The sequence below is a fragment of the Actinomadura fibrosa genome, from assembly GCF_900659615.1.
Taxonomy (GTDB): domain Bacteria; phylum Actinomycetota; class Actinomycetes; order Streptosporangiales; family Streptosporangiaceae; genus Spirillospora; species Spirillospora fibrosa.
Genome location: NZ_CAACUY010000052.1, coordinates 1 through 49,178 on the forward strand (window position 1 = coordinate 1; position 49,178 = coordinate 49,178).

Genomic DNA, 49,178 nt, shown 5'->3' on the forward strand with positions numbered 1-49,178 from the left:
CTCGGGCATCCGCTGGTGCGGCTGCTGGCCGCGCCGCACCTCGTCGAGGCGCTGGTGCGGGCCGGGCATCCCGACCGGGCCGCGCGCGCGTTCGAGGAGTTCGCCCGCTGGTCGGACGCGACGCGAACGCCCGCGCGGCAGGCGCTCGCGCACCGCTGCCGGGCGCTGCTGGCCGAGCGCGACAGCGAGGCGGAGGAGCACTTCACCGAGGCGCTGCGGCTCCACGAGGCCGGCGACGCGGTGTTCGAGCTCGCCCGCACGGAGCTGCTGTTCGGGCGCCGGCTGCGGCGGGGGCGGCGGCCCCGCGCGGCCCGCGAGCACCTCCGCACCGCCCTGCGGATCTTCGAGCGCTACGACGCCCGTCCGTGGGCGGCGCAGGCCCGCGCCGAGCTGCGCGCGGCCGGGGACACGGTGGCCCCGCCGGCCGTCCCGGAACCGGTCCGGGTGGGGAGCGCGCCCGCCGCGTCCGACGGGTCGGACGGCTTCGGGACGCTCACGGCCCAGCAGGCCCACATCGCCCGGATGGCCGCGGAGGGCGCCACCAACCGCGAGATCGCGGCGCGGCTCCTCCTCAGCCCCCGGACGATCGACCACCATCTCCGCAACGTGTTCACCCGGCTCGGGATCCGGTCCCGCGTCGAGCTGGCCCGGCTGATCCACTAGCCCAGCGCGAGCACGGGACGCGGTGTCCCAGCGCCGGGGGCGCCGTTACCGGGACGAAGAGGAGGACGACTTGGCCAGGTTCTGGTCCTTCTTCTCGTCCTTCTCCTTGCTGGCCCGCTTCTCCTCGTCCAGCGCCTCCTCGTGGGTCTTGACGACCTCGCTGTCGTGGATCTCGCCGCGCCAGCCCTCGATGTCGTCCGGGTGGGTGAGGGACTGGGTCATGACGTACCGCCGGAAGTGCTTGAGCTCCAGCCGGACGCGGCGGCCCTGGGCGCGCCACAGGTTGCCCGTCCGCTCGAAGAAGCCCTGCGGGTGGTACTCCAGGACCAGCAGGACGCGGGTCAGGTTCGGGGTGAGCTCGTGGAAGCTGACCGTGCCGTCCACGTGGCCCTTGGGGGCCTTGGAGCGCCAGACGATGTGCTCGTCCGGGACCTGCTCGATGATCGTGGACTCCCAGGTGCGGTTGGACCAGAAGATCTTGGCCTTCCAGTTCAGCTTGTTCTCGTCCGCCTGGTCGACGCTGACGACCTTCTTCATGAAGGACGGGAAGTCCTGGAACTGCGTCCACTGGTTGTAGACGAGCTGCCGGGGCGCGCCGATGTCGGTGTGCTCGACGATGTTGGTGACCTTGACCTTCTTCGCGCCGCCCTTGCCGCCGCCGCGCTTGAAGACCTTGGCGACGGTGTCCTTCAGGCCGCCGAGCAGGCCCTTGCCCTGCTTCTCGTCCTTGCCGCCGGACTTCTCGTCCTGCTTCTTGGCGTCGGTGTCGCCCTTCTTGGCCGGGGTGGCCGTCGCGGCCTTGGCGGCGCCGGGGCCGGACTTCTCCTGCTCGGTGTCCGAGCCGCCGTTGCCGCGGCGGCTGATCGCCCGGCCGGCGGCGACCGCGGCGCCGGCGCCGAGGAGGACGCCGCCGGCGGTGCCGGCCGCCTTCGCGCCGGGCAGCCCGGAGGGCAGCGCCTTGGTGATCTTGCTCAGGTCGGGGGTCCTGCTCTTCCTGCGGCCGCCGATGGGCAGCTTCTTCGCGATCTTGCCGACGGGCAGCACGCCCGTCTTACCACGCGTCATCACGTGTTACCTCCGCTGTCGTTCTCGGGGTCTTGCCGGTTCCGTTCGCGTCTGTCCGCACCGGTCCTGCCGGTCTCGGGTCGTGTCATGGGGCCGTGACGACCTCGCCGTCGCGGATCTCGCCGCGCCAGCCCTCGACCTCCTCCGGGTGGTTCAGGGAATGCGTCATGACGTGCCGGCGGAAATGCTTGAGCTCCAGCCGCACGCGGCGGCCCTGGGCGCGCCACAGGTTCCCGGTCCGCTCGAACAGGCCCTGCGGGCGGTACTCCAGGACGAGCAGGACGCGGGTCAGGTTCGGCGTCAGCTCGTGGAAGCTGACCGTGCCGTCCACCTGGCCCTTGGCCGCCTTCGAGCGCCAGACGATGTGCTCGTCCGGGACCTGCTCGATGATCGTCGACTGCCACGAGCGGCTGGACCAGAAGATCCTCGCCTTCCAGTTCAGCTTCTCCTCGGACGCCTGGTCGACGCTGACGACCTTCTTCATGAAGGACGGGTACTCCTGGAACAGCGTCCACTGGTCGTACACGAGCCGCCGGGGGGCACCGATGTCGATCTCCTCGACGATGTTGGTGAGCTTGCCCTTGCCGCCGCCGCCGAACAGCCGGGAGAGGACCTCCTTCAGCGCCGTCCAGCCGGCGCTGAGCAGCGCCCGGAACGGCGACTTGCCCTCGTAGAGCGCCTTCGCGCCGGCGAGGGCGGCCTTGACCATCGGGCCGCCCTGCTCCGCCTCGGCGGTCAGCCGCCGGACGGTCCGCTCCAGCTTCTTCTCGTACCGTGCGACGAGCCTGCGCGCCAGCCGCCCGCCGGCCCGCCGCACGGCCAGGTAGGCGCCCGCGCCCGCGGCGCCGGCGGCCGTGCCGGCGGCCAGGCCCGTCCGGAAGTTCATGCCCTCTTCACCTCGTCGTCCGATCGGGTTACTGCGCCGGATTACCCGTACAAGGAACGGCAAAACAGCATCCAGGCCAGGGTCGCGCGTTTCTCGCCGCGCGATTGAACGATCACGGATCGTGCCCGCGCGCCGCCGTGTGCCGAGAGTGAATGATCGGACACATAAACCGATCGAACCGGACCACCCCAGCGTGCACACCGGACCACGGCGCCCCGCCAACGCCGCCGGATAACAGTTAAGACTCTTGCGTAATCGGCCCCTTGTACTGGTACGGACCAGCTTTTATCTTCGGGGGCCACGCGCATTCGTGCTCAGCGAACAATCGCACCGCGCACAATTCTGCATGCGCGAAAGCGAGCGGGGAAGGCGGGGACAGATGAAGCGGCACCTCATCGGCGCCATCGCGGCGGGCCTGACGGTGGCCCTCGGCGTGAGCGGCTGCGGCAAGGGGAGCTCGTCGGACGACGGCGGCTCCGACGGCAAGAGCATCACGTTCGTCGCGGCCATCTACGACGACAACACCAAACCCTATTGGGACGGCCTCATCAAGGACTTCGAGGCCAAGAACTCCGGTTACAAGGTGCGGCTGGAGATGGTCGACTGGACCCAGATGGACGCGAAGGTGAAGACCTACGTCCAGACCAAGCAGGTCCCCGACGTCCTGAACTACAACGCCTTCTCCGACTTCGCCCGGGACGGCCTCATCTACAAGGCGTCCGACGTCGTGTCGCCGGCCGTCCTCAGCGACTTCACCCCGACCTTCGTCGAGCAGGCCAAGTACAACGGCGAGCAGTACGGCCTCCCGTTCATCTCCAGCGCCCGCCTCCTCTTCTACAACAAGGACCTCTTCAAGAAGGCCGGCATCACGAACCCGCCCGCCACCTGGGACGAGGTCAAGTCCGACGCCGAGAAGATCAAGAAGGCCGGGTCCATCGGGTACGGGCTGCCGCTCGGCCCCGAGGAATCGCAGGCGGAGTTCTTCTCCTGGGCGATGAACAACGGCGGCGGCTGGGTCGACGCGTCCGGCAAATGGGTGATCAACCAGCCGGCCAACGTCGACACGCTCACCTTCCTCAAGGGCCTCAACAAGGCCGGCCTGACCCAGCCGAACCCGGAGTCCACCGACCGCAAGACGGTGTTCAACCAGTTCGCGCAGGGGAAGATCGGAATGGCGATCGGCGGCCCGTTCACGAAGGCGGGCTTCATCGACCCGGTCAACAAGAGCCTGAACTTCGGCGTCGCGCCGCTGCCGAGCAAGAGCGGCTCGGAGCACAACACGCTCGGCGTCATGGACGTCCTCGCCGCGTTCAAGAAGAACGACGGCAAGAACAAGGAGGCCGTCAAGAAGTTCCTCGACTACTTCTACCAGCGGGAGAACACCTCGAAGTTCCTCACCAAGGAGGGCTTCCTGCCGGTGACCAAGTCGGCCGGCGACGCGCTGAGCGCCGACCCGTACATGAAGCAGTTCGTCGACGCGCTGCCCACCTCGAAGTTCGCGCCGACCAGCAACCCGGCGTGGACGGCCGTCGCGGGCGCGGTGAAGCAGGACCTCGGCGGCTCCGTCGCCGACAAGGACCCGAAGAAGGTCCTGGACGGCATCCAGAAGACGGCCGAGAAGAGCGGCTGAGTTGCAGGACGTCATCCCCGAGAAGGCGGGCTCCGGGACCCCGGTCCCGGAGCCCGGCGGCCCCTCTCCCCTCCGCCGCGCCGGCCGCGCCCTCACCCCGCTGCTGTGGCTCGGCCCGTCGCTCGCGCTCATCGCCGTCGTCGTGGTGTGGCCCGTCATCGAGATGGTCCGCACCTCGCTGCTGAAGATCAGCTCGTCCGGGGTGACGCTCGGCGGCCGCGGCGCGGGCAACTACACCGACCTGTTCGACGAGGAGGACCTCGTCCCCGTCATCCTGCGGACGCTCGGCTGGGTCGCCGGCATCGTGATCGTCACGATGGCGCTGTCGCTCGCCCTCGGCCAGCTGCTGAACGCGCGCTTCCCCGGGCGCCGCGTCGTCCGCTGGGCGGTCATCGTCCCGTGGGCCGCGTCCGTCCTGATGACCTCGCTGATCTGGAAGTGGATGCTGGACAACTACTCCGGCCTCGTCAACCGCGTGCTCCTCGACCTGCACGTGATCGACAAGCCGGTGAACTGGCTGGCCCACCCGCGCGAGGCGATGCTGTGGATGATGTGGGTCGCGGTGTTCGTCTCGCTGCCGTTCGCGTCGTTCGTCATCCTCGCCGGCCTCCAGACGATCCCCGCCGAGATCTACGAGGCCGCCCGCGTGGACGGCGCCGGGCCGCTGCGCACCTACCTCGGCATCACGCTGCCGCTGCTGCGGCCCGCCATCATGATCGCCTCCATCATCAACGTGATCAACGTCTTCAACAGCTTCCCGATCATCTGGGCGATGACCGGGGGCGGCCCCGGCCACGCCACCGACACCACCACCACCTTCATGTACAAGCTCGCCTTCTACGACCAGAACGTCGGCGAGTCCGCCGCCATGGCGGTGGTCAACTTCGTCCTGATCCTCGTCATGGTGCTGCTGTACCTGCGCGCGTCCCGCTGGCGGGAGGAGGTCCGATGACCGCACCGTCCAGCCGTGGCGGCGCCTCGCGCGGCGGCGCCCGGCGCACCCGCACGGTCGTCCTCACCGGCGTCGGCTGGCTCGTGGCCCTCGCGTTCCTGCTGCCGTACCTGCAAATGCTCGTCACCGCGCTGAAACCGGAGCGCGAGCTGACCAAGTCGCCGGGCACCTACCTGCCCGACCACTGGACCTGGTCCAACTTCGTGGACGTGTGGTCCGCCGCGCCCGTCTGGACGTACCTGCGGGTCTCCCTCGTCGTCGCGGCCGCCGCGACCGCAGTGACCCTCGCGTGCGCGATGCCCGCCGCCTACTACACCGCCCGCAACCGCTTCCGCGGCCGCGGCGCGTTCCTCCTGCTCGTCCTGATCACCCAAATGTTCGCGCCGACCGCCCTCGTCATCGGCATCTACCGCGAGATGGTCGCGCTGAACCTCACCGACACCCTGCTGGCGCTCATCCTGGTCAACGCGGCGTTCAACCTGCCGTTCTGCACCTGGATCCTGCACGGCTACTTCTCCAGCATCCCCAAGGAACTGGAGGAGGCCGCCTTCCTGGACGGCGCCGGACGCGTCGGCGCCCTCACCCGCGTCACCCTGCCGATCTCCCTGCCCGGCGTCGTCACCGCGGTCGTCTACACGTTCATCTCGGCGTGGAACGAGTACATCGTGGCCCTCACGGTCACCGCGTCCCCCGACCGGCGCCCGCTGACCGTCGCGATCCCGTCCTTCGTCACCCAGTACCAGGCGCACTGGCAGTTCCTGTTCGCCACGTCCCTCATCGCCATCGTCCCCGTCGTGATCCTGTTCGTCTTCATCGAGCGGTACCTGATCGGCGGCCTCACCGCGGGCTCCGTCAAGTGACGCTGATCGGCCTGGACGTCGGCGGCACCACCATGAAGGCCGCCATCACCGACGGCCCGGACACGCTCGCCGCCGAGTCGTGGGCGACCGACCGCGCCGACCCCGTCGGCGGCGTCCTCGACTTCGCCGCCCACCTCGCCGCGCGCGCGGAGGAGCTCACCGGCTCCCCCGCCGCCGCGGCGGGCATCGCCCTGCCCGGCATCGTGGACGAGGCCACCGGCACCGCCGTCCACTCCGCCAACCTCGGCTGGCGGGACGTCCCGATGCTGCACCTCGCCGCCGAACGCCTCGGCGTCCCCGTCGCCATCGGTCACGACGTCCGCGCCGGCGGTCTCGCCGAGGCCGTCCTCGGCGCGGGACGCGGCGCGGGCGACTTCCTCTTCGTCGCCATCGGCACCGGCATCGCCGCCGCCCTCATCGTCGGCGGCGCCCCCTACCCCGGAGCCGCCGGCTGGAGCGGCGAACTCGGCCACATCACCGTCCGCCCCGGCGGCGTCCCCTGCGCCTGCGGCAACCGCGGCTGCCTGGAGACCTACGCCTCCGCCGCCGCCCTGGCCCGCCGCGCGTCCGACCCACGGCCCTCGACCGAAAAGGTCACCCACACCCCGGCCGCCCCGGTGGCCTCGGCCGAGGAGGTGATCGCCCGCGCCGCGTCCGGCGACGAGCACGCCGCCACGATCTGGAACGAGGCACTGGACGCCCTGGCCGACGGCCTGGCCACCGCCACCCTCCTCCTGGACCCGTCCCTGATCGTCCTCGGCGGCGGTTTGGCGGAGGCAGGCCCGGCCCTTCTCGACCCTCTAGCGTCCCGCCTGGCCGACCGCCTGACATTTCGCCCGCCCCCGCCCCTGCGCAGGGCGGAACTAGGCCCCCAGGCCGCCGTCCACGGCGCCACCCTCCTAGCCCAACGCGTGACCAGGTGAGACGGTCAAATGCAGATCCTGCTGAAGCTCCTGCCCATATAGATATTGGTGACGAGCAGGTCGCCCAGGTTGCCGCGATACCAGAACACGCCCGACGCGCTCTCGCGCTCAAGGACGAAATAGGTGCTCTGGCCCTCGCAGTTCGCAGGCCGGGTAATGGCGGCCGGGGCTCCAGCGGCGGAGTTCGCCGCCAGGGTGGACGCGGACGCCGTTCCCGAGGACACCCCGGCGACAGCCGCCATCGCCGCGCTCGCCGCAGTGACCACCAACGCCTGGCGAACCATTCTCTTCACAAGCACGATCCCTCCCGCAGTCGGTGTCTTCCGTCACGAAAAACGGTAAGAACCACGGCTGCCGCCGTCTTCGTGAACTGTCGCAAACCTGACCCGATTCACGGGACGGCATTCACCACTCCGCGCAGCAACGGAGCCGACGGCCGGCGCCTACGGGTGGGTGTCCGTGATCGCGATGACCTCGTCGAGACGGTCCAGGGCGGCCTTCAGGTCGTCGATCTTGGCCTGGATGCGCTCGCGCTCGGCCCGCAGCATGGCCCGCTGGTCGGCGTCGGTGTGCCCGGAGTCCCAGCAAGGCATGAGTTCGGCGATCCTGCGGCTCGTGAGGCCGGCGGCGAACATCTGCTGGAAGAAGCGGACCATGGGGATGGCGTCCTGCCGGTACAGGCGCTGGCCGGACGGGCTGCGCTCCGCGACCAGCAGCCCCTGCTGCTCGTAGTAGCGCACGGCGCGCACCGAGACGCCCGCACCCCGCGCCACCTCGCCGATGCGGATCAACCGATCGGCTGCGGCCACTGCGACGGTCATGTGATCCCTTTCACCCCGGCCCCGACGACCAGCCCTTGCCTCTGACGCCAGCGTCAGGTTTTAGCGTACCGGCCATGAACATAGACAACACCGTCGCCCTTGTCACCGGAGCCAACCGCGGCCTGGGCCGCGCCTTCGCCCAGCGCCTGCTCGAACGAGGCGCCAGCAAGGTCTACGCCACGGCCCGCCGACCGGAGACCGTGGACCTGCCCGGCGTCGAGGTACTGCCCCTCGACATCACCGATCCCGCGTCCGTGAGGGCCGCCGCCGAAGCCGCCCCGGACGTCTCGCTCCTCATCAACAACGCGGGAATCAGCACGGGAACCGACCTGGTGACCGGCTCGCTGGACGCGGTGCGCCACGAGTTGGAAACCAACATGTTCGGCCACCTGGAGATGATCCGGGCCTTCGCGCCGGCGCTCGCCAGGAACGGCGGAGGCGCGATCGTCAACGTCCTCTCCGCCATGTCGTGGTTCGGGACCAAGGGCGCCAACGCCTACCACCTGACCAAGGCCGCCGCCTGGGCCATGACCAACGGCGTCCGCCTGGAACTCGCCGAGCAGGGCACGCTCGTCACGGCGGTCCACCTCGGCCTGGCCGACACCGACATGGCGGCGGGCTGGCCCGTGGACAAGATCGCGCCATCGGACCTGGCCGACGCGGCGCTCGACGGTGTCGAGGCGGGCTCCGCCGAGGTCCTCGCCGACCAGTGGAGCCGAGACATCAAGTCCCGCCTGCCGCTGGCGCCGGAAGAGTTCAACGCCGCCATGGACCGCGCCCTGGCAGCCCTGATAGCAGCCTGAGACCCCGAACAAGCCAGCCCGGCCACAAGCCCGTGGCCGGGCACAACACCACCCCAACCACACACCACCCCAACCACCCACCCCGACACCAAACGTTCCGCCCACCCGAGTGCCATCAGCGAACACGGCCAGAGAAGATGGTTCGTGTAGTACACGGCCGGGTAGCATGTAATACATCATGGGCCTATGAGGAAGGCGGCTCCCGACAAGATCCCCGACCAGCTCGACTGGGACGAGGCGAACATCGGACACGTCCGGCACGGAGGCATCACCCCTGAACAGGTCGAACAAGCTGTACGCAATCCCCATCGGGTCTTCCTCGCCGGCGGCGACGATGAGGAGATACGTCTCATGATGTCCGGGGAGACGAACGGGGGCAGGCGCATTATCGTGATCTTCGAATGGCCGCTCTACGACCGCTGGGGTCAGGAGTTCCTTGATTGGGCCAGGCCGATCACTGCCTATGACGATCCCCGGAGCACCCGATGAGCGATGACATGAAAGACGAGACCGAAACCAGAGCCAAGCCGAAGCCCGACTTCGTACGCCGCCCCCTGAAGGGCATGAGCGAGAGCGAGGAGGTCGAGCACCACCTGAAGCGACGAGGCGAGGCCGCCGCGTACATCGAGGCGATCGAGTCCGGAACAGTACCCAACCGTGTCAACGTTCAGTCGCTGCGCCTGTCCGATGCCGAGGCCGATCTCCTGCGCGAAGCCGCCGAGGCAACCGGCACGAAGGTCTCGGCGTTCATCAGGGATGCCGCCCTGGTCGCCGCGAGAGCCGCGCTTTCCGCCGACCCTGAGGTCGTGTGGACCGTCGATCATGAAGCGATGCGCGAACTGGCACTCACTCTGGAGGGTGCTCTCAACGCCGTTCAGGACGCAGCAGAACCGGAGTCCCACCCCGGATCCGCGCACCGGCTGCTACGCCGAGCGCTCCGGGCCAGGGAAAGCGCGTAGACCTGCGACCGCCTCAGGAACCCGCGGGGACTACACGACCACCGTGCTCTTCGGCGGAGTTTCGGCCCGGCCGTCCGGCAGCGGGTCAGGTCCTATGGCAGGCCGCGCAGGCGTCGAGGCGGCGGTGCAGGCGACGTAGGTCGAGTAGGGCGTTGGTCGGGAACGGGTGGCAGCACAACCGGAGGTAGCCGTCCTCGCCGTACTCGTCCAGGACGGCCTGCGCGGCGTTCATGGCCGCGTGCGCGAACGCCGTCCGCGGCCGTCGTGACCGCCACATGACCTCCCCGGCGCTGTCGGGCAGGTCCGGGCTGGTCATCATGTCTTTGAGCAGCAGCACCGTGACTTCTACCTCGGGTCCGGGTTCGATGCGGCGCGTCACCCAGCGAGCCTCGTCCGCGCCAAGGTCGAAGAAGAAGCGGTTCGTCGCCAGCGGCCCGTAGAGGTTCGTCATCCCGTACAGGAGGTCGGCGAATCCGTCCCACAGGTCCGTGGGCACCAGGCTCAAGCGCCGGTCCCGATCGCCGATCCCGCAGACCGCCAAGCCGACACCGCGCAGTTCCCACTTGAGCGAGATATCCGTTTCGACGGGCTCCCCGGACCCTGCGCCGGGGGACGTCATCGTCCTGGGCGGAAACCGCCCTTCCTGCTAGCCATGGCGCCTATCGTGCAGGCCGACCCTCGCACAAGCAACCCGAGCCGCACCACGGCTTAGCCGGACAAGCCTGTCGGCCATGATTCCGAGACCGTTTCCAGGTCGGGCACGACATCGCGCCAGGCGCGCACCTCCGCTGCCAATCCCGCGTCCACGATGAGATCGACAATGGGTGCGATGCGGGTCAGCGCCCGTTCCATGTCGAGGAGTTCTCGCGCGCTCCGGTACTCGTCGGTGCCGGACAGGTCCCGCAGGGAGACAGCAATGTCCTCGCCGGGACGGACGAAGTCATCCTCGGTCAACGTGATCGAGCGAAGATGGGCGGCGCGGTCGGCCGCCTCCTGGCGGCTCATCGGGAAGCCGCCGAGAGTCCGCTGTGCGATCTCGTCGGGCCGAAGGATCGCAGGAAGTTCCGTCATCGCGTAACCAGCTTCCAGCGCCGACCTCGACAGCAGAACCAGGTCATCGACTGCGTGCACCAGGGGGAGCCCCCGTCCCAGCGCACATTCGACGAGCAAAGCGACAACTTCCATATCGACGGCCGGACCGTCGAACCGCCATCCGGCCCACCGGTAGCGCACACACTGAACGGCCGCCTCGATGAGGCCCAGCCACCAGTGGAAGGGACTGACGCCCACCGGCTGGTGGTCCAGAAGCCACTGCCTGCGCGAGGACGGATCGAGGTCGGCAAGCCGGCGAAGCACGAGGTCAGGCGTATCGTCAGCCATCCGCCCACTCCCGTCAGCGGCACCGCACACCGCACGTCCTTGGGGACACCCATCATCGAGTGATCCCGAGGCCTATAAAGCATCAGGCGCGGACGGGTTCGATTTCGGCCCAGACCACCTTGCCGCCTTCACTCAGGGGACGCGTCCCCCAGCGACGCACGAGGGCGTCCATCAGCAGCAGCCCCCGCCCGTTCTCGGCGGCAAGGTCGACCGGCCGGAGGACCGGCGGAGCGTCGGACCGGTCCCACGCCTCCACCACCGCGGCACCGTCCTCCTTGCGGTAAGCCCGCACGACCACCGGATCCCCTTCACGCGACCCGTGCCGGATCGCGTTCGTGGTGATCTCACTGACCACCGTCTTCGCCACGTAGTCCTCAAGCCCCCACGCCCCGAAGACCAGCGCGACGAACTCGCGCGCCTGCCTGATCGACGGCAGCTCGGCCTTCACCACGATCGCCGCGGGCTCCGCCATAAACGATCACCTCCCTATCTTTTGTGACTCTGCGCACAGGATGAACTCCAAGGCGTAATGTCAGCGGAGAAGCGACAGCTCACAAAGATGTCGGTGTCACCAGGTGACGCCGGAGAGGACCCCCCATGGTGACCAGGAAGCCAACTCCCCACACGCTGGCCTTCGGCGTCGAAGTCGCCCGCGTCCGCCAAGATCGAGCGCTTACCCGGCTTGAACTGGCCAAACTCGTGACGTGCAGCCGCTCCTACATCGCTCAAGTCGAGCTCGGCACCACTCGGTGCCGTGAGGACTTCGCCGGACGGCTGGACAAGGCCATGGACTGCGCCCCCACCCTCGCGGACGCGTGGGACGACCTCCTGCGCTCTGCCGCGTACCCCAAGTACTTCAGCGACTACCCCAAGGCGGAGTCGACGGCCGCACTCCTCCGCGCCTTCGAGCTCACGGCCGTGTTCGGCCTCTTCCAGATCGAGGCGTACATGCATGCTCTGCTCGACTCGGAGCAGGCCGTCGAAGCCCGTCTCAAGCGCCAGGCGATCCTGAAGCGCCAGAACCCGCCGCAAGTCAGCGTCGTGCTCAGCGAGCCGATCCTGTACGCCGACGTCGGCGGCGCGTCCCTCATGAAGGCGCAGTGCGAGCGCCTCATAGAGGTCGCGCGGATGCCGAACGTCGCACTACAGATCGCCCCCACCGGCCGATACTGGGAACTGGACGGGTCATTCAATCTGGCGAGCCAGAGCACCGGCGAGGAATTGCTCTACATGTGCAACGCCCGAGGCGGGGTGACCACGGATGACCCGAGCGATATCTTGTACATCGTCAGCCAATTCTCAAGCATCCAGGCTCACGCCATGAACGCGGACGAGAGCATCGAGTGCATACGGAAGGCGGTCGTCCGATGGAGCTGATCAGATGGCGGAAATCCCAGCGGAGCGGCTCACAAGGTGATGCGTGCGTGGAGGTCGCCGCGCTGGGTGATGGCATCGGCGTCCGGGACAGCAAGGATCCCGAGGGTGGGCATCTGACTCTCGACCGGAGCGCCTTCCGGGCGTTCCTGGCGGATCTCAAGCACTGATCTCACCTGGTTCCCGGAAGGCGGACCGATCGTGGACGTGGTCGAGTGGCGCAAGTCGCGGCGGAGCGACGCCCAAGGCGATGCGTGTGTGGAGGTGGCTCGGGTCGGTGGGGCCGTCGCGGTGCGGGACTCCAAGGATCCGGACGGGCCTCGGCTCATGATCACTTCGGCTGCCTTGCGCGATGTTCTGGACGCGTTGACCTCGGGCTCTCCAGGATTCCAGTCCGAGTAATGCCGGAACCGCTGCGGTTGGCTCCCTCACGGCGTCCGTTCGTCCAGGTCGTGTTGCTTACCGCTGTTGGGCCGGTACTCGGCGTGGCGGCTGAGGTATTGCGCGTCCAGACCGCCGGGCGGAATGCGGACGCGCATGCCATCGGCACGATTTTGGTTTTTGTCGGGGCGGTGGTGACGCTGGTCTGCGTCCGGAGCTTGGCGATCACGGTCCGGGGGTTCACCGAGGTGTGGCCGGACGGGCTGTACAACCGTCTGGTCGGACGGGTCGCGCGGGTGACCTGGGAGCAGGCCGAGAGGTTCGAGGTCGTGCCGACGCCGTTCGGGCGGTTCGTGCAGGTCGTGATCGATGACGGAGCGCGCATATCCCTGGCGGCGCCGCGGGCCGGGTTGCTCATCCGGAGTGACGAGTTCGACCGCCGTCTTTCGGATCTCTGCTCGCGTCCGGGCGGTGGGCGGGCGCCGGTGGCGGTTCGCCATCGCTCCCGCTATCTGCTCATCGCTCAGGTCTTTCTGCTCGCTATTTTCGCGGCGGCGCTCGTCTCGTTGGCGTTGCGGTGAGCGAAGGGCGTCACTGCCAGTAGGGGGTGTGGGACTCGATCTCCTCGGGGACGCGCAGGCGGCCGTCCTCGACGATGAGCGGTGTGATCTCGGTGCTCTCACAGAAACGCAGATAGCCGGCGAAGTAGTCGAGTCGGGGATTGGACGAGACGGTGATGAGCCAGGTCAGGAGGGTTCGGAGCAGGTAGAACTCGTCCGGGTGCATCTCCTGGCGTACCGTCAGCGCCCAGCCGCGTGGGTGCTTGCGCTCGACCAGATCGGCGACCAGGGCGCCGCCGATCGCGCGGCTGAAACCGCGGTCCGCGAAAGCGGGGTCCGGGTCGGGGGTCTCCCATTCGCAGTCGGGGTCCTCGGGGTCGCCGAGGGGGTAGGTCGCCAGGTAGTTGCCGCTGCCGATCGGCAGGTCGGCGGGACGTTCGCCTCCGTTCACGTGCCACCGGAGTTCGGCGAGTTCCGCGTCGGGGACGTCGGGGCGGAGGTCGATCGCCAGCACGACTTCGTAGAGGTCTCCCACCCGGCGACCTTATCGCCGCGTCCGGTTTTTCAGGGCAGTGCGGACGGCCAGAGGCCCGTCAGTGAGATCGCCTCCGCGGGTGTCTTCGCATAGAGGACGCCGGGGAGCTGCCGGTGGAATTCCTCGGTGAAATGCCATTCCCCGAGCTGGACGACCGGGATCCGCCCGTGGTGGACGGTCCGCGCGATCGTGGCGAGCGTGTCCCAGGATCCGCCGACGGCTATGAGGGCGTCCCCGGCTCCGGCGATGACGGTGTCGCGGGCGTCGCCGAGGCCGGTCGGGACGACGGCCGATAGGTCGGGACCCGCTCCGTCCCGGTCGGTCCCGGCGAGGATGCCGACGGCCGTGCCGCGCGCCGACTTGGCGCCGGCGGCGACCGCGGCGGTCACTCCGCGGTGACCGCCGCAGATCACGACCGCGCCGCGGCGGGCGAGGAGCACGCCGACCTCGTGGGCGTTGACCCAGTCGTCGTCGGTGCAGTCGCGCGGTCCGCAGACCGCCACCTGGATCGGGACCGTCATGATCCGACGGGCGTGGGCTCGGCCGGCGAGGTCTCCACGGGGGTGCCGTGGTCCTCGGGGTTCAGCACGAGGAAGATCCCGGCGGCGACGGCCGCGCCGGCGAGGTCGGCGAGCAGCCAGATCCAGATCTTCGACCAGGCGAACAGGCCCATGGTCGCCGCGCCGAGCGCGACCGCCGGGTTGAACGCGCCGCCGGAGACGCCGCCGACCGCGAAGGCTCCCGCGGCCACGGTGAAGCCGATGGCCAGCCCGTAGAAGCTGTTGACCGGGTGGTCGCGGCTGGTGGCCACGTTGAGGACGACGAAGGCGAGCGCGAAGGTGAACAGCGCCTCGGCGAGCAGCGCGACCCCGATGCCGCGTCCGGTCGGTGAGAGTTCCGCCACCGGGCCAGGGTTGACGATGTAGTCGGCCGTGAGGGCGGCGAGGACGCCGGCGACGACCTGGGCGACCCAGTACGCGGCGGCGTCCCCGGGCGCGATGCGGCCGCGGACGAGGACCGCCAGGGTGACGGCCGGGTTGTAGTGGCCGCCGGAGATGTGCCCGCCCGCGTAGACCATGACCATCAGGACGGCGCCGATGGCGAGCGGCGCCAGCGGCACCTTCCCGAGGACGGTGCAGCCCACCGTGAAGACGAGAAAGAACGTACCGATGAACTCGGTGAGATAATTGCGCACGGCTGATCTCTCCCCTCCGCGCACGCCAATTCCGCTCTGTACCTCCGAACATGACAGAACTCCCGGGGAATAGCATTTTCTTGACCGGAAGCGGCTCCGTTGAACCGGAGCGTTCCAATGCACGTCGGCGTCGCTCCGGTGCCTTTCTGACGACGAAATGATCGACGTTGACGGAAAGGAGTTCGATCCCGGGGCCACTGGTGGTCCTGGGACCGGACGCCGGCCGGACGTCGGCCGGACGTCGGCCGGACGTCGGTCGGAGGTCGGTCGGACGTCGGCCGGACCTCGGTCGGACGTCGGTCGCCGCCGATGGCCTCGGGACCGGACACCGGTCCCGCAGGGCCGCACCGGACACCGGTCCCGCGGGCCCCCGCGCCGGACACCGCGATCTCGGGGATCCCGGAGGCGGGTCACCGGTGGTCTTGGAGTCGGGGGCGCGTCACCGCTGGTCTTGGAGTCGGAGGCGCGTCACCACTGGTTTTGGGGGTGGGGGCGCGTCACCGGTGGTCTTGGGGGCGAGGCGGGTCATCGAACGCGCTGGAGTCGTGGGCGGGGGCGGGTCATCGAACGTGCTGGAGTCGTGGGCGGGTGCGTTCGGGTGGCGCGGTCGCTTGGGCGCCCCGGCCGCTTCGGGGCGGGCCGGGGCGCTTGGGTGGGGCGTTCTGCCGGGGGACGGGCGGGCCGGGGCGCTTGGGTGAGGCGTTTTGCGCGGGGCGGGGACGGGGGCGGGAACGTCCCGGGCCGCTCGTACGGGTGGCGGTTCAGGCGACCGGTTCCAGTGGGGGTTGGTCGGCGAACTGGGTGCGGTACAGCTCGGCGTAGCGGCCGCCCGCGGCGAGGAGCTCGGTGTGGGTGCCGCGCTCGACGATGCGTCCGGCCTCGACGACGAGGATCAGGTCGGCGGCGCGGACGGTGGACAGGCGGTGCGCGATGACCACGGCGGTGCGGCCGTCGAGCGCCTCGGCGAGGGCCTCCTGGACGGCGGCCTCGGACGTGGAGTCCAGGTGGGCGGTGGCCTCGTCGAGGATCACGACGCGCTGGCGGGCGAGCAGCAGCCGGGCGATCGTGAGGCGCTGGCGCTCGCCGCCGGACAGCCGGTAGCCGCGCTCGCCGACGATGGTGTCGAGGCCGTCCGGCAGGCCCTTGATGAGGGTGTCGAGGCGGGCGCGGCGCAGGACGTCCCAGAGTTCCTCCTCGGTGGCCTCGGGACGGGCGAGGAGCAGGTTGTCGCGGATCGACTCGTGGAACAGGTGGCCGTCCTGGGTGACCATGCCGAGGGTGTCGCGGATCGAGGCGAAGCTGAGGTCGCGGACGTCGACGCCGCCGATCCGGACCGCGCCGGAGTCGGCGTCGTACAGGCGCGGCAGGAGCTGCGCGATGGTGGACTTCCCGGCGCCGGACGAGCCGACGAGCGCGACCGTCTGGCCGGGCTCGGCGCGGAAGGACACCTCGTGCAGGACCTCGACGCCGCCTCGGGTGTCGAGGGTGGCGACCTCTTCGAGCGAGGCCAGCGAGACCTTGTCGGCGGACGGGTAGGCGAAGCGGACCCGGTCGAACTCGACCGCGACGGGGCCGTCCGGGACGGTGCGGGGCTCGGGCTTCTCGGCGACGAGGGGCTCCAGGTCGAGGACCTCGAAGACGCGCTCGAAGCTGACGAGGGCGCTCATCACCTCGACGCGGGCGCTGGCGAGGGCGGTCAGCGGGGCGTAGAGGCGGGTGAGCAGCAGGGCCAGCGCGACGACGGCGCCGGCGTCGAGGTCGCCGCGCAGCGAGAACCAGCCGCCGAGACCGTAGACGAGCGCGAGGGCGAGCGCGGACACCATGGTCAGGGCCGTGATGAAGACGTGCTGGACCATCGCGGTGCGGACGCCGATGTCGCGGACGCGGCGGGCGCGGGCGGCGAACTCGGCGGACTCGCGGGACGGCCGTCCGAACAGCTTGACGAGGGTGGCGCCGGGCGCGGAGAACCGCTCGGTCATCTGGGTGCTCATCGCGGCGTCGTGCGCGGCGGCCTCGCGTTCGAGGCGCGCGAGGCGGGTGCCCATGCGGCGGGCGGGCAGCACGAAGACGGGCAGGAGCAGCAGCGCGAGCAGGGTGATCTGCCAGGAGATGCCGACCATCACCGCGAAGGTCAGCAGCAGCGTCACGAGGTTGCTGACTACGCCGGAGAGGGTGTCGCTGAACGCGCGCTGCGCGCCGATGACGTCGTTGTTGAGGCGGCTGACGAGCGCGCCGGTGCGGGTGCGCGTGAAGAACGCGACGGGCATCCGCTGGACGTGGTCGAAGACGGCGGTGCGCAGGTCGAGGATCAGTCCCTCGCCGATGCGGGCCGAAAGCCACCGGTTCAGCAGCCCGAGGCCGCCCTCGGCGAGCGCCAGCACCGCGATCAGGATCGCCAGGCGGATCACGATGGAGCTGTCGGAGTGGTCGACGATCGCGTTGACGACCCGTCCCGCGAGCACGGGGGTCGCGACCGCGAGAACAGCCATCACGACGCTGAGCAGCAGGAACGCGACCAGCAGGCGTCTGTGGGGGCGGGCGAACCGGCTGATCCGCGCGAGCGTCGCCCGGGAGAAGGGCCTGCTGTCGTTCTTGGCGTTCATCGCGTGGTGGAGGGACATCCACGCGGTCACTTCCATGTCCATCGGTTACCGCCGCTCCGTCATACTCGTCGATCTTCGGGGACTCCGTAGGACCATGGTGGAACCTCAAGGTTGGTTGAGGTCAAGCTCGGACCGTTTCCACGGTCACACACGGGTACGACAAAATCCGACGACGATCATCTGCGAAGGGCTGCACGTGAGCATCGGCACGAGCACGACCGGCACGACCACCCCCGGCACGGACACGACGAGCGCGAACACGGACACGACCGGTACGAGCAGGGGCTTAGACGTCGAGCGGGTGCGGGCGGACACCCCCGGGTGCGAGCGGGTCGCGCACCTGAACAACGCCGGGGCCGCGCTGCCGCCGCGTCCCGTGATCGAGGCGGTCGCGGCGCACTTCGAGCTGGAGAGCACGATCGGCGGCTACGAGGCGGCCGAGCGCAACGCGGAGGCCGTCGAGGGCTTCTACGGCGCGGTGGCCGGGCTGATCGGGGCGCACCCGGACGAGATCGCGTACGTGGAGAACGCCACCCGGGCCTGGGACATGGCGTTCTACGCCGTCCCGTTCGCGGCGGGCGACCGCATCCTCACCACGACGAGCGAGTACTCCAGCAACGCGATCGCCTACCAGCAGGTCGCGGTGTCCAAGGGCGTCAAGGTGGAGGTCATCCCGGACGGCCCGGACGGCACCCTCTCGCTGGACGCCCTCGCAGCTGAGCTGGCCAAGGGCGATGTCAGGCTGGTGTCGCTGAACCACGTCCCGACGCACAACGGGCTGGTCAACCCGGCGGTGGAGGTCGGGCGGCTGTGCCGCGAGCACGGCGTGCTGTACCTCCTGGACGCCTGCCAGTCGGTGGGGCAGATCGCCGTGGACGTGCGGGAGATCGGCGCCGACATGCTCTCGGTGACCGGCCGGAAGTTCCTGCGGGGGCCGCGCGGCACGGGCTTCCTGTACGTGCGGCGGGAGATCGTCGAGGCGCTGGAGCCGCCGTTCCTGGACTTGCAGGCCGCGACGTGGAAGCCCGCGGAGGGCTACGAGATCCGCGGGGACGCCCGCCGCTTCGAGACGTGGGAGCGCTACTTCGCGGGCCAGATCGGGCTCGGCGTCGCCGCCGCGTACGCGTCCGGGATCGGGATCGCGGCGATCGAGGAGCGGGTGCGGACCCTCGCCGCGACGCTGCGCGCCGAGCTGGCGGAGCGTCCGGGGACCACCGTCCTGGACCGCGGCGAGCGGCCGTCCGGCATCGTCACCTTCACGGTGGACGGCCACGAGCCCGCCGCGATCATGCGGGCGGCGCGGGAGGCGGGCATCAACATCAACACGACGTCGCCCGGCTCGCAGGGGTACGACCCGGACGTGGTGCCGGTCGCGGTGCGGGCGTCCGTGCACTACTACAACTCCGAGGACGAGGTGCAGCGCCTCCTCGACGTCCTCCCCTGACGGATCGGACCGGCACAGTGCGCCCCCGGCCAGGCCGCGCCCCCGGGCACCGGCGGAGGCGGGAGCAGCGCGCCCCGGGGAGCGAGTTTCCGCTCCCCGGGGTGCCGCCCGGCAGCGGGTCAGGTGTTCGAGCGCGCGGCGCTGATGTCGGCGAGCGCCGAGTCGTCGTCCTTCTCGATCGCGAGGTCACCGAGGGAGACGATGCCCACCGGGTGGCCGTCCTCGACCACCGGGAGGCGGCGCACCGCCCGCTCCCGCATGATCTGCGCGGCCCGCTCCAGCGAGTCGTCCGGCCCGATCGTGGCGGTGACGCCGCTGACGACGTCGCCGACCTTGATCTTGCCGGGGTCGCCGCCCGCGGCGATGCCGCGCACGACCAGGTCGCGGTCGGTGACGATCCCCCTGAGCTCGTCGCCGTCCGTGACCAGCTCGGCGCCGATGTCGTCGTCGCGCATCGTGCGCGCCACCGTGACGATGTCGGTCTCCGGTGACACCGTCCGCGGCGGCGCCGTCATGATGTCGCGGATCTTCGTGGCCATCCTCACTCCTTGAGCCTCGTCGGTCGTTCCCCAGGGCCCCGGATCCCGGCCCCTACCCGGCGGCGGCGGGCTCAGTCATCGATCGCGCGCGGGCGTCCGTTCCCCGCTCAGCCGCCCTCCCGGAGCTGTGTGAACAGGTCCATGGCCTTCTCCCGGTCCCAGACGACGCGGGCCGGGTCGTCCGGGGCGGGGACGACCGGCACTGTGCCGAAGCGGACGGCGCCCGGGTCCGTGCCGCCCATGCTGTCGGCGAGGGCCTTCAGCGCGGCGACGTCCAGGCGCGGGTAGGTGGCCACCGAGCCGGCCGCGGCGGACAGGAACCTCGCGAAGCGCGCCGGGTTCCGCAGCCGCGTCTCCTTGGCGCGCCGCAGCATCGAGGCCATGAACCGCTGCTGCCGCTCGACCCGGGACAGGTCCGAGCCGTCGCCGATCCCGTGCCGCAGCCGCACGTAGGCGAGCGCCTGCGTCCCCTGGACGAGATGCCTCCCGGCGGGCAGCCGCAGGCCCGTGGCCTGGTCGTCCACCGGCGTCGGCAGCGTGATCGGGACGCCGCCGAGGGCGTCCACCATCGTGCGGAACCCGGCGAACTCGACGACGACCGTCGTGTCGACCCGGACGCCGGTCAGCGCCTCGATCGTCTTCCGCGCGCAGGAGTGGCCGCCGAGCGAGTACGCCGCGTTGATCTGGCCGCGCCGGGACGGGACGGGCTTCCCGTCGCGGCCCTGGCACGAGGGGATCTGCACCAGGAGGTCCCTGGGGAAGCTCACCGCGTGCGCGCTCTTGCGGTCGGCCGGAAGGTGCACCAGGAGGAGGGTGTCCGAGCGGGCTTCCTCGGCGCCGTCGCTCGCGGTCGCGGCGCGCCGGTCGGAACCCACGACGAGCACGTTGAGCGGGCCGGTCCGGGCCGCGAACGGGTTCGAGGACGGGATGACGGGCGGCTTCACGCCTCCCCCGCCCAGCAGGACGGCGGGGACGAGGATCAGCGCGGCCGTGACCGCCGCCACCGCCCCGAACAGCGTCCACCGGCCGGGCCTGCGCGGCCACCGGACCGGCCCGCGCGGCCGCCGGACCGGGCCGCACGGCGCCCGTGTCCGGCCGTGCGCGGCCTCCAGCAGCCTCGCGCGCTGCCGGGCGAGCGAGCCCGGCGGTTCGTGCTCCAGGTCCCGGCCGAGGCCGCGGAGCAGGTCGAGATCGTCCACGGCTACGCCTCCTCGCGCATCGGGTCGGTGTCGCCGAGCACCGCGCGCACCTTGCGCCGGGCCCGGTTGAGGCGCGAGCGGACCGTCCCGACGGGGATGCCGAGCGCGGTCGCCACCTCCTCGTACCGCAGGTCGCCCCAGGCCACCAGCAGCAGGACGTCCCGGTCGCGGCGCGGCAGCCCGGCCAGCGCCTCGGCCAGCAGCGGACGCGCGGCGGTCACCGTCACCCCGGCCGCGACCCGGTCCGCGGGGCCCTCCTCCGGGCCGTCCACCGGGCTCCGGCGCAGCGCCCGGTAGCGGGCGGCCTCGGACCGGTGGTGGCGCGCGACCAGCTTCGTCACGATCCCGAACAGCCAGGGCCGCGCGTCCCGCCGCGCGAGGTCGTAGCGCTCCCGTCCGCTGAAGGCGGCCAGGAACGTCTCGCCGACGATGTCCTCGGCGCCCTCCGGGCCGAGGCGGCGGGACACGTAGCGGTACAGCATCGCCGCGTAGCGGTCGAACAGCACGGCGAACGCCTCCGGATCGACCAGCGAGCGCTCGATGAGGTCGGCGTCGGCCACCCGGGCGGACGGCTCGCCCGCGCGCGGCGCACCGGGCGGAGGGGCGATCATTCCGGACACCATGGCATGCGGACCGGCCTTCCCGTGGGGACTGTGTCAGCGGTGTATCTCCGCGACGCGCCCTCCGGGTTCACACCCGTCCCGCCCGTGTCCGCACCCGTCCCGCCCGTGCGCGGCGGAACCTCGCGGCCCGCTCACATCATGATCACTGATGGGTAACGGCGCGAACCTTCCCGCTAAACTGCGCATCCTTCAATGTGCACGGGGGTTGACGGCGAGGGACCGCTCCGTCTGCGTGTCGAGGGACGAATCGAGGAGGGTCGGGCCGTGGCGAACGACGCCCAGCGGGAACCTGGAGAGGCCGTCCGGCCTGCCCCTGCCGAGGACCGCGCCGCCGAACCGTCCGCCGAACCGTCCGCCGAAGCCGAGAACGCCGAGCCGGTCGCCGAGGAGGGCGAAGCCGCTGAGGTCGGCGATGGTGCGGCTGAGAAGACCGCCGAGGAGGAGCCGGAGAAGGAGTCCGCCCGCACGGCCACGACCGAGTTCCGCGTCCCCAAGGTCGCCGCGCCCTCGGACGAGCCCTCCGCTGAGGAAGGCCCGTCCGGCGAAGAGAAGGCCGCCGAGGAGGGAGAACCGACCCGGACGGATGCCGCGTCCCTGACCAGGCCCGACATCGCCATCCGCAGGAGGTCCGCCCCCACCGTCCTGGACACGCCCATGCCGGCGGACGAAGACGAATCCGCCGGGGAGCAGGCGTCCGAGGAGAGCGCGGAACGTCCTGCGCCCGACGAGTCCGGTGCCGCGCAGGATGTCCTCGCCGAGGACGCGCCGGACGACAGCGCCGCTGCCGAGGAGAGCGCCCCGGCGGAGACCGAGCCACGGGAACCCGCGAAGCCGCATGTTCCGCGGCATGCGATCCCGGAGCCGACCACGGCGGTGGACGAGCCTTCGGCCTCGCCGCGCCCTCCCGGGCCGTGGGGCGCCGCCATGCCGCAGTCCGCGGCACCGCAGCCCGCTCCTCCGCAGCCCGCACCGCCCCGGCCCGCGCCTCCGCAGGAGGGGACGCAGTATCCCGGGCCTTGGAACGTCGCGCTCCCGCAGAGCCCGCCACGCCACGCGGCCCCGCAGGCGCCCGCTCCCGCGCCGGGACAGGACCCGCCGCAGCAGCAAGTCCCTCAGCAGACGTCCTGGGACGTGGCGATGCCGCAGTCCCGGTCGTCCGGCCAATGGGCGGTCCCGTGGGACGGCGAGGCCACCGCCGGACCAGCAGCCCCCAGCCAAGCGCCCGGCCAAGCCCCCAGCCAAGCGCCCGGACAGCCCCCCGGACAGCCGCACGCTTACGGGCAGGCTCCCCAGCAGGCCCCTGCCGCCGCCGTCCCGCATGCCGCCGAGCACCGCTCCCGGCGCGGGCGGCGGACGCTGATCATCGTGGTCGCGGCGCTCGTCCTGGTGGCGGGCGTGGTGACCGGGCAGCTCGTCCGGCCCGTCCCCGATCCCAGCGTCGACCTGACGCTCGCGGCGTCCAGCCACACGTTCCAAGGGGCGGCGCCCGCGCTGCCGTGGCCGGCCCAGGGGCAGTCCACCGTGTACGTGGACGGGCTGGGCACGATGGGGTCGTCCGGAGGGGCGGCGCCGACGCCGACCGCGAGCGTCGCCAAGGTGATGACCGCGTACGTGTACCTGCGCGACCATCCGCTGCGGACGGGCGAGCCGGGCCCGGTGCTCACGGTGTCGCCGCAGGCGGCGGCGCAGATCCCGGCGCGCAAGAAGCGCGGGGAGTCGCTGCTCGGGGTGACCGCGAACCAGCGGCTGACGCAGCGCAAGGCCCTTGAGGCCATGATGATCATCTCGGCGAACGACGTCGCGCACGAGCTGGCGCGCTGGGACGCGGGCACCGAGCAGGCGTTCGTCGCGAAGATGAACGCCGCCGCCCGGGAGCTGGGCATGACCAGCACGACCTACACGGACCCGAGCGGGTACGACTCGCGGACGGTGAGCACGGCCGCCGACCAGGTGAAGCTGCTGCGGGCGGCCATGCAGGTGCCCGCGTTCGCGGAGGTCGTGAACAACCGGGCGTACGTCCCGGACGACGGCGGCGCGGCGCGGCCGGGCGGGAACATCCTGCTCGGCCAGTACGGCGTGGTCGGCGGCAAGACCGGCTACACCGACGCCGCGGGCGGCAACTTCGTGTTCGCGGCGCGCAAGCGCGTGTCGGGCGTCGCGACGCTGATCGTCGGCGCGGTGATGGGGCAGCGGTCCACGAGCGCGATGGCCGCGGTCACGGCGGGCCAGCAGCTCGTCGCGGGTGCGGAGGGCGCGCTGACGGCCGCCACGCTGGCGCCCGCGGGCGCGACGGTGGCGCGCGTCGACGACGGTCTCGGCGGCCGCACGCCGCTGACCGCCGCGTCCCCGGTGACGGTGGTGGGCTGGGCGGGGCTGACGGTGCCGGTCGGGGTCGAGGGCGACCCGCCGCACCAGGGCGACTCCGGCGAGCAGGTCGGCGCCGTCAAGGCGGGCGCCGCGCGGATCCCGCTGAAGCTCGCCCGGCCGCTGGACGAACCGTCTCCGCTCAAACGCCTGATCCGCCTCGGCTGAGAGCCTGCGGCCCTGAAGCTCAGGCTCGGCCCGAATACAAGACCGACAGGAAGCGGATGAGGAGGTCCTCGCGGGTGGCGGGTGGCAGCGCGTCCAGGATGGTGTTGACCATGGCCATCTCCGGGTCGCCGGCCCCCGTGGTCAGGTCGACGCCGACCGCGGACAGCAGGCCCGCGAACCCCGCGTCGTCGAGGTCGTCGAGGTCGAGGGCGGCGAGCGCGTCGACGAGGTCCGCCGGGACGTCGGGCGGCCCGGCGGCGCGCGCGGCCTTCGCGGCGTCCTCCAGCGCTTCCAGCAGCGCGCCGACGTCGCTGACGCCGGTCAGGGTGAAGTGCAGGTTCGCGGGGATGCCGCGGTAGGACAGCTGCGGCTGGAAGTACCAGCCGCGCGCCCTGGCCTCGTCGGAGATCACGAAGACGTCCAGCGCCGGGTCGTCGGACGTCACGGCGACGAGCGGGACGGCGGGCTCGCCGAGGACGCGGAGCCCGGGGATCGCGGCGGCGCCCGCCGCGAGCCGGTCGGCGGCGGCCATGGCGGTCGCGGCGAGGTCGCGGTAGCCGCGCGCGCCGAGGGCGTTCAGCGTGGCCCACGCGGCGCCGAGCGGTCCCGCGCTCTTGCTGCTCTGTACCCCGGCGTTGATGACGGTGTAGCCGGGCCAGGCGGCGGACGCGAAGTAGGCGTGGCGGCGGAGCGCCTCGTCCGCGAAGAGGACGACGGAGGCGCCCTTCGGCGCGTACCCGTACTTGTGGAGGTCGCACGACAGCGAGGTGACGCCGGGCACCGACAGGTCGAACGGCGGGACGGGCCGGCCGAGGTCGCGGAGCCACGGCAGGACCCAGCCGCCGACGCACGCGTCCACGTGGCAGGGGACGCCGGCGGACGCGGCGGCCGCGGCGATCTCCTCGACCGGGTCCATGACGCCCTGCGGGTAGGACGGCGCGGACGCGACGACCAGCACGGTCCGGGACGTGATCGCGGCGGCGGCCGCCGCGGGGACGGCGCGGAAGGCGTCGTCCACCGGGACGGCGACGACGTCCATCCCCAGGTAGTGGGCGGCCTTGTGGAAGGCGGGGTGCGCGGTGACGGGCACGACGATCTCGGGGCGGCCGTCGACCGGGCGGGCGTCCCGCGCCGCCTTGACCGCCAGCATGATCGACTCGGTGCCGCCGCTGCTGAAGATGCCGGGGGTGCCGGGGCCGCCGCCGAGCCGCTCCGCGACCGCGCCGACGACCTGCCGCTCCAGCGCGACGATGCTGGGGAACGCGGTCGGGTCGAGGCAGTTGACCTCCAGCATCCGCAGGTAGGCGGCCGCGGCGAGGTCGTGGACGGCGTCGCGTCCGGTGTCGTAGACGTAGGCGGTGACCTGGCCGCCGCGGACCGGCAGGTCGGCGCCGCGGAGCCGGTCGAGCTCGTCGAGCAGCCCGGCGGCGGCGCGCCCGTCCTCCGGCAGCGCCCCTCCGGCGGGCGCGGTGCCGGGTGGGGAGGCGGGGTCAGGCGACATGGCTGCGGGGCTCCTCGGTGCGTCGGTGGGCGGCGGCGAGCCGGCGGTAGGCCAGCAGCAGAGGCACGCTGAGCAGGAGCAGCAGCGCGGGGACGAGCGTGAAGCCGGCGGTCAGCCCGGCGAGGGCCGAGTCCGGCTGCGGCGCGGGCGCGTCGGTGTCGAGGTCGGTCGAGTGGAACGAGGTCAGCGCGAGGATCGCGGCGAACACGCCGGGGCCGAGCGCCAGCGCGCCGGTCTCGGCGGCGGTGAAGATCCCGGTGAAGGCGCCGGACTGGGCGTGGCCCGTCCGCCCGGTGTCGGCGTGCACGACCTCGGGCAGCAGCGCCAGCGAGATGAGCTGGACGGCCGCGTAGCAGATCCCGATCAGCACGGTGATCGCCAGCGCCGGGCCGGTGGCGCCCGCCGTGATCACCGGGTGCAGCGCGGCGCTCGCGGCGGCGAAGACGACGGTGGCGCCGACGTAGCAGCGGACGTCGCCGTACCGGCGGGCCAGCACGCGCCAGGCGGGGACGGCGACCGCGCTCGTCCCGACCATGCAGACGAACATCGCGGAGGTGAGCCGGTAGTCGCCGAGCCGGTAGGTCGCCACGTAGGGGGCGCCCGCGAGCATGACGCCGAGCGCGAGGGTCTGCGCGCTGGCCGCGCCGACGAGCGCGAAGAACGGCCGGTTGCCGCGGGCGGCGCGCAGTGCGGCGGCCAGCCCGAGCGGCCGGGGGCCGGGCCGGGACGCGATCCAGCGGCTGGACAGCGCGCCGCACACCATCGCGGCGCCCATGAGCGTGCCGACGACGGCGCCCATGAGGGCGTGCCCGGCCCGGCCGCCGCCCGCGGAGTCCGACAGGGCGGGCGCGACGCCGCCCGCGACGAGGATGCCCACGGTCAGGCAGACGACCCGCCAGGCCATCGCCCGGCTCCGCTCGGCGGGCCGGTCGGAGATCTCGGCGGGCAGCGCCACGTACGGGACCTGGAAGCACGCGAACGCGCTCGCGGCGAGCAGGAACATGATCCCGGCCCAGGCCGCCGCGAACCCCGGGGAGTCCACCGGCACCGCGAAGATCGCGGCGAACAGCACGGGCAGGGTCAGCGCGCCCGCGAGCAGCAGCCGGGTGCGGCGGCCGGTCCGGATGGCCTCGCGGTCGCTGGCGGCGCCGACGACCGGGTTGAGCAGCACGTCCCACGCCTTCGGAATGACGAGGACGGCGCCGGCGATCGCGGCCGACACGCCGAGCACGTCGGTCAGGTAGTACAGGAGCAGCAGCCCGGGGACGGCGGAGAAGATCCCCGTGCCGACCGAGCCGATCCCGTAGCCGAGCAGCCGCCGCCGCGGCAGCGCCGCCGTCACCGCGCGTCCTCAGTGGGCAGGCGCAGGGCCGCCGTGACCAGGCGGTGCAGGTGGGCGCGGAAGCGGGCGAGCTCCCGGGGGTCGTCCATGCCGCGGCGGCGCCCCTCCCCGTCGAGGACGCCGCCGCGCCCGAAGCCGTGCGTGCACCAGATGACGGTCCAGGCGACGTACTCGACGTCGACGTCGTCGTCCACGACGGGGCTGACGGCCTCGGTGACCATCCTCATCAGCGGCCGGACGTAGGAGTTCTCCAGGTGGGCGACGTCGGCGGCGTCCGACAGCCAGCGGTGCATCCAGAGGGCGGGGATCTCGGGGTGCTCGGCGCAGAAGTCGACGTAGCGGTCGAGGAGGCGCCGCACCCCGTCCGCCGTGGCGCGGCCCGGTTCGGCGAACGCCTCGCGGAGCGCGGCCTCAAGCGCGGCGCGTTCCTGCTGGTGGGCGCGTTCCATGACGGCCAGGTAGAGGTCGCGTTTGCCGCCGACGTGGTAGGCCACGGTCGCGATGTTGAGCCCGGCGGCCTCGGCGATGAGCCGGGTGGAGGTCCCGTCGTAGCCGAGGGCCGCGAACAGCCGGGTGGCCACGTCCAGGATGCGGCCCCGGCCGGAGTCGCTCGTCATGCCGATCACCGTAGGGGCCCGGCCCGCACCCGGTCAATCGCTTGATGGAGACCCGGGGGTCAGTGCGGATCGGCCCCGGCGAGGGCCGCCTCCTGGGAGCCGCGGCGCGGCCCGTCGAGCGGGACCACGTCGGCCGGGTGCGGGAGGGCGTCGGCGGGCGAGGTGAGCCAGACGGTCAGCACCATCTCCATCTCCAGCCGCGCCTCCGGCTCGTACAGCCGGTCGCCGAACAGCTCTTCGAGCTGGTGCAGCCGGTACCGGACGGTCTGCGGGTGGACGTGCAGCCGGTTCGCGACCTCGGTGGCGTTGAAGCCGTTCTGGAGGCACGCCAGCAGCGTCCGCATGAGCCGCTCGCGGTGCCGCGGCCGGACGCCGCGCAGCGGCGCGAGGCGCAGGTCGGCGACCGCGCGCACCAGCTCCTCGTCCTTGAACACGACGAGCGCGGGCATGTGGTCGGCGCAACGGATCAGCCGGTCGGACGGCAGGATGCCGCGGCGGGCGAGCGGCAGCGCCTCGCGGGCCCAGCGCAGCGACTTGGCCGCGTCCTCGGTGCGGACGGTCGGGCCGAGCGCGGCGACCCAGTCGCGCAGCGCCGACTCCAGCATCCGGCCGCGGCCGGGCCCCTCGGGGTCGGGCACGACGAGGCAGGGCTCGCGGCGGTTGACGTCGGCGAGCACGTCCGGCGGCAGGGACGGGTGCGAGAACGGCTGCCGGCCCCGCTCGTACAGGACGACGGCGGCGACCGTCCGCGGGACGCGCCACTGGGCGAGCCGGGCGAGGTCGGCGATCGCCTGCGGCGCGGCGGGCGGCTCGGCGAGCAGGAGGTCCAGCAGCCGGCGGCGGCGGTGCTCCAGCTCGCCCGCCTCCTGCTCGCGGGCCTTGGTGTAGCCGTCGGTGGCGGCGCGGGCGATCTCGTCCAGGAACGCGAAGATCGCCTCGGCGATGCTGGCGAGGGTGCGGCGGGAGATGTTGTAGCGCTCGGACTCGGCGGCCAGCCGCCGCCACGCGACCCGGGCGCCGAGCCGCAGCGAGGTCTGGAGGACGTCCAGGTTGCGCCCCTCGCGGGCCTCCGCCCAGCCGATCTCGCGGTAGACGGCGGTGACGGAGTCCCACGAGCTCTCGGGGTCCATGATGAGGTCGACGAACTGGCGCAGCGCGCCCTCGACGGCGAGCCGGACGAGCCGCGCGTACTCCTCGTCCTGCGGCCGGGCGTACTCGGGGATCCCGGCGAGGATCTCCTCGATCATCTCCTCGGCGAGGGCCTCCAGGTGGGGCCGGAACATCTCGGACAGCTCGGTGGGGACGCCGGCCCAGGGCTTCAAGGGTGAGCGCTCCTCCATGGACGTGGTCACCGTTCTCGCACCTCCCGCCTCCCCTCCGGAACCGGGGACTCCTCGGAAGCTACCCAGCGGGCGCCGGGCGGGCTGCACGAACGGCGACGCATTGCGCGGGTGCCGTTATAAGCGGAATGACAATCCGGCCCGGCCGCATACCCGGCCGGGCCCACGTGTCCCCACGTCACGTCCCGGGCGGCCCTCCGGGCGCGGGCGGGTCATGTGCGGCGGGCGGAGGGTCCGGCGAACAGGGCGGCGGCGCCGAGCCCGAGGTAGACGGCGCCGGTCGCGTACCGCTGGCGGCGGCGGAACACCGGGCGGGCGCGCAGCCACGCGCCGATCGAGCCCGCCGCGACCGCGTACACGAGGTCGCTGGCCGTGCCGATGAGCGTGAGCACGATCCCCATCACCGCGATCTGGAGCGGGACGGCGCCCGCGTCCTGGTCCACGAACTGCGGGATGAAGGCGAGGAAGAACAGCACGACCTTCGGGTTGAGGACGTTCACCAGGACGCCGTCGAGGTAGACGCGGCGCAGCGGGCGCGGCGCGAGCGCGGGCGCGTCGTCGCCGTCGCCGCCGCGCAGCGTCCGGTAGGCGAGGACGACGAGGTAGGCGGCGCCCGCGTAGCGCAGCACCCCGAACGCGGTGGCGGACGCGGCGACGAGCGCGGACAGCCCGGCGGCGGCGAGCGCGACGTGCACGAGCGTGCCGGTCTCGACGCCGAGCGCGGACGCGATCCCGGCGCGCCGCCCCTCGCCGATGCTGCGCGTGGTGATGTACAGGTGGTTGGGCCCCGGGATGGCGACGAGCGTCAGCGACGCCAGCAGGAACAGCAGCGGATTCGTCACTTCCGCCACGCTACGGACCGATTGGCCCGGATCGCAGAGCCAATCGGATCTTGGCGGCCAGGACCATTCGCGGCCGCCCGGCCGGGTCAGGCCCGGGTGCCGCCGAGGGCCCCGTCCAGGACGAGGCGGCCGGACGTGCGGACCACCCCGGCGACCTCGTCGACCGGGCGGCGCAGCGAGGTGAGGCTGACGAGCGCCGCGAGCAGGATGTGGCCGAGGACGACCTCGACCTCGTCGCGCTCGGGCACCGGGTCGCCGATCGCCGCCGACAGCCGGTCGCGCACGAACAGGAACAGCACGGTGCGGGCGTCGTCGACGCTGGAGTCGTCCGAGGTCACCGCCTGGATGATGGCCGAGGTGAGGGTCAGCTCCTCGGCCGCGACGCGCACGATCCGCTCCAGCAGCGCGGTGAGCCGCTCGACCGGGGTGTCGCCGACGGCGAGCGCGTCGATGTCGTGGGTGATGCGGTGCGCCCAGGTCGCCGCCACCTCGGTGAGCAGGTGGTCCTTGGTGGCGAAGTAGCGGTAGACGGTGGCGCGGGCGACGCCCGCGCGGTCGGCCACGTCGTGCATGGTGACGGCCGCGTAGCCGCCCTGGAGCGCGAGGTCCCGGGCGGCGTCGATCAGCCGCTCGCGCCGGGCCTGCTGGTCCTTCGTCAGCGTCCGCGTGACGGTGAAACGGACGTCGCCGCTCAAAGCGCCTCCTTCGTGGCCGTCCCCCATTCTCCCGCACTCCCGGCCGTCCGGCACCGTACCGCGGAAGCTCGCCCCACCTGGCCACGATCCCGGATCGGCACCTATCGCTTGCTTGGGTAGCGACGTTAGTCTGGACCCTAGTCCCACCCCGAGGAGCCCACGGATGCCGCCCTCCCCCTCCGCCTCCCCCGCCCCCTCGGACGCGTCCCCGGGCGCCCCTCCGGCCACCGGCGTCATCGTGACGGGCGGCGCCTCCGGCATCGGCGCGGCGAGTGCCCGCGCACTCGCCGCGACGGGCCGCCCGGTCGCGCTGTGGGACCGGGCCGACCCCGCCGGCGCCGCCGAGGAGATCGCGGCCGAGCACAGCGTTCCCGTCCACCCCGTCACGGTCGACGTCACCGACACCGCCGCGCTCGCCTCCGCCGCCGCCGAGACCCGCGCCGCGCTCGGCTCCATCGGCGGGCTCGTCCACGCGGCGGGCATCCCGGGACCGGCCCCGGTCGGCGCGCTGGACGAGGCGCGGTGGGACGCGGTGCTCGACGTCAACCTGCGCGCCCAGGCGCTGATCGTCCAGGAGATCCTCGACGACCTGAAGGCCCATCCGGGCTCGGCGGTCGTCGGCATCTCCTCGATCGAGGGGCTCGTCGGGAACGCGTTCCTGCCGGCGTACTGCGCGTCCAAGGCGGGGCTGCTCGGCCTGACCCGATCGCTGGCGCACCTCCTCGCCGCCGACGGCGTGCGCGTGAACGCCGTCTGTCCCGGTTACATCGACACGCCGATGCTGCGCCGGGAGAGCCCCGGGGAGATGGTGGACGGCTTCCGCGCGAAGGCGCCGCTCGGACGGCTCGGCGAGGCGTCCGACGTCGCGAACGCCGTGCGCTTCCTGATGGGCGCCGAGGCGTCGTTCATCACCGGCGCGCACCTGACCGTGGACGGCGGCGTGACCGCGGTCGAGCACTGACCCGCGGCGCCGCCGCCCGGACCCCGACGAGGAGCGAGTCATGCACGATCCCGTCATCGACCCCGTCATCGGCAGGAGCCCGCTGACCGTCGACCTGCTCGACGGCGAGATGTACGCGGGCGACCCCTGGACGGTCTACGCGCGACTGCGCGCCGAGGCGCCCGTCTACCGGGACGAGGCGAACGACCTGTGGGGCGTGTCCCGGCACGCGGACATCTTCGCCATCGAGCGGAACCCGAAGCTGTGGACGAACTCCGGCGGCTACCGGCCGCAGCTCCCGTCCGACCCGTCGATGATCGGGCAGGACGATCCCGAGCACGCGCGCCGGCGGCGGCTCGTCTACCGGCACTTCACCCCGCGCGGGGTGTCCCGGTACGCCGAGCGGATCCGCGCCACGGCGGTCGAGTGCATCACGGCGGCGCTGGACGCGGGGACGGTCGACGCGGTGCCCGCGCTGGCCGCGCCGCTGCCCGCCCGCGTCATCGGCTGGCTGCTCGGCTTCCCCGAGGACGCGTGGCCGCGGCTCGCCCGCTGGTCGGAGACGGCGGTGTTCGCGGGCGGCGGCCGCCGCTACGTCACCGACGAGGCGACGGTCGCCGCCGCGGAGTTCGGCCTCGCCGCGCTGGAGGTCGCCGGGGAGCGCCGCGGATGCCCCGCCGATGACCTGCTCTCGATCTGGGCGAACGCCGGACCGGACCATCCCGCCTACGACGATTCCCACCTCGCGCACGAGGCGCTGCTGCTGCTGGTCGGCGGCGCCGAGACGACCCGCACGGTGATCGCGACCGCGCTGGACGCGCTGATCCGCCATCCTGGCGAGTGGCGGCGGCTGCGCGAGGACCCGTCCCTGATCCCCGGCGCCGTCGAGGAGTTCGTCCGCTGGACGACGCCGATCCTCAACATGTGCCGGGTCGCGAGCGCGGACGCGGAGATCGCCGGGGTGCGGGTCCCGGCGGGCGGGCAGGTCGTGCTGATGTACGGGTCCGCCAACCGCGACGAGGCCGTGTTCGACCGGCCGGACGTGTTCGACGTGACGCGCCCGCCGGGCGACCACATCGCGTTCGGCCTCGGCCCGCACTTCTGCCTCGGCGCGTCGCTCGCCCGCCTCGAACTGCGGATCTTCTTCGAGGAGTTCGTCGCGCGCGTGGACACCGCCGCGTGGGCGGACGCCGAGGGCCCGCGCATCCTGCGCAACGCGTTCGTCCGCGGCGTCACCTCGTTCCCCGTGACGCTGCGCCCGCGCTGAGCGGTCCCGGCCTGTCCGGTCCCGGCCTGTTCGATCTCGGCCTGTTCGGTCCGGGCCTGTTCGGTCCTTCCGGCGCGGCGATGCGCCAGAAGGACCGGACAGGCCCGTGCGGGCGGGTCCGCGGGAGCGGTGGTCAGGCGACGTCGAGGTCGCGGCGGCGCTCGGCCCACTGGAGCGAGTGCCGGATCGCGTCCTCGATCGTGTACTCCGGCTTCCAGCGCAGCAGCTCCCACGCCTTCACCGGGTTCACGAACGCGCCGACCACGTCGCCCGGACGGGCCGGCGCCTCCTCGGCCCGGAACCCCTCCCCGACGACCTCGCGGAAGGCGTCGACGAGCTCGCGCACCGTCGTGCCGTCGCCGGTCCCGAGGTTGATGACCTGGTAGCCCGGCTGCCGCTCCGCGGCGCGCACCGGCGGGATGATCGAGTCGAACCGGACGGCGGCCTCGTAGAACGCCCGCGCGATGTCCCAGACGTGGATGTAGTCGCGGATCGCGGTGCCGTCCCGCGTCTCCCAGTCCACGCCCGTGATCGTGAACGGGACGCCCCGCTCGTAGGACTCGATCATCTTGCCGAGCGCGTGCGTCGGCTTGCTGCTCTGGAGGCCGGTGCGCAGCCGCGGGTCCGCGCCGATGGGGTTGAGGTAGCGCAGCGAGACGACCCGCAGCGCGTACGCCCGCGTGAAGTCCTCCAGCATCAGCTCGGCCATCATCTTCGACCGCGTGTACGGGTTCTGCGGCTCCAGCGCGGAGGTCTCGCTGACCGACAGGTCGGGTTCGGGCCGGTACATCCCCGCCGTCGAAGCGAAGATCATCCGATCGCATCCGTTGCGGAGCAGGTGGCCGGCGAGGTCGAGCGTCCTCGCCAGGTTGACGCGGTAGTACCGCTGCGGGTCCGCCATCGAGTCGGGCACGACGATCAGCGCCGCGCAGTGGACCGTGACGGCGATCTCCGGATGGGCGCGGAAGATCTCGTCGACGAGCGCGCCGTCCCCGATGTCCCCCTGGTAGAAGATCCTGCCCTCGGTGAACTGCTGCCGGCCGGTGACGAGGCTGTCGAGCACCACGGGCGTCACGCCGCGTTCGGCGAACGCGGACGCGATCGTGCTCCCGATGAACCCGGCTCCCCCTGTGATCAGGACTTTCATGCGGCATCCCCTGAAGCCAGTGCGTCCCTGGATTTCGTCACGCACAGGATCAGCAGGCGGTCGCGGAGGGTCAACGGCCCGTCGCTCTCCTGACCGGGTCCGGACGGCGGTGAACTTCGGCGCGGGCCGGAGCGTCCGCGCACGGCTCTCCCCCGGCGCCGCCACCAGCGCCTATTCCGGACACCGCGGGCCGCGGATTCCGGCCAGGCCGCACGGGATCGGCGGAAAGACCGAAACACTACAGCGTTTGCGGGATCCGTTCCGGCCGGTCAGCGGTCATCGTTCCTCGCATGCAGCCCATCCGCGTCCTGATCGTGGACGACCACGCGCTGTTCGCCGAGGCCCTCGCCGCCCGGCTGGCGCGCGAGCCCGACCTCGTGATCCTGCCGATCGCCGACGACGCGCGGCGCGCCCTCGCGCTGGCCGCCACCGAGCGCCCGCACGTGCTCGTGCTCGACATGATGCTCGGCGCGGAGAGCGGCCTCGACGTGCTCGACCGCGTCCGGCGGACGCATCCGGATCTGCGGGTGGTCGTGCTGACGGCGATGGACGACCTCGACGTGATGGTGCGGGCCGTCCGGCGCGGCGCGGTCGGCTGGCTGTCCAAGACCGAGAGCGCCGACCTCGTCGCCCGGGTGATCCGCTCGGCGGCCCGGCAGGGCGGCTGGATCCCGCCGGAGTCGCTCGGCGAGCTGCTGCGCCGGCTCGTCCGGGACGCCCCGGAGCCGAACGGCGGCGCCCGGCTGCTCGCGGACCTGACGCCGCGCGAGCGCGAGGTCCTCCAGTGCATGGTGGACGGGCTCGGCCGCGCCGAGATCGCCGAGCGGCTCGGGCTGTCGGCCAACACCGTCCGGACCCACACGCAGAACCTCCTCGCCAAGCTCGGCATGCACTCGGCGCTGGAGGCCATCACGCTCGCCATGCGCGCCGGCATGCGGCCCAGCGAGTAGGGCGTGTGGTGCAAAGAACGTAGACGGAGGTCGTCTTTTAGGCGATTTCCGGCGCGGACGGTCTTCCTACGCTCGGCCTGACGAAGCCGGAGGGAAGATCGTGGAGATCGACGAAGTCGCCGCGCGGGTGGCCCGCAGCTACTGGGCGCTCCTGCTGGTCATGACGGTGGTCCCCATGGTGCTCGTGGGGGTCGCGATGAGCGGGCAGACGCCGCCCGCGGTCGCGAAGACGCGCTTGCAGGCCAGCAGCAAGGCCACCGACGCGGCACCGGGGGACGCGGGCGTCAGCATCGTGGTCAGCCAGGTGAAGGCGTTCGCGACGAGCCGGAACCTGCTGGACGGGGTGCTGCGCGCGCAGGGCGCGCACCGCTCGCCGGAGAAGGTCGCCAAGGCGATCGGCGTGACCGGGCTCGGCACCTCGACGGTCGTCGAGCTGTCGGTCAAGGACGCCGACGCGGGCGTCGCGCGCAGGCTCGCCGACGCCGTCGGCACGGCGGTGGTCGCCGAGATCAACCAGTCGAACCAGGGGTCGATCACCCAGCAGATCAGCGGCATCGACAAGCGGGTCCGGGAGCTGGAGCGCAAGCTCGGGCCGCTGTCGCGCCGGGCGGGCGCGCAGCCCGTCCCGGACATCGGCGCCGCCAACGAGCGCGAGCGCGTCCAGGCCGAGCTGACCGACCTGCGCTCCAACCGCTCCGACCTGAGCGCGCAGCTCTCGGCGGCGGGGACGGCGTCGGTGGTGCAGCCCGCGGTGCTCGCCCCGAAGACGAACCCGGTGGTCATGATGGCGGCGATCGCGGGCCTCGTCGGGCTGATCGGCGGGATCCTCGTCGCGGTCGTGGCGGAGATGGTCCGGCCGACCGTCCCGGGGCAGCGGCGGGTCGCCCGGCGGCTCGGCGTGCCGCTGCTCGGCTGGGCGGACCGGAGCCCGGCGGAGCTCGGCGACCTCGGCCGCCGGATCCGGCTGGCCGCCAAGCGGGAGGGCGTCGGGCGGGTCGCGCTCGTCGGCGCCCCGGACCGCCCGCCCGCGACGCTGGTGTCGGCGGTGGCGGCGGCGGTGTACGGCGACGAGACGAAGGTCGTCGGCGCCCGTCCCGCCCGCAAGAAGTCCCAGGCGAGCGAGCCCTCCGGCGCGAAGAAGGCCGGGAACGCCAAGAACGGCCGCGCGGACGAGAGCGGCGGGAACGGCAAGGCGAAGGGCGGCGGTGACGCGGGCGACGGGCCGTCTCCCAACAGCTCCGGCGGGTCGGGCGGCAAGGGCGGCACGTCGGTGGTCCGCGCGGGCCGCGCCACCGCGGTCATGGCGAAGAAGGCGGACGAGCCCGCCGTGTCGCCCACGGACGTGACGCAGCCCGTGCCGTTCCGGTCGCTGTGCCACGTCCACGCGTTCGAGGACATCGACCCGGGCTTCGACGACGAGGTGGGCGTGGTCGTCGTGGTCGGCCCGGTGACCCGCGTGTCCGGCCTGGAGTCGGTCCGCGACCTGGTCGAGGCGTCCGGCTGGCCGCTGCTCGGCGTCGTCGCGACGTCCCGGAAGTCCACGCGGAAGTCCGCCTCGCGGAAGAACAGGTGACAGAAATGAGCGCAGCGGGTCAGACCACCGTCCCCTTCACCGTCCCGTCGTTCGCCGGAGAGGTCTCCGACGCGGTCGTCAAGGTGCTCGACTCGGGATGGGTCACGACCGGACCGCAGACGGCGGCGTTCGAGCAGGACTTCGCCGACTTCCTCGGCGCCGCGCACGTCGTCGCGGTCGCCTCCTGCACGACCGCGCTGGAGCTGTGCCTGCGCGCGATGGACCTGCCGCCCGGGTCGGCGGTGCTGACCCCGAGCCTGACGTTCTGCGGCGCGATCAACGCGATCCTGCACGCCGGGCACCGTCCCGTCCTGGTGGACATCGACGAGGACACGCTGGTGCCGAGCCCGGAGACGGTCGCCGCCGCGGCGGCGCGCACGCGTCCGGCGGCGATGGTGGTGCAGAACCAGGGCGGCTACCCGGTGGACGTGGCGGCGCTCACCGAGGCGGCCGGCCTGGACCGGACGAGGGTCGTCGAGGACGCCGCGCACGGCCCCGGCGCCGCACGGGACGGCGCGCCGGTCGGGTCGTCGTCGTACGCCGCGTGCTTCTCCTTCTACGCCACCAAGAACATGCCGATCGGCGAGGGCGGGGCCGTCGCGACCAGCGATCCGGACTTCGCCGACCGGGTCCGCGCGATGCGGCTGCACGGGATGAGCAAGGACTCGTGGAAGCGGTACCTGCCGGGCGGGAGCTGGCGGTACGACGTCAAGAGCATCGGGCTCAAGGCCAACATGACCGACATCCAGGCGTCGATCGGACGCGCGCAGCTCGCCGCGCTGCCCGGCTGGCAGCGGACCCGCGGCGAGCTCGTCGCCCGGTACGACGCGGCGCTCGCGGACCTCCCCGGGCTCGTGCTGCCGCAGCGGGACCTCGCGGGCGTCCAGCACGCCTGGCACCTCTACCAGGTGCGCGTCCCGGACCGCGACGCGCTCATCGCCGAGCTGGAGGCGGCGGGCGTCGCGACGTCCGTGCACTTCATCCCGGCGAGCCACATGACGTCCTACCGGGCGGTCCTCGGCGAGGAGGAGTGCGGGCGGGTCCCGGTGACCGACCGGGTCGCCGAGGAGCTGCTGTCGCTGCCGCTCTACCCGGGGCTGTCGCCCGACGGCCAGGACCGGGTCGTCACCGCGCTCACCGGGGCGCTGCGGGCCCGGAGCTGACCGTGCGCTGGTTCCCGCCCCGCCTCCCCCGCCCCCCGCAACGGCCCGCCACCGCACCGGACGCCACGGCGCCGGACGTCCCGCGCGACCCGCTGGCCCGGCTCATGGGCCGGGACGAGGTCGTCCTGTCCGGGCACCGCGGGCGGCGGACGGTCCGGGGCCGGCGCGTCCTCGTCACCGGCGCCTGCGGGACGATCGGCTCCGCGCTGTGCCGCCAGGTCGAGCCGCTCGGACCCGCCGCGCTCTGCCTGCTCGACCGGGACGGCGGGAGCCTGCGCCGGCTCGGCCGCGAGCTGACCGGCCGGGTCACGCTCGCCGAGGCCGACGTGCGGGACGGGGAGCGCGTCGACCAGGTCATCCGGGACGCGCGGCCCGAGCTGCTGTTCCACACCGCCGGGCAGAACGAGCTCGCGGAGGTCGAGCGGGACCCGTGCCGCGGCGTCGCCCACAACGTCCTCGGCACCCGGCACGTACTGCGCGGCGCGGTGCGGAACGGCGTGCAGTGCCTCGTGCACGTCTCGTCCGACGCGGCCGCGGAGCCGACGTCGGTGTTCGGCGCGACCATGCGGCTCTGCGAGCTGCTGCTCCAGACGGCGACGGGCGGCCCGACCTGCTTCGCCGCCGTCCGCGTCGGCGACGTCATCGGCGGGCCCGCGCCGCTGCTGGCCGTGCTGGCGCGCCGCATCGCCTCCGGCGAGGCCGTCACCGTCGCCCACCCGGAGGCGGCGCGCCACTTCATGACGCTGGAGGAGGCCGCCGGGCTGCTGATCGAGGCGGCGGCGCTCGCCGAGGAGGCCGAGACGTTCGTCCTCGACATGGGCAGCCCCGTCCCGGTCGTCGACCTCGTCCACCGGTACGCCGAGCAGCTCCGGCTGCCCGAGGTGACGATCCGGTTCAGCGGCCTCGGGCCGGGCGAGAAGCTCGCCGAGAAGGCGTTCTCCGACTCCGAGCGGCGGCTCCGCACCGTCCACCCCAAGATCTGGGCGACCCGCCCCGCGGCGCCGCCCGCCGGGCTCCCGCGGCTCGTGGACGCGCTGGAGGCCGCCGCCGGCGCGGGCGACCCGGACCAGGTGCGGCTGCTGCTGCGCCGCCTGCTGCCCGAGTACCGCCCCATCCGGCCTGTGAGGTGCCCGTGAGTACAAGGAAGCTGCGCGTCGCCACGGTGATCACCCGGTTCAACGGCGGCGCCGGCCAGGTGGCGCTGAACGGCGCGCTGGCGCTGCCCGCCGGCGGTTACGAGCGCGCCGTCGTCACCGGTGGCGTCGGCATGGACAGCCGGGCGTCCGCCCGCACGGACACCGTGCTGTACGGCGCGGAGGCGGTCGCGAACGCCGCCGCCGGCGACCTGACGCCCGCCGCGCACGCCGCCGGCATGGAGATCGTCCAGGTCGGGCCGCTGGTGCCGCAGATCTCCCCGCGCGACGACCTCGCCGCGCTGCGGACGCTGACCCGGGTGCTGGCCGAGGGCCGGTACGACGTCGTCCACACCCACAGCGCCAAGGGCGGCGTGATCGGACGGGTCGCGGCGGCGCGGGCGGGCGTGCCGCGCATCGTGCACACCTGGCACGGCTTCCCGTTCAACGAGTTCCAGTCCTGGGCGCGGCGCCGCGCCTACGTCCGGCTGGAACGGATCGCCGCGAAGCACACCGACGCGTTCCTCGCGATCGGCTCGGAGACGGTGACGACCGCGCTGCGCCTCGGCCTCGCCACGCCGGAGCGGATCCGGCTGTCGTGGCCCGCCGTGGACGTGGACGCCTACGCCGCCGCGCCCGGGTCCCGCGCGCAGGCCCGCCGCCGCCTCGACCTCCCGCTCGGCGTGAAGGTCGTCGGCTCGATCGGCCGGCTCACCTACCAGAAGGGCCCGGAGATCTTCGCGCGGGCGCTGGCGCGGCTGCCCGACGACGTGTTCGGCCTGTGGGTCGGCGGCGGCACGATGGCGGACGAACTGGACCGGCTCACCGCGAAGCTCGGCATCGGCGGACGGATGCGCTGGCTCGGCCACCGCGACGACGTCGCCGCCGTGCTCCCCGCGTTCGACCTGATGGCGATGCCGTCCCGATGGGAGGGGCTGCCCTGCGTGCTGGTCGAGGCGATCGGCGCCGGGATCCCGCTGGTCGCGACCGCCGTCCCGTCCAACCAAGACCTCGTGCTCGCGGGCGAGACCGGGCTGCTCGTCCCGCCCGAGGACCCCGCGGGCCTCGCCGGGGCGATCGCGGCGCTGCTGGACGACCCGTCCGCCGCCGCCCGGATGGCCGAACGCGCCCGCGCCCGGGTCGGCGACTGGTTCTCCCCCGCCCACCTCGGGACGGTCCTCGACGAGACGTACCGCGGCACGTCCAAGCGCCCCTACCAGCGGTGACACCGATGACCGCCACCACCCGCCCGGCGCCCCCGCGCCGCACCGCGCCGCCCGCGGACGGCTCGCGGGCGCACGCGGCGGCCGCGCCCGCGGCGGACGCGCCCGTCCTGCGGCGCCCGTGGCGGCTGGTCCCGGGAGTGCTGGTCATCGCCATCGCGTCGCTGCCGATGCTGATGCCCGCCGGACTGGCGCCAGGACCTGGCAACACCGCGATCCCCGACGTCGCGCTCGTCGGCCTCGCCGCCGTCACGCTGCTGTGGGCGGGCAGCCGGAAGGTGCCGGTGCGCTGGCCGTTCCTGATCCCCACCCTGCTCACCATCATCGCCGGGGGGATCGCCGCGCTCGCCAACGACGCGGGCGCGCTCACCCTCGTCAAGGACCTGTTCGTCCTGATGTGGGGCGTCAGCGTCGCCAACCTCGGCCGCGACCCCGCGCTGCTGCGGACCGCGCTCCGCGCCTTCGTCGCGATCGGCACGCTCTACGCCGTCGTCATGATCGTCGGTTTCGTCCTCGGGATCGAGGCGCTGTCGGGCAAGCAAGTGGACGGCGAGCGCGCCATGTTCACCTTCGGCGACGCCAACTACGCGTCCAACTGGTTCATCTGCGTCTTCTTCATCGCGCGCGCGACCCGCTACCCCGCGACGCCCTGGCGGCGGTACGCGCTGTGCGGGGTCCTGCTGGCCGCCGAGGTGCTCACCGGCTCCAACGGCGGCGCGCTCGCGCTCGGCGCGGCGCTGCTGCTCGGCCACCTGTTCCGGCTGCTCCGCGAGGGCCGCGCGCACCAGGCGGTCGCGACCGCCGCGCTCGCCGCGTTCGTCGGCGGCGGGAGCCTCGCCGCGCTCAGCCAGATCGACGTCCAGCCCTACCTCGACCAGGCGAGCCAGGCGTCCCCGATCCTGCGCGACTCCATCGGACGGACGACCGGGGAGAGCACGAACTCGCGCAGCACCGTGCTGGCCACGACCGTCCAGATGATCGAGGACCAGACGCAGCCGTGGGGCATCGGGCCGGGGCAGACCGAGGCGCAGATGCGGGTGCGGCAGGAGACCTACGTCCGCGAGGCGCACAACGACTACATCGCCTCGGTGCTGGAGCGCGGGTTCCTCGGCGGGCTCGCGCTGATCGTGCTGGTGTACGCGCTGCTGCTGAAGTGCGTCCGGATCGCCCGGCGGGACGCGCTGAGACCCGAGTACGCGCGGCTCGTCCCGCGCCCCGAGCTGTTCGGCGCGCTCGTCGCCGTCTTCCTCATCTCCGGCCTGTTCTACGAGACGTTGCACTACCGGCACGGCTGGGCGTTCTTCGGCCTGATCGCCGCGCTGGACCTGTTCGGCCGCCGCGACTCCGCCGACACCCCCCTCACCACGCCGGAGGAGCCCTGATGACCGACGTCCAGCAGCCCGCCGCCACGCTCACCCCGGAGCAGAGCGAAATCGGACTACGGAAACGGCTGGTCGGGCTCGTCGCCGGGAATATGGCTGGACGGGTGGGTGCGCTCGCGTCGCTGGGGGTTGCGACGATCCTCGTGGCGCGGGTCGGCGGGCCGAAGCTGGTCGGGGCGTTCACGCTGGTGCGGATCCTGCCGGGGCTGCTGTGCCACCTGTCCAACGCGGGCCTGCCCGCCGCCGCGCCGTACTTCCTCGCCGGGGACCGCTACGACCAGCGGACGGTCCGGCCGACGCTCGCGTGGCTCACCGTCCTCGGCGCGGTCCTCGGCGGGCTCGGCTGGCTCGCCCTCAGCCCGCTGCTCTACCTCGTGTTCTTCAAGTCGTTCGGGATGTGGATCGCGGTCGCCGCCGCCGCGCCGTCCTTCACCCAGGGGTTCGTGTCGGTCGGCAAGGGCCTGCTCCAGGGCACCGACGACCCGAACGGCGCCAGCCTCGCGATCGCCGTCGAGGAGTTCGTCTTCCTCCCGATCTACCTCGTGATCCTCACCGGCTGGTACGGGCCGGGCGCGCTCATCACCGGGCTCGTGCTCGCGGACGTCGCCGCCGCCGCGTGGATCGCGCGGCGGCTCGCGCGGCGCCGCTTCTTCGCCGGCTGGGGCCGCCCCGACCGCCGCCTGGGCCGGACCATCGCCGGGTACGGGCTCCGCGGCTACCTCGGCCAGCTCATCGACCTGCTGCAACTGCGGTTCGACATGGCGCTGCTCGGCGCGCTCGCCGGGCCGAAGGTGCTCGGCGTCTACACGGTCGCGAGCAAGTTCGCCGAGCTCGTCCAGCTCCCCGGGCTCGCCGTCAACTACGTCCTCTACCCGGACTTCGCCAAGGAGGACCGCGCGACCGCGACCCGCCGGACCGCGCGCCTGATCCTGCCCGTCCTCGCCGTCTCGACCGCCACCGCGCTGCCGCTCGCGCTCATCGCCGGGACCGCCCTGCCGTGGGTGTTCGGCGACGTGTTCGAGGACGCGGTCGTGCCCACCTACATCCGGCTCGCGGGCGTCGTCACCTTCGGCGTCACCGGGCTCGTCATGGCCTACCTCTACGGCGTCGGACGGCCCGGCGCCGCGTCGTCCGGGCAGGCCGTCGGGCTGCTGGTCGTCGTCGCGGCCGGGGCGGTCCTGATCCCGGCGCACGGGGCCGTCGGCGCCGCGATCGCCACGTCCGTCTCGTTCGTCGCCACCACCGCGGCGCTGCTGGCCTGGTTCCAGCACGTCCGGAAGGCCCCGCCGACCACCCCCACGCCTCGGGAGAAGGGGTGACCATGTCCGAGGACCGCACCGAGCTCGCCACCCGTCCCGTCGACCCGTCCGACGGATTCGCCCCGTCCCGCGGGCGCCGGGCGCTCGACGTCGCGGGCGCGCTGGCCGGGCTGCTGCTGCTGAGCGTCCCGCTGCTGCTGATCTACGTGCTGGTGCGGCTGTCCAGCCGCGGCCCCGGCGTGTTCCGGCAGGTCCGCGTCGGGCAGGGCGGGCGGCCGTTCACCATGTACAAGTTCCGGACGATGCGGCAGGGCGTCGGCGGGCTCACCGTCACCGCCAACTGCGACCCGCGCCTCACCCGCGTCGGCAAGCTCCTGCGGCAGTGGTCGCTGGACGAGCTGCCGCAGCTCGTCAACGTGCTGCGCGGGCAGATGACGCTCGTCGGGCCGCGCCCGGAGACCTACGACCTCGCCGTGCACTACAGCCCGGACTGCCGCTGGATCTTCGACCACCGGCCCGGGCTCACCGGCGTCTCCGAGGTGCGCTTCCGGGACTTCGACGTGCTCGGCCCCGGCGAGGAGGTCGACCTCGTCAGCTACATCGAGCGGATCGTCCCGGCCCGGGTCGCGGTGGACGCCGTCTACCTGCGCGATCCCACCATGGGCGCGACGCTCCGGGCCCTGTACGACACCGTGAAGCACATCCTCGGCTTCACGATCCCGCCGCTCCAGGTCACACCGGACGGAAGGGTCGAGGAGACCGGACACGCCGACAGTACGCCGGACGTCGAGAAAACCCTGCCGATCCCCTTGCACGATCCCGCGCGTCCGGCCGGGGAGCCCGGTTCCGCGGCCTGACGCCCGCCCCTTGTCCGTCCGTTCGCATCGCGCCGTCGGGGAGCCCGCCATGGACATCCGGGACGCCCGCTTCAAGGTCTCGGCCGTGGCGGTCACGCTCCTGCTGGTCGCCGCGTTCCTGTTCTACGTCCAGCGGAGTTCGTCCGGCGACGAGCCCTACCGGGGGCCGCTCGCCACCCCGGGCACGCCCGCCACCGCGCCGGGCGGGACGCGCCGCATCGCGCTGAACACCGGGCCGTCCGACTACCCGCGGCTGCGGGAGCTCGGCTACGACCTCGTGGACGTCAAGCCGGACGCGTCGCTCCTCGCCTCCGTCCCGGCCGGGATGCGGGCGCTGCTGTGGGTCGGCAACTTCACCTGCGACGGCTTCGAGCTCGGCTTCGACGCGTTCACCGCGGCGGTCCGGCGGTTCGGCCGCGACCCGCGCGTGTACGGGTGGTACCTGTCGGACGAGCCGAACGCCGCGGAGTGCCCGGACGTCGCGAAGGAGATCCGCCGCCGCGCCGAGTACATCCGGCGGAACGCGCCGGGCCAGGTCTCGTTCGTGTCGCTCACCGACTGGCCGATGGAGCCGGTCGCGCCGAAGCGGGTCGGCGTCGACCTGTACGGGCTCGACCCGTACCCGTGCAAGGGGTCGGCGAAGGCCCGCGACGAGTGCGACATCGGCGCCATCGACCGCATGGTCCGGATGGCGGACGGCGCGGGCATCCCCCGCCGGACGGTGGTGCCGGTGCTCCAGACGTTCGGGCAGGGCTGCTCGAAGGGCGAGAAGCAGTACTGGCTGCCCACGGAGGACCAGTTCCGCCGCATCCTCGCCCGCTGGGACCGCCTCGCCCCGAACCCGCCGATGGAGATCTCCTACTCCTGGGGGCACCAGGACAAGTGGGCCTGCCCCTCGCTGGCGGACGCGGCGGGCGGCGCGCACCCCGACCTCCAGAGCATCATGCGGGCGCGCAACACCAGGCGGTGACGTTGCGGCTCAGGAGCCGCCGGGGTCGCCGGCGACGGCCGGATGCGCCCTGTTCGCCGAGACGGGGAAGTCCAGCGAGCCGAGCCGCAGGGCCAGGACCTCCATGACGGCGACGACCAGAATCAACGCGACGGCCAGCAGGCCGAGCTTCGTGCGGTTCACGCCCCGCGCACCCCTTCATACCCCCAGTAAGCATGAAGAAGTTAGCACAACAGAACGAAAAACCCGGACCGGACGCGCGCCCGCACGCGCGCCCGGCCCGGTCGCGGGGCGTCTCAGCCGACCCGGCGGCTCGTGAGGTTCGCGGCGCGGGCGTTCACGCACGCCCCCGTCGCGAGGTCGAAGGCGAAGTTGTGCGCCAGGCAGTGCACCTGCCCGTTTCGGACGACCGCGCCGATGGACAGGTCCTCGCCCGCGTGCGGGCAGTAGCGCGGGATGTCGTAGCGGCCGCCGCCCCAGTCGACGGTGATCCGCTCGCTCTCGTCCCGGCCGGTCTCGTACTCCTCGACGGCCGACAGCGCGGGCGCGTTGGCGTGCTTGAGCAGGCCGACCAGGTAGTCGTTGTAGACGTCCGGGTCGCGGTACAGGCTGAGCCGGAACGAGATGAGAAGGTCCTCCCACGCCAGCCGGCCGGACAGCACGGCGTCCAGCCAGCGGCCCGCGGTCGTGATCCGGTAGTGCGGACGGGCGCCCGGCGCGGCCTCGCGCACCGCCAGCCCGTCCGGCGCGAAGTCGACGTCCCAGACGCCGCCGTGCGGGCCGGTGATCTCGAAGCGGACCAGCATGGCGATCTGCCGCAGGAAGTAGTCGCTGAGGCCGCCGAGCCGCTCGAAGTGCGCGGTGAACCGGTCGAACAGGCCCGGCCCCGGCTCGGGATGCTCGGCGGTGGCCGCGGCGATGTGCGCGGCGCGGTCGGCGGCGTAGCGCTCCAGGTACGCCGGACGGTCCGCGTCGGCGAACGAGAAGGCCGCCGAGACCGGGTCCCGGACGACCTCCCCGGAGTCGAGGTCGACGGCGTCGCCGGGCAGGAAGTGGTCGAAGCGCTGCCGCGGCAGGTGCTCGCGCAGCCACTCCGTCGCGACCTCCGGGTCGCAGAACGCCCCGTCCTTCTGGCCGAGCACCCAGTTGAGGTGTCTCACCTCGTCGTCCAGGAAGCACGGCGGGCCGGCGAACGGCACCGCGAGCTCCGGCTCCGTCTGCCGGACGAGGCGCTGCGCCGCGCGGAGCTTGGACACCCGCTTGTCCGTCGCGACCTTGGCCATCTCCTCGGCCGGGTACTCGTAGCAGATCGGATGCCAGGACGCGCCGGACGTCTGGAGCGCCATCAGGTCGAGGCGCCCGCCCGCCAGGTGCCTGGCCCGGCGGGCCTGCGCGGCGGTGAGCCGGGCGTCGTTGCAATGCAGCACGCCGCGCCCGTCGGCGACGACGAGAAAGGCGGCGTCATGGCACATCGGGGAGAGTTCCGGAATCGCGGTGATCCAGGAGCCGCGATTGTCCAGCGGGAATTTCTCCCATGCGGGTATCTCGATTACCTGCCGGGAACCCGCGGCCGCCGCCATCCGTTCACGGAAGGCGGGTCCCGGATACCGCGGAATGAGGATCCGGGTCCGCGCCGGAAGCCGTCCGATGACCCACGGGTCGAAGTGATCTAGGTGCTCATGGGAGACGGCCACCCAGTCGGCTTCGAGCAACCGGGCGGTGTCGAGATGATCGTTTCTCGGATACTGGTGCCAGGCTCCGAGAAAGGCCCCCGTTGGAGCGAGCCACGGGTCCACGAGCAGGCGGAACGCGAAGGCGTCCACCGCCATCCCCGCATGTCCGAGAAATGTGACCGTCGGCATGCTGAGACTGTCTCTCCGCACCCCCGCTCCCGCACCCGCCGGAATGCGCAAAGCGGCTACGCCACCGGTATGAAAGAAAGGGGGCGCGGCAGCCCCGCAATCCTGACTTAGACGCTCGCACAAAGCCGTAAGTTTACCGTTTGAAACGTATGTCCGCTTCCGGCCATACGGCGGTCTCTTGCGGCCAATTCACTGGACACGGATCCCGCCCGGGGCGACCGTCGAGGGGTGCTGGTATTACGGACGGGGGTCCATTGATGAACCATGGGCAGGCTCGGTCCTCCCCCGCCCGCGGGCGGGCGTGCGGCACGGCGGTCGCGGGGGAGCACGCCCTCTGGCGGCGCCGGCTCCGGCACGACATCCGCCACGAGCTCGGGACCATCATCATGCTCGCCTCGGCGGTCGCGGTCGCCGAGGACGTCGGCGCCGGCAGCCGGGAGCGCGTGGAGCAGCTCCTCGGCGAGACCCGGTGGCTCGACCACCTGCTGCGCAGGCTCGACGAGGACGACGACGACCAGCCGCTGCCGAGCCCCGAGCGGATCCGGGTGGACGCCCTCACCACCGAGGTCGTCACCGCGATGCGCCTCGCCGCCCCGCACCGGATCTGCCTCACGGGCGGCGCGGCCTGGGCCCACATGGACCCGGTCGCGCTGTGGCGGGCGCTGCGCAACGTCCTCGACAACGCGTGCCGCGTCGCCGAGAGCCGGGTGGACGTCCGGGTCGAGGTCGAGCAGGGCTGGGTCGTCATCCAGGTCGACGACGACGGGCCCGGGTTCGCCGCCGCCGGGAGCGGAGGCGCGGGCGGGGGCGAAGGCGGGGCCGGGGGCGGCGGCGAAGGCGGGGCCGGAGGCGCCGCGCCGGGCGGTGAGGCGCGGCGCGGGCTGGCCTCGCTCGGGCTCGGCATCGTCCACGACCTCATCTCCGGCTACGGCGGCAGCCTGGAGATCCGCACCTGCGAGATGGGCGGCGCCCGCGTCCGCATGCTGCTGCCCTCGGCGCCGCCGCCGCAGGGCCCGGTGCCGCTGGGCGCGTACGCCGACGACTGGCGGCGGCACCCATGAGGGTCATCATCTGCGACGACCACGCCGTCTTCGCCGACTCGCTGTCGCTCGTGCTCACCGACGCCGGGCACGTCGTCGCCGGGGTGGTCTACTCGCCGGAGGACGCGCTGCCGCTGCTGCGCGCGCGGTCCGCCGACGTGTGCCTGATCGACCTCCACTTCCCCGCCGGCACCGCGCTCGACTGGATGCCGCGGCTGCGGCTCGCCGCCCCCGCGACCCGGTTCGTCGTCCTCACCGGCTACCTGGAGCAGGGCGTGCTGGAGGCGGGCGTCGCCGCGGGCGTGCGCGGCTTCGCGCACAAGGGCCAGCAGGCCGGCGACATCCTCACCCTGCTGCGCCGCGTCGCGGCCGGGGAGGTCGTCGTTGACCAGGCGGCCCGCCGGGCCGGGTCCGCCCGGCGGCGCGGCGCGGCGCAGCGCGTCGCGCAGTTCCTCACCCCGCGCGAGCGCGAGGTCCTGACCCGGCTCGCGCGCGGCGAGTCGACCCAGGCGCTCGCCAAGGCGATGGGCGTGACGCGCAGCACCGCGCGCAGCCACGTCCAGAGCGTCCTCAGCAAGCTCGGCGTCCACTCGCAGCGCGAGGCGGTCATCGAGGCGGCGCGGCACGGCCTGGTCAGCGTGGAGACCGGGGAGTGGCTGGCGGGCTGATACACCCGCGGGTGGCGGCCGAAACCGGACATCCGGCGCCCGGCCGGGACGGGTTAGCGTCGTCGGGAAGGAGGTTCCCATGCCTCAACGGCGAGGCACGCTGCCCGTCTCCGACGCCGAGGTGCTCGGCTGCGCGGACACCTATGCCCGCGGCGTCCCCTACGACCGGCTGGAGCGGCTCCGCGCCCGGACCCCCGTCGTGTGGCTGGACGGGCGGCTCGACGGCCGGCCCGGCGCGTGGGGCGTCCTGCGGTACTCCGACGTGCGGCACGCGCTCGCGCGGCCCGAGCTCTTCGTCCCCGTGCAGGACGGCGTCGCGCACGGCCCCGGGAGCGGCGCGCCCGCCGGAGCACACGGTGGTACGCCCGCGGGAGGGCACGGCGGTGCCGGCGCGGGCGGCGGGCCCGCCGGGGAGCACGCGCCGATCGACATGGACCCGCCGGTGACGGCCATGCTGGACCGCATGCCGGACGGCGAGCCCGTCGACTTCGTCCGCGACGTCGCGTCCGGCCTCCCCCAGACGCTGCGCGACACCCTCGCGGGCGGCCTGCACGCCCTGCTCCGCCACCCCGGCCAGTACGAGCGGCTGCGCGAGCGGCGGGCCGACGACCGGCTGCTCGACGGCGCGGTCGAGGAGATGCTGCGCTGGTGGACGCCCGTCATGCAGGTGTGGCGGACGGTGCGGCGCGGCACCGTCGTCGGCGGCGTGCCGCTGCTCGCGGGCGAGCACGTCGTGCTGTGGATCGCGTCCGCGAACCACGACGAGGAGGTCTTCTCCGAACCCGGCCGGTTCCTGCCCGAGCGCTTCATCCCGGAGCGGTACGCCGGCCCCGGCGGGCACACCGGGCACGCCGCCGAGCACCCGGCCGGTGCCGTGGCCGGGCTGCGGACGTTCCGCGGCGTGCGGCGGCACCGGCGCGAGCAGCGCGTCCGCCCGCACCTCTGCTTCGGCTACGGGGACCGCGCCTGCCTCGGCGCGCGGCTGGCCCGCGTGCACCTGCGCGCCCTGCTCACCGGGATCCTCGAACGGCCCGGGCGGCTCCGGCCCGCGGGCGAGCCGGTCCGGTCGCGGTCGAGCGTCCGCCACGGGTTCGAGCACCTCCCGGTCCGCTGGACCCGCTGATCGCCGAGCGCCCCGCCCGGCGCGGCACGGCCGAACCCGGACCGGCGGCGATGCGTATGACCCAGCGTCCAGGGTCTTGTGGCGGGCGGCCCGAGGAGGCGGGAAGTGGGACTGACGAGCTGGGGGCTGCTCGGCCTCCTGGTCCTGGCCACGGCGGCCTGCTTCGGCGCGACCGTGCGGGCCTGGCCGAGGGCCGCCGCGACCGGTGTCCGCGCGGCCGGGACGCGGCTCGCGCTGCTCCTCGGCTGCCAGCTCGCCGTGCTGCTGACGCTGCTCGTGTCGGTGAACGGCCACTACCTGTTCTACGGCTCCTGGACGGACCTCGCGGGCGCGGCGGGCGGCGGCGCGCGGGTCCAGGGGCGCGGCGCGGCGAACCCG

52 protein-coding genes are annotated in these 49,178 nt (G+C 72.8%); 29 read left to right on the forward strand and 23 right to left on the reverse strand.

Features of this window, described 5'->3' with window-relative positions:
• The coding region (locus E1300_RS19505) for a helix-turn-helix transcriptional regulator (RefSeq protein WP_131758458.1) at nt 1-663 on the forward strand (663 nt) is incomplete at its 5' end.
• A gap of 45 nt (nt 664-708) precedes the next feature.
• Here E1300_RS19505 and E1300_RS19510 read toward each other — a convergent pair.
• Together E1300_RS19510 and E1300_RS19515 are read right to left on the reverse strand one after the other, a co-directional pair.
• Nucleotides 709-1,728, reverse strand: a complete 1,020-nt coding sequence (locus E1300_RS19510; RefSeq protein WP_131758459.1) for an SRPBCC family protein — start codon at nt 1,726-1,728, stop codon at nt 709-711.
• An 85-nt stretch (nt 1,729-1,813) separates the two neighbouring features.
• Nucleotides 1,814-2,614: an SRPBCC family protein gene (locus tag E1300_RS19515; protein WP_131758460.1), complete on the reverse strand. Its 801-nt coding sequence runs from the start codon at nt 2,612-2,614 to the stop codon at nt 1,814-1,816.
• A 379-nt stretch (nt 2,615-2,993) separates the two neighbouring features.
• Between E1300_RS19515 and E1300_RS19520 the strand changes: the two genes are divergently transcribed.
• From E1300_RS19520 to E1300_RS19535, 4 genes are read left to right on the forward strand one after another with little or no spacing between them, the layout of a single operon-like run.
• Complete coding sequence (locus E1300_RS19520) at nt 2,994-4,244, forward strand: extracellular solute-binding protein (RefSeq protein WP_131758461.1); 1,251 nt, start codon at nt 2,994-2,996, stop codon at nt 4,242-4,244.
• Nucleotide 4,245: 1 nt separating this feature from the next.
• On the forward strand, nt 4,246-5,196 hold the full coding sequence (locus tag E1300_RS19525; RefSeq protein ID WP_242619248.1) for a carbohydrate ABC transporter permease: 951 nt from the start codon (nt 4,246-4,248) through the stop codon (nt 5,194-5,196).
• Nucleotides 5,193-6,056 carry a carbohydrate ABC transporter permease gene (locus E1300_RS19530; protein ID WP_131758462.1) on the forward strand — a complete coding sequence of 288 codons (864 nt, stop codon included), beginning with the start codon at nt 5,193-5,195 and terminating at the stop codon, nt 6,054-6,056. The genes E1300_RS19525 and E1300_RS19530 overlap by 4 nt, the downstream gene beginning before the upstream one ends.
• Entirely contained in the window at nt 6,053-6,979 is a 927-nt protein-coding gene (locus E1300_RS19535) for an ROK family protein (RefSeq protein WP_242619249.1), read from the forward strand. Before E1300_RS19530 ends, E1300_RS19535 begins: the two co-directional genes overlap by 4 nt.
• Before the next feature lie 5 nt (nt 6,980-6,984).
• On the opposite strand, the gene E1300_RS19540 is transcribed toward E1300_RS19535, so the two are convergent.
• Both E1300_RS19540 and E1300_RS19545 read right to left on the reverse strand, forming a co-directional pair.
• Nucleotides 6,985-7,272 (reverse strand): hypothetical protein, encoded by a 288-nt coding sequence (locus E1300_RS19540; RefSeq protein ID WP_131758463.1) that lies wholly within the window; start codon nt 7,270-7,272, stop codon nt 6,985-6,987.
• 150 nt (nt 7,273-7,422) lie between these two features.
• The gene (locus E1300_RS19545; protein ID WP_131758464.1) at nt 7,423-7,800 is read right to left on the reverse strand and encodes a MerR family transcriptional regulator; all 378 of its coding nucleotides are present in this window, start codon (nt 7,798-7,800) and stop codon (nt 7,423-7,425) included.
• 74 nt (nt 7,801-7,874) lie between these two features.
• Between E1300_RS19545 and E1300_RS19550 the strand changes: the two genes are divergently transcribed.
• The 3 genes from E1300_RS19550 (at nt 7,875) to E1300_RS19560 (ending at nt 9,562) form a co-directional block, all read left to right on the forward strand.
• Nucleotides 7,875-8,603, forward strand: a complete 729-nt coding sequence (locus tag E1300_RS19550; protein WP_131758465.1) for an SDR family oxidoreductase — start codon at nt 7,875-7,877, stop codon at nt 8,601-8,603.
• 186 nt (nt 8,604-8,789) lie between these two features.
• The gene (locus E1300_RS19555) at nt 8,790-9,092 is read left to right on the forward strand and encodes a BrnT family toxin (protein WP_131758466.1); all 303 of its coding nucleotides are present in this window, start codon (nt 8,790-8,792) and stop codon (nt 9,090-9,092) included.
• Nucleotides 9,089-9,562: a plasmid mobilization protein gene (locus E1300_RS19560; RefSeq protein ID WP_131758467.1), complete on the forward strand. Its 474-nt coding sequence runs from the start codon at nt 9,089-9,091 to the stop codon at nt 9,560-9,562. Before E1300_RS19555 ends, E1300_RS19560 begins: the two co-directional genes overlap by 4 nt.
• A gap of 85 nt (nt 9,563-9,647) precedes the next feature.
• Here E1300_RS19560 and E1300_RS19565 read toward each other — a convergent pair whose 3' ends face one another.
• The 3 genes from E1300_RS19565 to E1300_RS19575 form a co-directional block, all read right to left on the reverse strand.
• Nucleotides 9,648-10,067 (reverse strand): hypothetical protein, encoded by a 420-nt coding sequence (locus tag E1300_RS19565; protein ID WP_131758468.1) that lies wholly within the window; start codon nt 10,065-10,067, stop codon nt 9,648-9,650.
• A 203-nt stretch (nt 10,068-10,270) separates the two neighbouring features.
• Nucleotides 10,271-10,942 (reverse strand): hypothetical protein, encoded by a 672-nt coding sequence (locus tag E1300_RS19570; protein WP_131758469.1) that lies wholly within the window; start codon nt 10,940-10,942, stop codon nt 10,271-10,273.
• An 82-nt stretch (nt 10,943-11,024) separates the two neighbouring features.
• Entirely contained in the window at nt 11,025-11,414 is a 390-nt protein-coding gene (locus E1300_RS19575) for an ATP-binding protein (protein WP_131758470.1), read from the reverse strand.
• Between the two features lie 125 nt (nt 11,415-11,539).
• Between E1300_RS19575 and E1300_RS19580 the strand changes: the two genes are divergently transcribed.
• Genes E1300_RS19580 through E1300_RS19595 form a run of 4 tightly spaced genes read left to right on the forward strand, consistent with a single transcriptional unit; the run spans nt 11,540 to nt 13,278 of the window.
• Nucleotides 11,540-12,319: a helix-turn-helix domain-containing protein gene (locus E1300_RS19580; RefSeq protein ID WP_131758471.1), complete on the forward strand. Its 780-nt coding sequence runs from the start codon at nt 11,540-11,542 to the stop codon at nt 12,317-12,319.
• Entirely contained in the window at nt 12,310-12,486 is a 177-nt protein-coding gene (locus E1300_RS19585) for a DUF397 domain-containing protein (protein WP_131758472.1), read from the forward strand. The genes E1300_RS19580 and E1300_RS19585 overlap by 10 nt, the downstream gene beginning before the upstream one ends.
• Nucleotides 12,487-12,523: 37 nt before the next feature.
• Nucleotides 12,524-12,718 (forward strand): DUF397 domain-containing protein, encoded by a 195-nt coding sequence (locus E1300_RS19590; protein WP_306440663.1) that lies wholly within the window; start codon nt 12,524-12,526, stop codon nt 12,716-12,718.
• Nucleotides 12,718-13,278, forward strand: coding sequence for a hypothetical protein (locus E1300_RS19595; RefSeq protein WP_131758474.1), 561 nt, complete (start codon nt 12,718-12,720; stop codon nt 13,276-13,278). The genes E1300_RS19590 and E1300_RS19595 overlap by 1 nt, the downstream gene beginning before the upstream one ends.
• 10 nt (nt 13,279-13,288) lie before the next feature.
• Here the strand turns inward: E1300_RS19595 and E1300_RS19600 are convergent, their stop codons facing one another.
• From E1300_RS19600 to E1300_RS19615, 4 genes are all read right to left on the reverse strand, one after another.
• Nucleotides 13,289-13,792, reverse strand: a complete 504-nt coding sequence (locus E1300_RS19600; protein ID WP_131758475.1) for a hypothetical protein — start codon at nt 13,790-13,792, stop codon at nt 13,289-13,291.
• Between the two features lie 29 nt (nt 13,793-13,821).
• Nucleotides 13,822-14,313, reverse strand: a complete 492-nt coding sequence (locus E1300_RS19605; protein ID WP_131758476.1) for an SLOG cluster 4 domain-containing protein — start codon at nt 14,311-14,313, stop codon at nt 13,822-13,824.
• Entirely contained in the window at nt 14,310-14,987 is a 678-nt protein-coding gene (locus tag E1300_RS19610; protein ID WP_131758477.1) for an MIP/aquaporin family protein, read from the reverse strand. Before E1300_RS19610 ends, E1300_RS19605 begins: the two co-directional genes overlap by 4 nt.
• A gap of 761 nt (nt 14,988-15,748) precedes the next feature.
• Nucleotides 15,749-17,632, reverse strand: coding sequence for an ABC transporter ATP-binding protein (locus tag E1300_RS19615; RefSeq protein WP_131758478.1), 1,884 nt, complete (start codon nt 17,630-17,632; stop codon nt 15,749-15,751).
• A 154-nt stretch (nt 17,633-17,786) separates the two neighbouring features.
• Between E1300_RS19615 and E1300_RS19620 the strand changes: the two genes are divergently transcribed.
• Nucleotides 17,787-19,034 (forward strand): aminotransferase class V-fold PLP-dependent enzyme, encoded by a 1,248-nt coding sequence (locus tag E1300_RS19620; RefSeq protein WP_306440662.1) that lies wholly within the window; start codon nt 17,787-17,789, stop codon nt 19,032-19,034.
• A 119-nt stretch (nt 19,035-19,153) separates the two neighbouring features.
• Here the strand turns inward: E1300_RS19620 and E1300_RS19625 are convergent, their stop codons facing one another.
• The 3 genes from E1300_RS19625 to E1300_RS19635 form a co-directional block, all read right to left on the reverse strand.
• Nucleotides 19,154-19,573 (reverse strand): CBS domain-containing protein, encoded by a 420-nt coding sequence (locus tag E1300_RS19625; RefSeq protein WP_131758480.1) that lies wholly within the window; start codon nt 19,571-19,573, stop codon nt 19,154-19,156.
• A gap of 107 nt (nt 19,574-19,680) precedes the next feature.
• Nucleotides 19,681-20,772 (reverse strand): LCP family protein, encoded by a 1,092-nt coding sequence (locus E1300_RS19630; RefSeq protein ID WP_131758481.1) that lies wholly within the window; start codon nt 20,770-20,772, stop codon nt 19,681-19,683.
• A 2-nt stretch (nt 20,773-20,774) separates the two neighbouring features.
• Nucleotides 20,775-21,383, reverse strand: coding sequence for an RNA polymerase sigma factor (locus E1300_RS19635; RefSeq protein ID WP_242619250.1), 609 nt, complete (start codon nt 21,381-21,383; stop codon nt 20,775-20,777).
• A 276-nt stretch (nt 21,384-21,659) separates the two neighbouring features.
• On the opposite strand from E1300_RS19635, the gene E1300_RS52590 reads away from it, so the two are divergent.
• Nucleotides 21,660-23,927: a D-alanyl-D-alanine carboxypeptidase gene (locus E1300_RS52590; RefSeq protein WP_242619251.1), complete on the forward strand. Its 2,268-nt coding sequence runs from the start codon at nt 21,660-21,662 to the stop codon at nt 23,925-23,927.
• Between the two features lie 19 nt (nt 23,928-23,946).
• On the opposite strand, the gene E1300_RS19645 is transcribed toward E1300_RS52590, so the two are convergent.
• The 6 genes from E1300_RS19645 to E1300_RS19670 all read right to left on the reverse strand — a co-directional run bounded on the left by E1300_RS19645 (nt 23,947) and on the right by E1300_RS19670 (nt 30,264).
• Nucleotides 23,947-25,428 carry a pyridoxal phosphate-dependent decarboxylase family protein gene (locus E1300_RS19645; protein WP_131758483.1) on the reverse strand — a complete coding sequence of 494 codons (1,482 nt, stop codon included), beginning with the start codon at nt 25,426-25,428 and terminating at the stop codon, nt 23,947-23,949.
• Nucleotides 25,418-26,770: an MFS transporter gene (locus E1300_RS19650; protein ID WP_131758484.1), complete on the reverse strand. Its 1,353-nt coding sequence runs from the start codon at nt 26,768-26,770 to the stop codon at nt 25,418-25,420. Before E1300_RS19650 ends, E1300_RS19645 begins: the two co-directional genes overlap by 11 nt.
• On the reverse strand, nt 26,767-27,387 hold the full coding sequence (locus tag E1300_RS19655; RefSeq protein WP_131758485.1) for a TetR/AcrR family transcriptional regulator: 621 nt from the start codon (nt 27,385-27,387) through the stop codon (nt 26,767-26,769). Before E1300_RS19655 ends, E1300_RS19650 begins: the two co-directional genes overlap by 4 nt.
• A 59-nt stretch (nt 27,388-27,446) precedes the next feature.
• Nucleotides 27,447-28,727, reverse strand: a complete 1,281-nt coding sequence (locus E1300_RS19660; protein ID WP_131758505.1) for a PucR family transcriptional regulator — start codon at nt 28,725-28,727, stop codon at nt 27,447-27,449.
• Nucleotides 28,728-28,939: 212 nt separating this feature from the next.
• Nucleotides 28,940-29,569 carry a LysE family translocator gene (locus E1300_RS19665; RefSeq protein ID WP_131758486.1) on the reverse strand — a complete coding sequence of 210 codons (630 nt, stop codon included), beginning with the start codon at nt 29,567-29,569 and terminating at the stop codon, nt 28,940-28,942.
• Between the two features lie 86 nt (nt 29,570-29,655).
• A complete protein-coding gene (locus tag E1300_RS19670) occupies nt 29,656-30,264 on the reverse strand; it encodes a TetR/AcrR family transcriptional regulator (RefSeq protein WP_131758487.1) in 609 nt (202 codons plus the stop codon).
• A gap of 163 nt (nt 30,265-30,427) precedes the next feature.
• Here E1300_RS19670 and E1300_RS19675 point away from each other — a divergent pair, with 163 nt between their 5' ends.
• Nucleotides 30,428-31,225, forward strand: a complete 798-nt coding sequence (locus tag E1300_RS19675) for an SDR family NAD(P)-dependent oxidoreductase (RefSeq protein ID WP_131758488.1) — start codon at nt 30,428-30,430, stop codon at nt 31,223-31,225.
• Nucleotides 31,226-31,265: 40 nt separating this feature from the next.
• Nucleotides 31,266-32,471: a cytochrome P450 gene (locus E1300_RS19680; protein ID WP_131758489.1), complete on the forward strand. Its 1,206-nt coding sequence runs from the start codon at nt 31,266-31,268 to the stop codon at nt 32,469-32,471.
• 133 nt (nt 32,472-32,604) lie between these two features.
• On the opposite strand, the gene galE is transcribed toward E1300_RS19680, so the two are convergent.
• On the reverse strand, nt 32,605-33,618 hold the full coding sequence (gene galE / locus E1300_RS19685; protein ID WP_131758490.1) for a UDP-glucose 4-epimerase GalE: 1,014 nt from the start codon (nt 33,616-33,618) through the stop codon (nt 32,605-32,607).
• A 290-nt stretch (nt 33,619-33,908) separates the two neighbouring features.
• Between galE and E1300_RS19690 the strand changes: the two genes are divergently transcribed.
• From E1300_RS19690 to E1300_RS19725, 9 genes are all read left to right on the forward strand, one after another.
• Complete coding sequence (locus E1300_RS19690; RefSeq protein WP_131758491.1) at nt 33,909-34,568, forward strand: response regulator transcription factor; 660 nt, start codon at nt 33,909-33,911, stop codon at nt 34,566-34,568.
• A 100-nt stretch (nt 34,569-34,668) separates the two neighbouring features.
• The gene (locus E1300_RS19695) at nt 34,669-36,141 is read left to right on the forward strand and encodes a hypothetical protein (RefSeq protein WP_131758492.1); all 1,473 of its coding nucleotides are present in this window, start codon (nt 34,669-34,671) and stop codon (nt 36,139-36,141) included.
• A 5-nt stretch (nt 36,142-36,146) separates the two neighbouring features.
• Nucleotides 36,147-37,304: a DegT/DnrJ/EryC1/StrS family aminotransferase gene (locus E1300_RS50140; protein WP_165502910.1), complete on the forward strand. Its 1,158-nt coding sequence runs from the start codon at nt 36,147-36,149 to the stop codon at nt 37,302-37,304.
• A gap of 2 nt (nt 37,305-37,306) precedes the next feature.
• Entirely contained in the window at nt 37,307-38,440 is a 1,134-nt protein-coding gene (locus E1300_RS50145) for a polysaccharide biosynthesis protein (protein ID WP_165502911.1), read from the forward strand.
• Nucleotides 38,437-39,663, forward strand: coding sequence for a glycosyltransferase (locus tag E1300_RS19705; protein WP_131758493.1), 1,227 nt, complete (start codon nt 38,437-38,439; stop codon nt 39,661-39,663). Before E1300_RS50145 ends, E1300_RS19705 begins: the two co-directional genes overlap by 4 nt.
• A 5-nt stretch (nt 39,664-39,668) precedes the next feature.
• Entirely contained in the window at nt 39,669-41,042 is a 1,374-nt protein-coding gene (locus E1300_RS19710; RefSeq protein ID WP_131758494.1) for an O-antigen ligase family protein, read from the forward strand.
• A complete protein-coding gene (locus tag E1300_RS19715) occupies nt 41,042-42,361 on the forward strand; it encodes a lipopolysaccharide biosynthesis protein (protein ID WP_131758495.1) in 1,320 nt (439 codons plus the stop codon). Before E1300_RS19710 ends, E1300_RS19715 begins: the two co-directional genes overlap by 1 nt.
• A 2-nt stretch (nt 42,362-42,363) precedes the next feature.
• Nucleotides 42,364-43,158: a sugar transferase gene (locus E1300_RS19720; RefSeq protein ID WP_131758496.1), complete on the forward strand. Its 795-nt coding sequence runs from the start codon at nt 42,364-42,366 to the stop codon at nt 43,156-43,158.
• 49 nt (nt 43,159-43,207) lie between these two features.
• Entirely contained in the window at nt 43,208-44,128 is a 921-nt protein-coding gene (locus tag E1300_RS19725) for a hypothetical protein (protein WP_131758497.1), read from the forward strand.
• 9 nt (nt 44,129-44,137) lie between these two features.
• Here the strand turns inward: E1300_RS19725 and E1300_RS50150 are convergent, their stop codons facing one another.
• Nucleotides 44,138-44,290 (reverse strand): hypothetical protein, encoded by a 153-nt coding sequence (locus E1300_RS50150; RefSeq protein ID WP_165502912.1) that lies wholly within the window; start codon nt 44,288-44,290, stop codon nt 44,138-44,140.
• A gap of 113 nt (nt 44,291-44,403) precedes the next feature.
• Nucleotides 44,404-45,579, reverse strand: a complete 1,176-nt coding sequence (locus tag E1300_RS19730; RefSeq protein WP_242619253.1) for a Rieske (2Fe-2S) protein — start codon at nt 45,577-45,579, stop codon at nt 44,404-44,406.
• Nucleotides 45,580-46,226: 647 nt separating this feature from the next.
• Between E1300_RS19730 and E1300_RS51630 the strand changes: the two genes are divergently transcribed.
• From E1300_RS51630 to E1300_RS19750, 4 genes are all read left to right on the forward strand, one after another.
• Nucleotides 46,227-47,030, forward strand: a complete 804-nt coding sequence (locus E1300_RS51630; protein WP_242619254.1) for an ATP-binding protein — start codon at nt 46,227-46,229, stop codon at nt 47,028-47,030.
• Nucleotides 47,027-47,677, forward strand: a complete 651-nt coding sequence (locus E1300_RS19740; RefSeq protein ID WP_131758500.1) for a LuxR C-terminal-related transcriptional regulator — start codon at nt 47,027-47,029, stop codon at nt 47,675-47,677. The genes E1300_RS51630 and E1300_RS19740 overlap by 4 nt, the downstream gene beginning before the upstream one ends.
• 79 nt (nt 47,678-47,756) lie before the next feature.
• Nucleotides 47,757-48,800 carry a cytochrome P450 gene (locus tag E1300_RS19745; RefSeq protein WP_131758501.1) on the forward strand — a complete coding sequence of 348 codons (1,044 nt, stop codon included), beginning with the start codon at nt 47,757-47,759 and terminating at the stop codon, nt 48,798-48,800.
• Nucleotides 48,801-48,905: 105 nt separating this feature from the next.
• Nucleotides 48,906-49,178, forward strand: a 273-nt coding sequence (locus tag E1300_RS19750) for a hypothetical protein (RefSeq protein ID WP_207399850.1), incomplete at its 3' end; no start/stop codon positions are given.

Coding starts and splice junctions, on each gene's coding strand:
- E1300_RS19655 (WP_131758485.1), bottom strand. CDS start 27,387: ATGACGAGCGACTCCGGCCGGGGCCGCATCCTGGACGTGGCCACCCGG.
- E1300_RS19545 (WP_131758464.1), bottom strand. CDS start 7,800: ATGACCGTCGCAGTGGCCGCAGCCGATCGGTTGATCCGCATCGGCGAG.
- E1300_RS19635 (WP_242619250.1), bottom strand. CDS start 21,383: ATGATCGCCCCTCCGCCCGGTGCGCCGCGCGCGGGCGAGCCGTCCGCC.
- E1300_RS19575 (WP_131758470.1), bottom strand. CDS start 11,414: ATGGCGGAGCCCGCGGCGATCGTGGTGAAGGCCGAGCTGCCGTCGATC.
- E1300_RS19720 (WP_131758496.1), top strand. CDS start 42,364: ATGTCCGAGGACCGCACCGAGCTCGCCACCCGTCCCGTCGACCCGTCC.
- E1300_RS19515 (WP_131758460.1), bottom strand. CDS start 2,614: ATGAACTTCCGGACGGGCCTGGCCGCCGGCACGGCCGCCGGCGCCGCG.
- E1300_RS50140 (WP_165502910.1), top strand. CDS start 36,147: ATGAGCGCAGCGGGTCAGACCACCGTCCCCTTCACCGTCCCGTCGTTC.
- E1300_RS19725 (WP_131758497.1), top strand. CDS start 43,208: ATGGACATCCGGGACGCCCGCTTCAAGGTCTCGGCCGTGGCGGTCACG.
- E1300_RS19510 (WP_131758459.1), bottom strand. CDS start 1,728: ATGACGCGTGGTAAGACGGGCGTGCTGCCCGTCGGCAAGATCGCGAAG.
- E1300_RS19560 (WP_131758467.1), top strand. CDS start 9,089: ATGAGCGATGACATGAAAGACGAGACCGAAACCAGAGCCAAGCCGAAG.
- E1300_RS19520 (WP_131758461.1), top strand. CDS start 2,994: ATGAAGCGGCACCTCATCGGCGCCATCGCGGCGGGCCTGACGGTGGCC.
- E1300_RS19730 (WP_242619253.1), bottom strand. CDS start 45,579: ATGTGCCATGACGCCGCCTTTCTCGTCGTCGCCGACGGGCGCGGCGTG.
- E1300_RS19615 (WP_131758478.1), bottom strand. CDS start 17,632: ATGGACATGGAAGTGACCGCGTGGATGTCCCTCCACCACGCGATGAAC.
- E1300_RS19585 (WP_131758472.1), top strand. CDS start 12,310: ATGGAGCTGATCAGATGGCGGAAATCCCAGCGGAGCGGCTCACAAGGT.
- E1300_RS19595 (WP_131758474.1), top strand. CDS start 12,718: ATGCCGGAACCGCTGCGGTTGGCTCCCTCACGGCGTCCGTTCGTCCAG.
- E1300_RS19645 (WP_131758483.1), bottom strand. CDS start 25,428: ATGTCGCCTGACCCCGCCTCCCCACCCGGCACCGCGCCCGCCGGAGGG.
- E1300_RS19745 (WP_131758501.1), top strand. CDS start 47,757: ATGCCTCAACGGCGAGGCACGCTGCCCGTCTCCGACGCCGAGGTGCTC.
- E1300_RS19690 (WP_131758491.1), top strand. CDS start 33,909: ATGCAGCCCATCCGCGTCCTGATCGTGGACGACCACGCGCTGTTCGCC.
- E1300_RS19625 (WP_131758480.1), bottom strand. CDS start 19,573: ATGGCCACGAAGATCCGCGACATCATGACGGCGCCGCCGCGGACGGTG.
- E1300_RS19740 (WP_131758500.1), top strand. CDS start 47,027: ATGAGGGTCATCATCTGCGACGACCACGCCGTCTTCGCCGACTCGCTG.
- E1300_RS19550 (WP_131758465.1), top strand. CDS start 7,875: ATGAACATAGACAACACCGTCGCCCTTGTCACCGGAGCCAACCGCGGC.
- E1300_RS19555 (WP_131758466.1), top strand. CDS start 8,790: ATGAGGAAGGCGGCTCCCGACAAGATCCCCGACCAGCTCGACTGGGAC.
- E1300_RS19605 (WP_131758476.1), bottom strand. CDS start 14,313: ATGACGGTCCCGATCCAGGTGGCGGTCTGCGGACCGCGCGACTGCACC.
- E1300_RS19530 (WP_131758462.1), top strand. CDS start 5,193: ATGACCGCACCGTCCAGCCGTGGCGGCGCCTCGCGCGGCGGCGCCCGG.
- E1300_RS19715 (WP_131758495.1), top strand. CDS start 41,042: ATGACCGACGTCCAGCAGCCCGCCGCCACGCTCACCCCGGAGCAGAGC.
- E1300_RS19570 (WP_131758469.1), bottom strand. CDS start 10,942: ATGGCTGACGATACGCCTGACCTCGTGCTTCGCCGGCTTGCCGACCTC.
- galE (WP_131758490.1), bottom strand. CDS start 33,618: ATGAAAGTCCTGATCACAGGGGGAGCCGGGTTCATCGGGAGCACGATC.
- E1300_RS19580 (WP_131758471.1), top strand. CDS start 11,540: ATGGTGACCAGGAAGCCAACTCCCCACACGCTGGCCTTCGGCGTCGAA.
- E1300_RS19710 (WP_131758494.1), top strand. CDS start 39,669: ATGACCGCCACCACCCGCCCGGCGCCCCCGCGCCGCACCGCGCCGCCC.
- E1300_RS19680 (WP_131758489.1), top strand. CDS start 31,266: ATGCACGATCCCGTCATCGACCCCGTCATCGGCAGGAGCCCGCTGACC.
- E1300_RS51630 (WP_242619254.1), top strand. CDS start 46,227: ATGAACCATGGGCAGGCTCGGTCCTCCCCCGCCCGCGGGCGGGCGTGC.
- E1300_RS19660 (WP_131758505.1), bottom strand. CDS start 28,727: ATGGAGGAGCGCTCACCCTTGAAGCCCTGGGCCGGCGTCCCCACCGAG.
- E1300_RS19675 (WP_131758488.1), top strand. CDS start 30,428: ATGCCGCCCTCCCCCTCCGCCTCCCCCGCCCCCTCGGACGCGTCCCCG.